45 protein-coding genes and 1 pseudogene (1 of these 46 running past the window's edge) are annotated in these 57,671 nt (G+C 75.2%); 12 read left to right on the top strand and 34 right to left on the bottom strand.

Features of this window, described 5'->3' with window-relative positions; all coding sequences use genetic code 11:
• The 10 genes from ACGFZL_RS30210 to ACGFZL_RS30165 all read right to left on the bottom strand — a co-directional run.
• Window positions 1–132 carry the start of an aromatic prenyltransferase gene (locus ACGFZL_RS30210; RefSeq protein ID WP_393696504.1) on the bottom strand. It extends 804 nt beyond the left edge of the window, so 132 of the gene's 936 nt are visible here — the first part of the coding sequence; its start codon is at window positions 130–132; the stop codon falls past the left edge of the window.
• Window positions 129–578 (bottom strand): hypothetical protein, encoded by a 450-nt coding sequence (locus ACGFZL_RS30205; RefSeq protein ID WP_393696500.1) that lies wholly within the window; start codon window positions 576–578, stop codon window positions 129–131. Before ACGFZL_RS30205 ends, ACGFZL_RS30210 begins: the two co-directional genes overlap by 4 nt.
• 8 nt (window positions 579–586) lie before the next feature.
• Window positions 587–1,501 (bottom strand): aromatic prenyltransferase, encoded by a 915-nt coding sequence (locus ACGFZL_RS30200; protein ID WP_355176234.1) that lies wholly within the window; start codon window positions 1,499–1,501, stop codon window positions 587–589.
• A gap of 25 nt (window positions 1,502–1,526) precedes the next feature.
• Window positions 1,527–2,183 (bottom strand): undecaprenyl diphosphate synthase family protein, encoded by a 657-nt coding sequence (locus ACGFZL_RS30195; RefSeq protein WP_393696498.1) that lies wholly within the window; start codon window positions 2,181–2,183, stop codon window positions 1,527–1,529.
• Between the two features lie 57 nt (window positions 2,184–2,240).
• Window positions 2,241–3,308, bottom strand: a complete 1,068-nt coding sequence (locus tag ACGFZL_RS30190; protein ID WP_355176236.1) for a methyltransferase — start codon at window positions 3,306–3,308, stop codon at window positions 2,241–2,243.
• A 43-nt stretch (window positions 3,309–3,351) separates the two neighbouring features.
• A complete protein-coding gene (locus ACGFZL_RS30185) occupies window positions 3,352–4,938 on the bottom strand; it encodes a class I adenylate-forming enzyme family protein (protein ID WP_393696496.1) in 1,587 nt (528 codons plus the stop codon).
• 20 nt (window positions 4,939–4,958) lie between these two features.
• The gene (locus ACGFZL_RS30180; RefSeq protein WP_393696494.1) at window positions 4,959–6,116 is read right to left on the bottom strand and encodes a DegT/DnrJ/EryC1/StrS family aminotransferase; all 1,158 of its coding nucleotides are present in this window, start codon (window positions 6,114–6,116) and stop codon (window positions 4,959–4,961) included.
• A gap of 5 nt (window positions 6,117–6,121) precedes the next feature.
• On the bottom strand, window positions 6,122–6,679 hold the full coding sequence (locus ACGFZL_RS30175; protein ID WP_393696492.1) for a cupin domain-containing protein: 558 nt from the start codon (window positions 6,677–6,679) through the stop codon (window positions 6,122–6,124).
• Window positions 6,680–6,720: 41 nt separating this feature from the next.
• Entirely contained in the window at window positions 6,721–7,788 is a 1,068-nt protein-coding gene (locus ACGFZL_RS30170) for a type III polyketide synthase (RefSeq protein ID WP_355176240.1), read from the bottom strand.
• 104 nt (window positions 7,789–7,892) lie between these two features.
• Entirely contained in the window at window positions 7,893–8,633 is a 741-nt protein-coding gene (locus tag ACGFZL_RS30165; protein ID WP_393696490.1) for a helix-turn-helix transcriptional regulator, read from the bottom strand.
• 361 nt (window positions 8,634–8,994) lie between these two features.
• On the opposite strand from ACGFZL_RS30165, the gene ACGFZL_RS30160 reads away from it, so the two are divergent.
• Window positions 8,995–10,299 (top strand): multidrug effflux MFS transporter, encoded by a 1,305-nt coding sequence (locus ACGFZL_RS30160; protein ID WP_393696488.1) that lies wholly within the window; start codon window positions 8,995–8,997, stop codon window positions 10,297–10,299.
• A gap of 278 nt (window positions 10,300–10,577) precedes the next feature.
• Here ACGFZL_RS30160 and ACGFZL_RS30155 read toward each other — a convergent pair.
• The 5 genes and pseudogenes from ACGFZL_RS30155 to ACGFZL_RS30135 form a co-directional block, all read right to left on the bottom strand.
• Window positions 10,578–10,805: pseudogene (locus ACGFZL_RS30155) on the bottom strand (DUF3099 domain-containing protein); the annotation flags it as partial.
• Window positions 10,806–10,941: 136 nt separating this feature from the next.
• The gene (locus ACGFZL_RS30150; RefSeq protein ID WP_393696486.1) at window positions 10,942–12,744 is read right to left on the bottom strand and encodes a cytochrome bc complex cytochrome b subunit; all 1,803 of its coding nucleotides are present in this window, start codon (window positions 12,742–12,744) and stop codon (window positions 10,942–10,944) included.
• 204 nt (window positions 12,745–12,948) lie between these two features.
• Window positions 12,949–14,418 carry an NAD(P)/FAD-dependent oxidoreductase gene (locus tag ACGFZL_RS30145; RefSeq protein ID WP_393696484.1) on the bottom strand — a complete coding sequence of 490 codons (1,470 nt, stop codon included), beginning with the start codon at window positions 14,416–14,418 and terminating at the stop codon, window positions 12,949–12,951.
• Window positions 14,419–14,756: 338 nt separating this feature from the next.
• Window positions 14,757–16,178, bottom strand: coding sequence for a 3-carboxy-cis,cis-muconate cycloisomerase (gene pcaB / locus ACGFZL_RS30140; RefSeq protein WP_393696482.1), 1,422 nt, complete (start codon window positions 16,176–16,178; stop codon window positions 14,757–14,759).
• Entirely contained in the window at window positions 16,175–18,157 is a 1,983-nt protein-coding gene (locus ACGFZL_RS30135; RefSeq protein WP_393696511.1) for an FAD/NAD(P)-binding protein, read from the bottom strand. Before ACGFZL_RS30135 ends, pcaB begins: the two co-directional genes overlap by 4 nt.
• 364 nt (window positions 18,158–18,521) lie before the next feature.
• Here ACGFZL_RS30135 and ACGFZL_RS30130 point away from each other — a divergent pair, with 364 nt between their 5' ends.
• The 9 genes from ACGFZL_RS30130 (at window position 18,522) to ACGFZL_RS30090 (ending at window position 27,287) form a co-directional block, all read left to right on the top strand.
• A complete protein-coding gene (locus tag ACGFZL_RS30130; RefSeq protein WP_355176247.1) occupies window positions 18,522–19,067 on the top strand; it encodes a hypothetical protein in 546 nt (181 codons plus the stop codon).
• Window positions 19,064–19,246, top strand: a complete 183-nt coding sequence (locus ACGFZL_RS30125) for a hypothetical protein (protein WP_355176248.1) — start codon at window positions 19,064–19,066, stop codon at window positions 19,244–19,246. The genes ACGFZL_RS30130 and ACGFZL_RS30125 overlap by 4 nt, the downstream gene beginning before the upstream one ends.
• 344 nt (window positions 19,247–19,590) lie before the next feature.
• Window positions 19,591–20,595 (top strand): mevalonate kinase, encoded by a 1,005-nt coding sequence (mvk, locus tag ACGFZL_RS30120; protein WP_393696479.1) that lies wholly within the window; start codon window positions 19,591–19,593, stop codon window positions 20,593–20,595.
• A complete protein-coding gene (mvaD, locus tag ACGFZL_RS30115) occupies window positions 20,588–21,622 on the top strand; it encodes a diphosphomevalonate decarboxylase (RefSeq protein WP_393696477.1) in 1,035 nt (344 codons plus the stop codon). The genes mvk and mvaD overlap by 8 nt, the downstream gene beginning before the upstream one ends.
• Window positions 21,619–22,821 (top strand): phosphomevalonate kinase, encoded by a 1,203-nt coding sequence (locus tag ACGFZL_RS30110; protein WP_393696475.1) that lies wholly within the window; start codon window positions 21,619–21,621, stop codon window positions 22,819–22,821. The genes mvaD and ACGFZL_RS30110 overlap by 4 nt, the downstream gene beginning before the upstream one ends.
• Window positions 22,818–23,921, top strand: a complete 1,104-nt coding sequence (gene fni, locus ACGFZL_RS30105) for a type 2 isopentenyl-diphosphate Delta-isomerase (RefSeq protein WP_393696473.1) — start codon at window positions 22,818–22,820, stop codon at window positions 23,919–23,921. Before ACGFZL_RS30110 ends, fni begins: the two co-directional genes overlap by 4 nt.
• Window positions 23,918–24,979, top strand: coding sequence for a hydroxymethylglutaryl-CoA reductase (locus ACGFZL_RS30100; protein WP_355176253.1), 1,062 nt, complete (start codon window positions 23,918–23,920; stop codon window positions 24,977–24,979). The genes fni and ACGFZL_RS30100 overlap by 4 nt, the downstream gene beginning before the upstream one ends.
• A gap of 2 nt (window positions 24,980–24,981) precedes the next feature.
• A complete protein-coding gene (locus tag ACGFZL_RS30095; protein WP_355176254.1) occupies window positions 24,982–26,151 on the top strand; it encodes a hydroxymethylglutaryl-CoA synthase in 1,170 nt (389 codons plus the stop codon).
• A gap of 122 nt (window positions 26,152–26,273) precedes the next feature.
• Window positions 26,274–27,287: a ketoacyl-ACP synthase III gene (locus tag ACGFZL_RS30090; RefSeq protein ID WP_355176255.1), complete on the top strand. Its 1,014-nt coding sequence runs from the start codon at window positions 26,274–26,276 to the stop codon at window positions 27,285–27,287.
• A gap of 66 nt (window positions 27,288–27,353) precedes the next feature.
• Here ACGFZL_RS30090 and ACGFZL_RS30085 read toward each other — a convergent pair whose 3' ends face one another.
• The 11 genes from ACGFZL_RS30085 to ACGFZL_RS30035 all read right to left on the bottom strand — a co-directional run bounded on the left by ACGFZL_RS30085 (window position 27,354) and on the right by ACGFZL_RS30035 (window position 40,803).
• Window positions 27,354–27,653 carry a DUF6059 family protein gene (locus ACGFZL_RS30085; protein ID WP_355176256.1) on the bottom strand — a complete coding sequence of 100 codons (300 nt, stop codon included), beginning with the start codon at window positions 27,651–27,653 and terminating at the stop codon, window positions 27,354–27,356.
• A 161-nt stretch (window positions 27,654–27,814) separates the two neighbouring features.
• Entirely contained in the window at window positions 27,815–29,038 is a 1,224-nt protein-coding gene (gene metK, locus ACGFZL_RS30080; RefSeq protein ID WP_393696469.1) for a methionine adenosyltransferase, read from the bottom strand.
• Between the two features lie 132 nt (window positions 29,039–29,170).
• On the bottom strand, window positions 29,171–32,521 hold the full coding sequence (locus ACGFZL_RS30075; protein WP_393696467.1) for a condensation domain-containing protein: 3,351 nt from the start codon (window positions 32,519–32,521) through the stop codon (window positions 29,171–29,173).
• Window positions 32,522–32,711: 190 nt separating this feature from the next.
• Entirely contained in the window at window positions 32,712–33,665 is a 954-nt protein-coding gene (locus ACGFZL_RS30070) for an aromatase/cyclase (protein ID WP_355176259.1), read from the bottom strand.
• A 250-nt stretch (window positions 33,666–33,915) separates the two neighbouring features.
• Window positions 33,916–34,737 carry an AfsR/SARP family transcriptional regulator gene (locus tag ACGFZL_RS30065; RefSeq protein WP_355176260.1) on the bottom strand — a complete coding sequence of 274 codons (822 nt, stop codon included), beginning with the start codon at window positions 34,735–34,737 and terminating at the stop codon, window positions 33,916–33,918.
• 242 nt (window positions 34,738–34,979) lie between these two features.
• Window positions 34,980–35,816 (bottom strand): BTAD domain-containing putative transcriptional regulator, encoded by an 837-nt coding sequence (locus ACGFZL_RS30060; RefSeq protein ID WP_393696464.1) that lies wholly within the window; start codon window positions 35,814–35,816, stop codon window positions 34,980–34,982.
• A gap of 131 nt (window positions 35,817–35,947) precedes the next feature.
• Entirely contained in the window at window positions 35,948–36,604 is a 657-nt protein-coding gene (locus tag ACGFZL_RS30055) for a ScbR family autoregulator-binding transcription factor (RefSeq protein ID WP_393696462.1), read from the bottom strand.
• A gap of 73 nt (window positions 36,605–36,677) precedes the next feature.
• On the bottom strand, window positions 36,678–38,210 hold the full coding sequence (locus ACGFZL_RS30050; protein ID WP_393696509.1) for an acyl-CoA carboxylase subunit beta: 1,533 nt from the start codon (window positions 38,208–38,210) through the stop codon (window positions 36,678–36,680).
• 206 nt (window positions 38,211–38,416) lie between these two features.
• Window positions 38,417–38,608: an acyl-CoA carboxylase epsilon subunit gene (locus ACGFZL_RS30045; RefSeq protein ID WP_355173996.1), complete on the bottom strand. Its 192-nt coding sequence runs from the start codon at window positions 38,606–38,608 to the stop codon at window positions 38,417–38,419.
• Between the two features lie 185 nt (window positions 38,609–38,793).
• A complete protein-coding gene (locus ACGFZL_RS30040; protein WP_393696460.1) occupies window positions 38,794–40,014 on the bottom strand; it encodes a cytochrome P450 in 1,221 nt (406 codons plus the stop codon).
• 99 nt (window positions 40,015–40,113) lie between these two features.
• Window positions 40,114–40,803 (bottom strand): ScbR family autoregulator-binding transcription factor, encoded by a 690-nt coding sequence (locus ACGFZL_RS30035; protein ID WP_393696458.1) that lies wholly within the window; start codon window positions 40,801–40,803, stop codon window positions 40,114–40,116.
• Between the two features lie 375 nt (window positions 40,804–41,178).
• Between ACGFZL_RS30035 and ACGFZL_RS30030 the strand changes: the two genes are divergently transcribed.
• Window positions 41,179–43,113 carry an acyl-CoA dehydrogenase gene (locus ACGFZL_RS30030; protein ID WP_393696456.1) on the top strand — a complete coding sequence of 645 codons (1,935 nt, stop codon included), beginning with the start codon at window positions 41,179–41,181 and terminating at the stop codon, window positions 43,111–43,113.
• A 339-nt stretch (window positions 43,114–43,452) separates the two neighbouring features.
• Here the strand turns inward: ACGFZL_RS30030 and ACGFZL_RS30025 are convergent, their stop codons facing one another.
• Window positions 43,453–44,547, bottom strand: a complete 1,095-nt coding sequence (locus ACGFZL_RS30025) for a polyprenyl synthetase family protein (protein ID WP_393696454.1) — start codon at window positions 44,545–44,547, stop codon at window positions 43,453–43,455.
• A gap of 293 nt (window positions 44,548–44,840) precedes the next feature.
• Between ACGFZL_RS30025 and ACGFZL_RS30020 the strand changes: the two genes are divergently transcribed.
• Window positions 44,841–45,851 (top strand): methyltransferase, encoded by a 1,011-nt coding sequence (locus ACGFZL_RS30020; RefSeq protein WP_355173987.1) that lies wholly within the window; start codon window positions 44,841–44,843, stop codon window positions 45,849–45,851.
• Between the two features lie 72 nt (window positions 45,852–45,923).
• Here the strand turns inward: ACGFZL_RS30020 and ACGFZL_RS30015 are convergent, their stop codons facing one another.
• The 7 genes from ACGFZL_RS30015 to ACGFZL_RS29985 form a co-directional block, all read right to left on the bottom strand.
• Entirely contained in the window at window positions 45,924–47,054 is a 1,131-nt protein-coding gene (locus tag ACGFZL_RS30015; RefSeq protein WP_393696452.1) for a BTAD domain-containing putative transcriptional regulator, read from the bottom strand.
• A gap of 69 nt (window positions 47,055–47,123) precedes the next feature.
• Complete coding sequence (locus ACGFZL_RS30010) at window positions 47,124–49,235, bottom strand: MMPL family transporter (protein ID WP_393696450.1); 2,112 nt, start codon at window positions 49,233–49,235, stop codon at window positions 47,124–47,126.
• Between the two features lie 111 nt (window positions 49,236–49,346).
• A complete protein-coding gene (locus ACGFZL_RS30005) occupies window positions 49,347–51,023 on the bottom strand; it encodes a prenyltransferase/squalene oxidase repeat-containing protein (protein WP_393696448.1) in 1,677 nt (558 codons plus the stop codon).
• A 140-nt stretch (window positions 51,024–51,163) separates the two neighbouring features.
• Complete coding sequence (locus tag ACGFZL_RS30000) at window positions 51,164–52,771, bottom strand: FAD-binding oxidoreductase (protein WP_393696446.1); 1,608 nt, start codon at window positions 52,769–52,771, stop codon at window positions 51,164–51,166.
• Window positions 52,772–52,871: 100 nt separating this feature from the next.
• Window positions 52,872–54,824, bottom strand: a complete 1,953-nt coding sequence (locus tag ACGFZL_RS29995) for an FAD-dependent monooxygenase (RefSeq protein WP_393696444.1) — start codon at window positions 54,822–54,824, stop codon at window positions 52,872–52,874.
• Between the two features lie 304 nt (window positions 54,825–55,128).
• Window positions 55,129–56,085 (bottom strand): aromatic prenyltransferase, encoded by a 957-nt coding sequence (locus ACGFZL_RS29990; RefSeq protein WP_393696442.1) that lies wholly within the window; start codon window positions 56,083–56,085, stop codon window positions 55,129–55,131.
• Between the two features lie 824 nt (window positions 56,086–56,909).
• On the bottom strand, window positions 56,910–57,671 hold a 762-nt coding region (locus tag ACGFZL_RS29985; protein ID WP_393696440.1), incomplete at its 5' end, for a BTAD domain-containing putative transcriptional regulator.

Genomic DNA, 57,671 nt, shown 5'->3' with positions numbered 1-57,671 from the left:
GGCGGTGACGATCGGCCGGGTGGTGGCGGGGTCGACGCGCACGTCCAGCAGGGCGGCGGTCTCCTCGATGGCCGCGTACAGCTTGTGCGCGGCGCGTTCGGGGGTGTCCGCGGCGGCGGGTGCGGCGCTCATGCGCTCTCCTTGGGGTCGAGGGGGTCGGGGGCGGCGTCGAGGTGGTGCTGGATGGCGGGGGCGAAGGTGTCGACGACGCGGTCCAGGGGCGCGGAGGCGACCGGTTCGATGGCCAGGACGTAGCGGGCCATGATCAGGCCCACGATCTGGGCGGCGGCCGCGCTCAGGTGCAGCCGGGGCGCGGGGACCAGGGTGCCCACCCGCTCCAGGTACAGGGCGGTGAAGTGGGCCCGCAGGCGGGCGGCGCCGTCCTCGGTGCCGGCGGCGCCGATCCGGGCCAGCAGTTCGGGTCGGGCGGCCGGGTTCTCCCAGGCCGTCAGCGTCATCCGCACCAGGCGTGCGGCGAGCCCGGCGGGCGGGCCCTGGGCGGCGGCGGCGAACAGGGCGTCGGCCTGGGCGGCCAGGTCGGGGCGGGCGGTGGCGGGCGGGGGTGGGGTCTGGGACACGGGGGCGCCTACCGCTCGGTGTGGGGGGCGGTGGTGAGCAGTTGCCGCTGCAGGGCGGAGAGCTGGTAGTAGGAGCACATCTCCAGGTACTCCTCGCCGGGCACCCATTTGACGGCGAACAGGTTGACCTGTTCGCCGTCGTAGCGGCGCGGGGCGCGGCGGGCGAACGCCTCCAGGTGTGCTCCGGTGCGCCCGGGCAGGGCGGCGGGGTCGAGGCCGCGCACGGGGGGCGGGGCGAAGGCGATGCGCAGGATGTCGGGGCTGTCCCAGCCCAGGGTGATGTTGCCGCGCAGCGAGGTGTGGGCGAACTGGAGGACCTCGCGGCGGGCCTCGGGCATGCCGGCCTCGCGCAGCAGGGAGCCCAGGGTGTCGGGCGTGAGCTGTCCGCCGGGGCCGAAGTGGAAGTACAGGCTCATGGTGCGGTGGCGGTAGTCGACGCCGATCATGGCGATCTGGTCCAGGCCGTGGCGGGCGAAGAGGTCGGCGTTGGCGGCGACGGCGTCGGGCACGCTGTCCAGGGCGGTGAGGTCGGAGACTTTCTGCAGGTGCTGGGGGAAGTGCGCGTACAGCTTCTTGAAGCCGCCGACGATGCCGGCGTCGACGAAGTACTCGGCCACCGGCCAGTGGTCGCGGACCTCGGCGAGCAGGGAGGCGACGGGGTGGTCGGTGGGGGCGGTCAGGTGGTGGGCGAGGGCGTGCGGGTAGGGGTCGGTGACGGTGGCGGGGACGGTGAAGCTGTAGTCGAGTTCGCCGACGTGCCCGGTGCCGGCCTGCACCCCGAACACGATCATGGCGTGGGGCAGGTCGTCGCCGAAGGCCTGAAGGACGGGCAGGACGTTAGCGCGGTCGCAGACCGTGCCGGCCAGGCGCGCCGACTCCTCGAGGGCCGCGCAGACCCGGTCTATCTCGGTGCTCTTGGACATGGGGTCCTCACGTTCGGGTGGGTCGTCAGGCCGTGGGGTAGCCGCCGAAGCGCCGCTCGCGTCCGCGCAGGTCGTCCAGGGCGGCGGTGAAGTCCTCGCGGGTGATGTCGGGGAACAGCACGGGTGAGAAGTGCAGTTCGGCGTAGGGGGAGAGCAGCGGGAAGAAGGAGGACATGCGGGTCGCGCCGCCGGTGCGGATGAGGTAGTCGACCTGGGTGGGCACGTAGGCGTGCTCGGCGAGGATCTCCTCGGTCAGGGCGGGGATCGTGCCGTTGAGGCGGTTGAAGATGCCGATCACCTCGCGGGTGAGGGACATGCCCAGGATGTAGTGGAGGGTGAATCCGGCGTCCTTGTTCGACTTGTCGCGCAGGGTCTCGAGTTCGCCGCGGTAGTGGTCGTCGACGAGGTCGAGGGAGCCGGAGAAGTCGAAGGAGAGGGTGTCGTGGACGCGGCGCACCAGGTCGGTGAAGGCTTCCAGGAAGGTGGTGACGGCCGCTTCGGGACGGCTGTGGTTGGCGGCGGAGGAGGCGGTCACGTAGAGGGTGGTGACGCCCTCCTGCTTGGCCCAGGTGAACAGGTCGATCAGTTTCTCGGCCATCGCGTCGTAGCCGTCGTCCAGGGAGACGCCGTTCTTCTTGGACCAGCGGCGCATGCCGTCGGGCAGCAGCATCAGGGTGGTCATCGTCTGCTCCTTTGCGGGTGGGGGGGTGCCGTCGCGGGCGGGGGTGTGCGGGGGGGGTCAGCCGGTCTTGGTGGCGCTGAGCAGGGCCTGGACGGGGATGACGTCGGGGGGGATGTCGGCGGGGTCGCGCACCAGGGCCTGGGTGACCTTGAATCCGGCCTGCTCCAGCAGGCTCTGGTAGACCGACAGCTTCTGGGGGCCGCCCTGGCCCATGGCGGCGCCGAGGAAGAAGGCGGGGAAGAAGTCGACGTTGTAGTTCTCGGCGTCGGCGATGTCCTCGGGGTAGACCGGTACCAGGACGTGGATCTGGCCGCCGGGCTCGAGTGCGTCGGCGACGTGGGTGAGGATCGTGAGGACCTCGTCCTTGTCGAACATGTCGAGGAAGTGCTTGACGAAGGCGACGTCGAAGCCGCCGGGCAGGGTGTCGAAGACGTTGCCGCCGACGAAGGACAGGTGGTCCTCAAGGCCGGCGGCGCGGAAGTTGGCCTCGGCCTCGGCGCGCTTGTCGGGCAGGTCGAAGGTGGTCACCGTCAGGCCGGCCGTGGGGTGGTGGCGCCAGGTGTGCAGGGCGCCCTGGCCGGTGTTGCCGGCCACGTCCAGGACCCGGGAGCCGGGAGGGATGTCGACGTGGGCGAAGAACCAGGGGTCGATGGTGGCGCTGACGGTGTTCATCGGCTCGAGCCAGGCGTCGTGCAGGTCCTGGTGGCCGGTGGCGGCGTCGTAGAGGGTGCCGTCCACGCCGTAGAGCTCCTTGAGGCCGACGACGGTGGCGGTGCGGGTGGACTCGGTGAGGTGGAAGAGCTGGCGCAGCGCGGTCACCTTGACCAGGTGCATGACGCCGCGGGCGCGGGCGAGGTCGGCGTCGGCGACGTCGCCGAGGGTGCCCAGCCGGTAGCCGCCGTCCTCGTCCTGGGTGAGGAAGCCTTCCTTGACGGGGAGGAACAGCAGCTGTTCCACGGCGTCGGGCCGGGCGCCGGTCGCCCGGGCGAGGTCGGCGGCGCCGAGCCCGGGCCGCTCGCGCAGCAGGTCGACGACGCCCAGCTCGAACACGGTCAGCAGGGTCATGAACCGGGTGGGTCCGACGATGTACTCGCGCAGGCGCCGAAGGGTGGCGTGGGACGTCATGGCGGTGATCCTTTTCGGTGGGGGCCGTTGCCGTGCGGGCCGATCACGTCCGGGGTTGGGGGGGCTGCTCGAAGCGGCGGGCCAGTGCCAGGCGCTGCACCTTCAAGGTCGCCGTCCGGGGCAGTTCGGCCTGCGGGATCTGCACGGGGTCGGCGAGCTGCGGGAACTCGGCCGCGGCCCGGCGCCAGCGCGCCGGGTCCAGCGGCTGGTCGTCGAGCGTGCAGATCACCGGGACGGCGCCGGAGTCGGGGCCCTTGACGACGACGAGTTCGCTCAGCTCGGGCAGCCGGCCCAGGACCACGTCCTCGATCTCCAGGGAGCTCTTGACGCCGGGGATCATGTCGATCTCGCGGTCGAGCAGGTGCAGGCAGCCCAGGCGGGTGCGGTAGCCGACGTCGCCGGTCCCCCACCACTGGCCGTCGCGGTTGGCGTCGTAGCGGTCCTGCTCGCCGTGGTAGGTCTTGGCGATGCCGGGCCAGGCGACCTCGATGCGGCCGGGGTTGTCCTCGCCGGGGGTGCGGCCGTCGCGGCTGACGACCCGGATGCGGGCGGCGCCGTGCGGCATGGGCCAGCCCACGCAGCGGCCGTTGGCCTTGTGCGCGCTGGAGCGGAAGTAGGCGCGGCCCACGGCGGGGCCGACCTCGCTCTGCCCGTAGATCTGGAAGAACAGCGCGCCGCGCCGGTCGGAGGCGCCCAGCAGGCGGCTCATGGTGGCGGGGTGGATGGCGTCGAAGGTGGAGCTGAAGACCTTGACGGAGGAGAACGGGCCGCGCGGGTCGTCGGCCAGGTGCTCCCATTCCATCAGGGAGTTGGGCAGCGCCTCCAGCAGGACCGGGCGGTGCTCGAGGAGCTGTTCGGCGACGGCGGCCGGGTCGCTCTCGCGCAGCAGCAGCACCGGGTACTGGCGCAGCAGGGCCAGGGACATCGCCGCGACCATCCGCGAGTGCACGAAGGGGACGTGGATGGCGACGGGTTCGCTGCCGCGCAGGGCGCGCAGCAGCCGCCACTGCGGGATCAGGCGCACGCCCTGGGTGCGGGCGGTGTGCACGACGAGTTTGGGGATGCCGGTGGTGCCGGAGGTGTGGGTGATGACGGCGGCGGCGTCCAGGTCGCGCACGACCGGCCGCACCCGCGGCGAGCCGGCCAGGCCGGCCAGGGAGATCGCTCCGGGCCGGTCGAAGGCGGAGGTGATCACCCGCCGGGTCCGGTCGGCGAGCGCGGCGGCGTCGAGGGTGTCGAGTTTGGGGCCGTCGGTGAGCAGGGTCGGCTGCTGGAGGCGTTCGAGGAGGACGGCGACGGTCTCGGCGTCCAGGGCCGGGGAGAGGTTGACGACGACGGCGCCGATGCGGGAGACCGCGGCGGCGAGCATCCAGTGGTCGGCGTTGGCCGTCTTGTAGAGGGCGACGTGCTCCTCGGGGCGTACCCCGGCCGCCCACAGGCGGGCGGCGAGGTCGTCGACGTGGTCGGCGTACTGGGCGACGGTCAGCCGGCGGCCCGCCTCGGGCAGGGCGTCCAGGTCGTGGTCGAGGGTGATGGGGGTGCGCGGGTTGACGGCGGCGGCCATCTCGGGGAGCAGGCCGATGTGCAGGCCGCGCTTTTGGATCGATCGGTAGGCGGTGGAGCCCTTCATGGGGCGCTCTCCTTGGCTGTTCAGGCCGCGCGGCCCAGCGGCCGGGCGTGGGCGGTGACGGCGGTGCGCACGGCGCGGGCGACCCGTTCGACCTGGTCCTCGCTGAGTTCGGCGTGCATGGGGATGCCGAGGTTGCGGCGGAAGAGGTCGGCGGAGACCGGGCAGACCTGCTGAGCGTCGAAGGCCGGCTGGAGGTGGCTGGCCCAGGTGCCGTGCAGGCAGCCGATGCCCTGGGCGCGCAGGTCGGTGGCGACGGCGCCGCGGTCCACGCGCGCATCCAGGGTCACCAGGTAGGACTGCCAGGCGTGGGTGCGGTCGGCGGGCACGTGCGGCACGGTGAGCAGTTCCTCGTCGGCGAAGAGCTCCGCGTAGCGGGCGGCGACCGCGTTGCGCCGCTCCATGAGTTCCTCGACCCGGGTGAGCTGCACCTGGAGGATGGCGGCGGCGATGTCGGACAGTTTGAAGTTGTAGCCGATCTCGGTGAACTCGGGGACGGGCAGGCCGATGACCTGGCCCATGTCGTAGATGGAGCCGATGCCGAAGGAGGACAGCTGGCGGGCCTTCGCGCCCAGCGCCGGGTCGGCGGTGATCAGGGCGCCGCCCTCGCCGCTGGTGGCGCCCTTGCGGCCGTGGAAGGACAGGCAGGCCACCTCGGCCAGCGAGCCGGCCTCGCGGCCCCGGTAGGTGGCGCCGACCCCGCAGGCCGCGTCCTCGACGAGGAACAGGCCGTGCCGGTCGGCGATCGCCTGCAGTTCGGCGTAGTCGGCGGGCAGTCCGAGGACGTCCACGGCGATGATGCCGACCGTGCGCTCGGTGACCAGGGCGGCCACGGCGGCGGGGTCGACGGTGCCGGTGTCGGCGCGCACGTCGGCGAAGACGGGGCGCGCGCCGACGTAGCGCACCGCGTGGGCGGGCGCGGGGAAGGTGTAGTCGGCGACGATGACCTCGTCGCCGGGCCCCACCTCGAACCCGAGCATGGCCAGGTGCAGGGCGGCGCCGCAGTTGCTGACGGCGACCGCGTCGCCGGCGCCGTAGCGCTCCTTGAGGCCGGCTTCGAGGGCCTTGCCGCGCGGGCCCTGCCCGGCCGGCCAGCCGGAGGCGAACACCTCGGCGACGGCGGCCAGTTCGCGCTCGCCCAGGCTCGCGCAGACCAGGGGGATGCTGTCGGTGGTGGTCATGTCTCTCACGCCTCGTGCTCGCGGGCCGGGCCGTCGCCGGCCGGGGTGGGTGGGTCGTAGCGCAGCGGGGTGAGCTGGCTGACGTCGTAGCGCCGGCGCATGTCCTCGACGGCCGCGTGGTCGACGGGGCCGCCGGCCGACCAGATCTTCGCGATCTCCTCGAAGTAGTGCTCGTGCACGGGTGAGGGCAGGCACTGGAAGAGCATGCGGGCCGGTCTGCGCGAGGCGTTGCGGAAGGCGTGCGGAGTGCCGGGGGGCACGAACATCGAGGCGCCCTCGGTGGCCCGCACGACCCGGTCGCCGTCCGCGGAGCGCCAGCGGTGCCAGTCGGCGGCGGTGCGCTCCTCGGGCTCGAAGGCCAGCAGTTCCAGCTCGCCGTCCAGGATGTAGAAGAACTCCTGGGCCTCGCCGTGGACATGGGCGCCGACGTCGAAGCCGGGCGGCACGACCACCTCGAAGATGGAGACGGACGAGCCGTGCGCCTCGGTGGCCTTGAAGGTGACTTCCTGCGCCTTGGTGGTGAGTTTGCGGCCCTGGCCGGGCGGCAGAATGAGGCCGGTCATGCGGATGGGTTCCCTTTTCTGACGGTGGGTGCGGCCCGTGGTCAGCCCAGCTCGCCGGTGGCGCCCTCGGACCAGCGGCCCAGGGCCATCTCGGCGGTGATGCCGGGGCCGAAGCCGGCGATGAGGCCGGTCGCGTCCGGGGCGGGGGTGTCCTCCTCGAACAGGCGGCGGGCGGCCTCCAGGACGACGGCGCTGGCGATGTTCCCGTACTCGGTGAGCGTGGCCCAGCTGTGCCGGAAGACGTCGCGGTCGACCTCCAGGAACTTGGCGAGGTCGTCGAGGATGCGCGGGCCGCCGGCGTGCACGATGTAGAAGTCGAGGCGGCCGGCGTCCCAGCTGTGGTCCTTGGCGAACTCCCGCAGCACCGGGGCGAGCGGCTCCATGGTGCCGGGCACGCGGCGGTCGAGCTGGAAGTGGAAGCCGGTGTCCTTGACCGCGTAGGAGATCCACTCCTCGGTGTCGGGGATGAGGTAGGAGGAGTTGCGCTCCAGCTCGATGCCGACGCCGCCGATGCCGCGGACCACGGCGGCGGCGACCGCGTCGCCGAACAGGCCGTCGGACAGCAGCGAGCCGATGTCGTCGGCCTCGGGCTGGTAGCACAGCGAGCACAGTTCGCAGGCGACGATCAGGACGTTGCTGCCGGGGTGGGCCACGCAGAAGTCGTGGGCGCGGTTGACGGCCGCGCCGCCGCCGGCGCAGCCCAGCTGGGCGATGGGTATCTGGCGGGTGTCGGGGCGCAGCCCCATCCGGTTGATCAGCCACGCGGTGAGCGAGGGCATCAGGAACCCGGTGCACGAGACGTAGATGATCGCGTCGATGTCGCGGGCGGCGACGTCGGCGTTGCGCAGCGCCTCCTCGATGACCGGCGGGGTGAGCCGCTTGGACTCCGCCTCGTAGATGCGGTTGCGCTCGGTGAGGCCGGGGTGCTTCAGGGTCTGCTCGACGGGCTGGACGATGTGCCGCTTCTGCACCCCGGTGTTCTTGATCAGCCGTAGCGCCAGCGGCAGTTGCGGCTTGCCGGCGTGGACGCGCGAGGCGAAGTCCAGGGTCTGGTCCAGTGTGATGACGTGTTCGGGCGCCTGCACCGCGGGCTTGCATAGCCTTGGCATGTCTGGGCTCTGCTTTCTCTCGGGTTGGCCGTCGAAATGCGGGGGAAGCTGCGCGCCGCGCGGGGTGCGCGCGGCGGGGAGGGGCGGGTGCGGGCCGGGGGGGCTCACGCGGCGAGCGGGTGCGGGCCGGGGCCCGCGAGGGCGGACAGGACCGGGGGGCGGGTCCAGTCCGGGGCGCAGAGCGTGAGGTCGACGCGGTGCGCCGCGCCGCCGCGCACCTCGAGCGGGCCGGCGGTGGCCAGCAGCGTGGCCGTGTCGCGGCCCCTGGCCCGCACGGCGGGGTGGGCCAGCGCGTGCAGGTACCAGGTGCCTTCGGGCACCCGGGGCAGGTGGAAGCGGCCCGAGCGGCCGGCGTCGGCGAGGCAGACCGGGGCGCCCTGGACGAGCGGGCCGGCGAACGCGCCCACGCACACCGGGGGGCCGGCGCCGTCGCCCGGGTGCAGCACGCCGCCGACCGCGCCGCAGCGCGCCGGGCGGGCGGCGCCGCCCGCCGGCGCGGGCACCGCGGTACGGGGGGTACGGGGGGTGCGGGACAGGGCCCGGTACCCGGTCGGTGACAGGGCGACGGCCTCGGTGAAGCGGCGGGTGAAGCTGCCGGCGCTGCTGTAGCCGACCCGCACCGCGATGTCGGCGACGGTCAGCGGCGTGGTGCGCAGCAGCCGCTTGGCCTCCTGGAGCCGTACGGCGTTCAGGAAGCGCCCCGGGGTGACGCCGGTGACCCGGGTGAACTGGCGCAGGAAGTGGTACTTGCTGACCATCGCGGTGCGCGCGAGGTCGTCCAGGCTCAGTGCCTCGCCGTAGCGTTCGTGGATCGTGGTGACGGCGTGCTGCACCAGGTGTTCCATGAGGGGGCGCTCCTGACGGCGGTCGTGGGGACCGGTGGCCGGTTCGCAACCGCCCAGCACCTGAGCGGCCATCAGAGGTGATGTGCCGTCAGAGGCTTCTGCCGGTGGGCGAGTCGGCGGTCGGTGCGGCGCGGGGCGCGCGCTCGCCGGGGGCCGTTCGCGGGCAGGGTGGGCGTGCCGAAATAGTGACACGGGCCCTGTGCGCCGCCAAGGCGCCTTCCGGGGCGCTCCAGACAGACTGCAGCGGGGCGCTAGGGGCCCGCCGGGGTGGGCCGTGCGCCACAGTCATTGTCCGCCGTTTCTCGAGCGCCCTGCTGCCAGCATCGGGCGGTAGCCATGTCACGACCGACGCGGAGGGCGCATGTCTCACCATGCCGAGGAGGCCGTCGCAGCCGACGGCGAACGGTCCCGCAGCCAGCCGGGCACGACGGCCCGGCCAGAGGGGGCGGCGCGGCGCAGGACCGGTCTGTTCGTGGCCGTGCTGCTGGGGGCGCTGGCGGCGGTGCCGCCGCTGTCGATGGACATGTACCTCCCGGCGCTGCCGCAGGTGGCCGGCGGGCTCGACGCGAACGCCACGCTCGTGCAGCTGACCTTGACGGCCTGTCTGACCGGCATGGCCCTCGGCCAGCTGGTGGTCGGCCCGATGAGCGACCGGTGGGGCCGGCGCGGGCCGCTGCTCGTGGGCCTGGCCGTGTACGTGGCCGCCTGCGTGGCCTGCGCGTTCGCGCCCGGCGCCGAGGTGCTCGTTGCCTGCCGGCTGCTGCAGGGCCTGGCCGGCTCGGCCGGTGTCGTCATCGCCCGCGCCGTCGTGCGCGACCTGTACGACGGCCTCGCGATGGCCCGGTTCTTCTCCACCCTGCTGCTGATCTCCAGCATCGCCCCGATCGTCGCGCCCGTCATCGGCGCCCAGGTGCTGCGGCTGACCACCTGGCGGGGCATCTTCCTGATCCTCGCCGCGATCGGCGCCGCGCTGGGCGTGCTGGTGTGGCGCGCGCTGCCCGAGACGCTGCCGGCCCGGCGGCGCCAGAGCGGCGGGGTGCGCCAGGCCCTGTGGATCATGCGGGGGCTCTTCGCCGACCGGGTCTTCGCCGGCTACCTGATGGTCAACGGCTTCGCCTACGGCGCGCTGTTCTCCTACATCGCCGCCTCGCCGTTCGTCGTCCAGGAGGTCTACGGGGCCTCCCCGCAGACGTTCTCGCTGCTGTTCGGCCTCAACTCCTTCGGCCTGATGCTCACCGGGCAGCTCAACGGCAAGGTCCTGGTGGGCCGGGTCGCGCTGGAGAAGGTCCTCGGCTGCGGCCTGGCGCTGCTGGCCGTGGCCGGGGCGGCGCTGCTGGCGGTGACCCTGGGCGGCGTCGGCGGCGCGGGCACGGTGCCGCTGGCGGCCGGGCTCTTTGTGATGATCTCCGCGCTCGGGCTGATCCTGCCCAACACCAGCGCGCTGGCCCTGATGCGCACCCCGCACGCCGCCGGTTCGGCGTCCGCGCTGATCGGCACGTCCTGCTTCCTGGTGGGGGCGATCGCCTCGTCGGCGGTCGCGCTGGCCGGCAAGGACACGGCGGTGCCGATGGCCCTGGTGCAGTGCGCCAGCGCGCTGGCCGCCGTCGTCGCGTTCGTGACGGTGTGCCGGCCCGGGCGGCGGGCGGCGGGCGCGCCGCGGGGGTGAGGGCGGAGGGGGGGGGGGGGGGGGGGGGGGCGGGGGGGCGGCGGGGGGGGGGGGGGGGGGGGGGGGGGGGCGGGGGGGGGGGGGCGGCGGGGCGCCCCCGCCCCCCCCCCGCCCCCCCCCCCGGCCGCGCGCGCCCCCCCCCCCCCCCCCCCCCCCCCCCGCTCCGGGGGCAGGACGGCCGTCGGTTCGAGCACGACACGCACCGCCGGCTCGGCCGCGGGCACGGGCGCGGCCGGCGCGCTGCGCGGGCCGCGCTGCTGGCGCCAGCTGGCCTGCGCCGCGACCACGGCCACGTACGGGATCACGACCCCGCCGACGAGGGCGGCGACGGCGACGGCCGGCCAGCGGTGCCAGGTCAGGGCCATCAGCACCACGCACGCGGTGCGCACCAGCATGGCCACGACGTACCGGCGCTGGCGGCCGCGCACGTCCTGGCTCAGACCGGCGCGGGCCCCGGTGATGGACACGGCGGGGCCCGCACCGCTCTGCCACGGCCTGGGGTTCATCGGACCTCCGTGACGTGGGGCGTCGTGGCGGGCGGCGCGTGCAGAGTGTCTACGGCGACGGCGACGGCGGCGGTGGCGACGGTGGTGGTGGTGGCACGGGCGGGCCGTCGCCGCCCGCCCGTGCCGTGCGCCCCGGTCAGTGCCGGTGGCCCGGCTCCCGCTCGCCGGGGCTGTCGGTGCGCTGGGAGGCGATCCGGCCACCCGCGGCGGCGTGCCCGTCGGAGCCGGCGTGCCCGTTCGATCCGGCGTGGCCGTTGGAGCCGGCGTGGCCGTTGGATCCGGCGTGGCCGCCTGTCAGGGCGTGCCCGTCCGGGGCCTCGGCGTGCTCCAGGACGTGGCGCAGTTCCTGCGCGGTCGGCTTGGCGATCTGGTTGCCGTACAGCCAGTGGCTGAGCTTGTGGCGCAGCTGCTGGGTGCGGGCGTCGGGGTTGGCCACGCCGTCGGCCTCCGGGGCGGGCGCGGGCGCCACCGCGCGGATGTCGCGGGCCAGCAGGGTGTAGCGCTGGTACTCGTCCAGCGGGGCGTGCACCTCGACGAACTCGCCGTGCGGCAGCCGCTTGATGCGTCCGGTCTCCCGGCCGTGCAGGAGCTTGTCGCGGTCGCGGCGCTGCAGGCCCAGGCAGACGCGGCGGGTGATGACGTAGGCCAGCGCCGGCACGAGGAAGATGCCGATCCGCACCGACCAGGTGATCTGGTTGAGCGAGAGGTGGAAGCGCTCGGCCAGGACGTCGTTGGCGCCGCCGAAGAACAGCACCAGGTACAGCGAGACGAAGGCGACGGCGAACGCGGTGCGGGTGGGGTGGTCGCGCGGGTGGTCCAGGAGGTGGTGCTCGTCGCGGTCGCCGGAGACCCACGCCTCCAGGAAGGGCCACAGGGCGATCACCGCCATCATCAGGGTCGGCACGATGACGGCCGGCACCAGGACGCCCATGTTGACGGTGTAGCCGCCCGGCAGGACGAACTCCCAGGCGGGCATGGCCCGCAGGGCGCCTTCGAGGAAGCCCATGTACCAGTCGGGCTGGGAGCCCTGGGAGATCTGGTCGGCGCGGTAGGGGCCGTAGGTCCACACCGGGTTGATCTGGGCGAGGCCCGCGAGCAGCGCGAGGATGCCGAAGACGAGGAAGAAGAACCCGCCGGCCTTGGCCGTGTACTGCGGCATCAGCGGCTGCCCGACGACGTTCTTCTCGGTGCGGCCCGGGCCGCGGAACTGGGTGTGCTTGTGGTAGAAGACCAGGATCAGGTGGACGGTGACCAGGGCCAGGATGATGCCGGGGAGCAGCAGGATGTGGATGCTGTAGAACCGGGGGATCACCTCGTGCCCGGGGAACTCGCCGCCGAACAGGAACATGGTCAGGTAGGTGCCGACCACCGGGACGGCCATCGTGACGCCCTCGGCGATGCGCAGGCCGGTGCCGGAGAGCAGGTCGTCGGGGAGCGAGTAGCCGACGAAGCCCTCCAGGGTGACGATGACCAGCAGGACGAAGCCGATCAGCCAGTTCACCTCGCGCGGCTTGCGGAACGAGCCGGTCAGGAAGTGCCGCAGGGTGTGCACGCACAGCGCGCCGATCATGATCAGCGCCGACCAGTGGTGCAGCTGCCGGATGAGCAGGCCGCCGCGGATGTCGAAGGAGATGTGCAGGGTGGAGGCGTACGCCTGGGACATGCGGATGCCCTGCAGCGGCGTGTGCGAGCCCTGGTAGACGGTCTCCGACATGCTCGGGTCGAAGAACATGGTGAGCCAGATGCCGGTGAGGATCAGCACGATGAAGCTGTAGAGCGCGATCTCGCCGAACATGAACGACCAGTGGTCGGGGAACACCTTCCGGATCAGGAAGCGGAAGTGGTAGATCCCCAGCCGCCCGTCCGCCCAGTCGGCGAGGCGTTCGCCCCGCGCCGGCCGGCTGCGGCTGTCGTGCGGCGCTTCCTCGGTCGTGCTCATCCCGCGCGCCCTCCCCTTCGCCGCTCGGCCGTCACAGGCACACCGTTGACGGGCCGGTGAGCGGCCGTCGGGTGGGGGGCCTGCCGCGGCGCGAAGCGGGCCGATGCCCTGATCACTTGAAGACGCTAGCCCTGCTCAGCGAAGCCGAACAACCGCACTCAAGTGAAACTCGAGTCTCTACTCCAGTGACTCTTGAGCGCGTTGTCAACTACCCCGGATGGAACGGGTGTTGGCGGCCTGCCGGGGCGTGGGCGGGCCCGGGGCGGGGGTGCGTGCCGGGGCGGCGGGGCGGGGCCGGGCGTCCCGGGCGCCGTGGGTGGCGCTCGGCGGCGCGCCCGGGCCCGCGCCGGGTGCGCCGTGCAGTGCGGCCAGCAGGGTGCGCGGGCCCAGCGCGCCGGGCGGCTCGAGGCCGTCGGCCCGGCGCAGCAGCCAGGCCGCCGCGTGCCGGTCGGTGCGGGCGGCGGCGGCGAGCCGCTGGGCGTAGCGGGCGCGCGGTCCTCGTCCGGGGGGCCGGGTGTGGGCGCGCCAGGCGGGGGCCAGTTGGTGGGCCAGGGCGCGGCGCAGGCGGTAGCCGATGCCGGTGGGCGTGCCGTGGGCGTGCAGGAGGTGTTCCAGGACGAGGGCGCTGTGCACGGCGAGCGTCATGCCGTGTCCGTGCGCGGGGTCGAGGGCGACGAAGGCGTCGCCCAGGACGAGGAACCCCTCGGGCCAGCGGCGCAGTTGCTCGTAGTGGCGCCAGCGGCTCTCGCCGTGCGCGGTGTAGAGGGGGCCGAGCGGGGTGGCGGGGGCGATGAGCCGGTGCAGCAGCGGGTCGCGCAGTGCGGCGGCGGCGGCCAGGAGTTCGCGGTGGCCGGCCGGCGGCGGCTGGCCGGCGCCGGTGGTGAGCGTCACCGCCCAGCGGCCCCCCTCGACGGGGGTGAGCAGGGCGCTGCGCCGGTCGCCGGGCGCGGGGGTGATCTGCAGGCCGGTGAAGTCGCCGACGTGGCCGAGGGGCGGCGCGTACAGCGTGCTCACCTGGCGGGTGCCGGTGCTTGCCACGCTCTGCCGGGGGGTCTGGTAGCCGAGTTCGGTGAGCCATCGGGGTGCGCGGGAGGCGCGGCCGGAGGCGTCCACGACGAACTGTGCGCTCAGCAGGCGGCGGGCGCCCGGGGCGTCGGGGGCGGCGCGTTCGCGGCGGCGCACCCATACGCCGGTGACGCTGTCGTGGGGGCCGCCGTGGAGGCCGACGGCCTCGTGGCGGGTCAGGAACGTCACGCGGGGGTCGCCGCGCAGCCGGTCGCGTATGACGGTGTCCAGCAGGTCGCGGCCGGCGCTGTAGGCCAGCAGGCCGCTGTCGTGGCGGGGCAGCCAGCCGGCCGGGCCGAGCAGCAGCATGTCCCGGGGCAGGCGCAGGCGGAGCGCTCCCGCGCGCTCCAGGTCCTCGCCGATGCCGGGGAAGAGGCGTTCCAGGCCGCGGTGGGCGTCGTCGACCAGGCGGTGGGGGTGGCGGGCCTGGGGCACGCCGGGGCGGCGGCCAGGTCCGCGGGGCAGCCAGTCGCGTTCGACGACGGTGACGTGGTCCATGAAGCCGGCCAGGGCGCGGGCCGCGGTGAGTCCGGCGAGGCTGGAGCCGATCACCACCGCGTGCCCGTGGCCGCCGGGCGCGGAGCGGGCGCCGCGTGCGTCTGGGGTCAACTTGGCCGCCCCTTACGTGTGTTGGGGTTGCATCATGCGCCGTGCGGCGGGCCGGGGGGCCGTCCTGGGTGCCGCTTCGAGCCGGACTCGAGGCCGCTTCGAGGAGGATTCGAGCCGCCCGGCCCGCCCCGGGGGGGGCTCGGGGGGCGACGAGCCGGAGGGGCGGGCCGGGCGGGTACGGGGGCCGGAAGCGCCCGGGGGCCCCGGGGGGGGTTCCGGGGGGGGCGGTTCCGGGGGGGGGCGGGTCCGGGGGGACGGGTCCGGGGGGGGCGGGTCCGGGGGGGCGGGTCCGGGGGGCGGGTCCGGGGGGCGGGGCGGGTTGTAGGAGTGGGGGCGGGTCAGGGGGGTGGGGCGGGTCGCAGGGGTGGGGGCCGGTGGCGCAGGGCGCGGTCGACGAGGGCGGCGGCGGCGCCGGTGCAGCCGGCCGGGTCGAGCAGGGCGGTGGTCTCCTCGGCGCCGAGCACGCCCTGAAGGCGCGGCTCGTCGGCGAGGACGTCGGCGAGGGGCCGGCCGGTGCGGGTGGCCGTGGCGGACGCCGCGGTGAGCAGGTCCTTGGCGGCGGCCTTGCCCAGGCGGGGGGCGAGGTGGGCGGCGAGGCGCTCGGTGGCGAGCTGCCCGCCGGTGGCGGCGAGGTTGGCGTCCATCCGGTCGGGGGCCACGGTGAGCCCCCGCGCCAGTTCGACGGCGGTGTGCGCGGCGCCGCCGGTCAGCCGCAGCGCCTCGCGCAGCGGCTGCCACTCGGCGTGCCAGCCGCCGGCGGAGCGCTCGTCCTCGGTGGGCAGGGCGGCGAGCAGGACGGCGGCGAGCGCGGGGACCTGCAGGGCGGCCGAGCGGATCAGGGTGGCGAGCACGGGGTTGCGCTTGTGCGGCATCGCCGAGGACGCGCCCCGGCCGGCCGGGGCGGGTTCGGCGACCTCGCCGATCTCGGTGCGGGCCAGGACCAGGACGTCCGCGGCGATCTTGCCGAGGGCGCCGGTGGTGTGGGCGAGGGCGGCGGCGAGGTCGGCGAGCGGGGTGCGCAGCGCGTGCCAGGGCAGGACGGGCACGGCCAGTCCCGTCTCGTCGGCGAAGGCGGCGGCCAGGTCGTCCAGGACGGCCGCGGGGTCCGCGCCGGGGCCGGCGTGGTGGAGGTAGCCGGCCAGGGTGCCGGCGGCGCCGCCCAGGGAGATGGGCAGTTCGACGCGTTCGAGGCGGGCGGCGGCGTCGAGGACGAGCAGCCGCCAGCCGGCCGCCTTGAGCCCGAACGTGGTGGGCACCGCGTGCAGGGCGAGGGTGCGGCCGGCCATCACGGTGTCGCGGTGCTCGGCGGCCAGGGCGGCCAGGGCGTCGGCGACGCGGTGGAGGTCGGCGGTGATCAGGGCGCGGGCGCGGCGGGCCACCAGCATCGCCGCGGTGTCGAGGACGTCCTGGCTGGTGGAGCCGCGGTGCACGTACTCGGCGGCCTGCGGCGCGTGTGCGGCGACCCGGGCGGTGAGCGCGGCGACCAGGGCGACGACCGGGTTCGCGGTCTCCCGGGCCGCCAGTGCCAGGTGGCGGGCGTCGAAGTGCTCGGCGCGGGCGGCGGCGGTGACGGCCGCCGCGGCGGCGGCGGGCACCGTGCCGCAGCGGGCCTGGGCGCGGGCGAGCGCCGCCTCCGCGTCGAGCATCGCCTGCAGCCAGGCGCCGTCGCCGACGGCGCGCTCCACGGCGGTGCCCGCCCGCACCGGGGAGAGCAGTCCGACGTCGTCGGGGGACGTGTCGCGGGCGTCGGGTGTGCTCATGCGCCCGCCTCGGCGCCCACGCTGCCCGCCGGATGGTGGCGGGGGGCGGTGTCCGGTGCGGGCACGGCAAGGACGGCCGCCGCGATGGCGTCGGAGTCCTCCAGGGTGAGCGAGCCGACGCCGGGGCGGATGCCGGCGGCGGTGACCCAGTGCACGGACTCGGTGGGCACCCCGTAGGCGAAGCGGCGCGGATGGGCGGTGCCCGCGGCGTCCAGCAGGCGGTAGGGCCGCCGGGTCACGGCGAGGCCGCCGGTCTCGTAGTGGGTGCCGTCCTGGCCGGGGATGCGGTGGGGGCGGCAGCCGCCGGCGGCCAGCAGGGCGCGCAGCAGCGGGTCGGCGGTGCGGCGCAGGTCGCTCTCGGGCAGCCGGGCCTCGATGAGGACGCGGGCGCGCACCGTGACGTCCGGTATCTCGCTGGACGTCGCCACGAAGCGGGCGCCGCCCGCCTCGCCGTCGTCGGGGCGGGCGGTGACGCGCATGCCGGGGCCGGTCACCTCCAGGACGCCCGCGTCGATGAGGGCGGCCATCTCCTCGATGCGGGAGGCGGGCGGGCCGATGGACAGGTAGGCGTTGAGCGGGGTGTACCAGCCGTCGAGGTGGTCGCGGTGGGAGGCGGCGCTCAGCCCGGCGTGGTCGACGGCCAGGCGCAGTTCGTTGCGCAGGTCGCGCAGGACGTCCAGGGCGGCCTTGAAGGGGCCGGAGACGTTGCCCTGGCGGGCCAGGCGCACGTCGTTGTCCAGGTGCGGGCGCAGCCAGGCGTGGAAGGCGGCCCGGCCGGTGAAGCCGCGCTCGCCGTAGGGGCGGGCGACGCGCGCCCAGTCCCAGCGCTCGCCGGCGGGGATGCCGGCCGCGTCCAGCAGGGCGCTCTCGGCGGGGCCGGGTTCGGCCGCCAGGTAGCTCTCGTGGAACTCCTCGACGGTGCGGGGCGCCTGGCCGCGGGCGGTGAGCAGGGCGGTGTAGTAGACGCCGCACACCTCCTTGGACACCAGCGGCCACAGGTCGGCCGCGAAGTCGATGCCCCCGCCGCCGGGGTGGCGCTCGCGCAGCCGCGCGATGTAGCCGGGGGTGAGCAGGCGGGGGTGGTGGCGGCCGTGGGCGCCCTTCTCGTTCTCGCCGCGCGCCTGGTAGGGCACGCCGCGCCGGGAGCCGGCGTACAGGCGCGGTTCGCGCCCGGAGGGGCGGTAGACGAGCCGGCCAGCGGTGCGGGTGAAGACGCCGCCGCGGCCGTAGGTGAACAGGGCGAGGTAGTCGAAGAAGTTGAGCCCGAGCCCGCGCAGCAGGACCGCTTCGCCGGGCCGGATGCCGGTGAGGTCCACGTCGGCGGGGTTCGCGGGGGGCAGGTAGACGAGCGCCTCGCGCGCGGCGAAGTCGGCCAGCTCGCTCTCCTGCGCGGACAGCTGGGCGGGTACGTGGCCCTGGGCGAGGACGACCGCGGCCAGGCCGGTCAGCCGGGTGCCGTCCTCCAGGACGAGGGTCTGCGCCCCGCCCGGGGCGGTGCCGTCCTGGACGGCGGCGGCCCGCAGCGGGTGGGTGCGCACCGTGAGGTGGGCGGGGGCGTGCCGCACGACCCGCCGGAAGGCCCAGGTCAGGTAGGAGCCGTACAGGGCGCGGGTGGGGTAGGTGTCGGGGCCCAGGTCGCGGGCCTCGGCGCGGACCTCGTCGCCGTAGCCCTCCTCGGGCGGGTCCTCCAGCGTGCCGGAGTCGACCGCCTTGGCCCACGCGTACAGGCTCGGTCCCTCCTCCAGCGGTCCCTCGATGCGGACACTGGCGTCGGTGTAGACCGTGACCTGCGAGGACACGGTGTTCATGAGCAGATGACGGGACTGCGTGACGCGCCAGACCCGTCCCGCGCCCGGCGGGTCGGGGTCGACGACGTGCACGGTGACGGTGTCCCAGCGCGGCGACTTCCTCTCCTGTGCGCACAGCCGTTCCAGTACCGACAGCCCGCGGGGGCCCGCTCCGACGACGGCGACCTCCAGATGGGCCGCCGCACCGCCCGGGGCGGGGGCTTTCGCGGTGAGTCGGGCGCGTCCTTGCCGTTGGCCTGCATGCCTGCCGTCCACAGCGCCTCCTTCCTCGGGACACCGTCGGGGCAGGCACTCAAGAGAATGCCGGACGGCGGTGGAAAGCGGCTCAAGGCGCCGGCCGCCGGGCGGCCCGCGGCCCGGCGCGCTCACGGCTGTATCGAGACTCAAGAAGTCGTCGTTACGTTCTCCAGCAGTCGCATCCCCGGTATTTCCCATGACAGCAGTCGCTGGAGATCCAATGAAGGTTCACGCATGTCCCAGAAATCATGCCGAGGAGATACCGACCGCCGCTGGATCCGCTCTGTGCGTGCCGTGCATGAAGCAGCTCGAACGTCATCTGTCGATGATTCCGGGACTGCACCGGGAGAGTCTGCACCATGTGGCGGCGATACCGCGCAGGAGCAACCCGACGAAGATCTCGGGCAGTCGCGGCCGGGACCCTTTGGACATCGCCGTGCTGGACGTGCGGCGCGACATCCGCCTCGTCCTTCAGTCGTGGGCCGAGCTGGTCGCGGAGAAGCGCCGCACCGCGCCGCCCGGCCGCGGCGTGGCCGAGCTGACCCGGTTCCTGACGGCGCATCTGGCGTGGCTCACCGCGCAGCCGCCGGCCGCCGACTTCGCCGACGAGGTCGCGGGCGCCGCCGCCGGACTGCACCGGGCCATCGACCACGAGAGCACCGCCGCGCCGGCGCCGGCCAGGAACTGTGTCGTGGACGGCTGTCCGGGGACGATCGCGGCGGCCGTGCCGGGCGGCGGCCCGGGCGGCGCGCTGTCCTGCTCGGCGGGGCACTCCTGGGAGGTGGGCGAGTGGCTGGCGCTGCGCCCGCTCGTGCAGCGCCGGCGGGAGAGGGCCGGCGCATGAGGCGGCCCCCGCGCCACCGGCTGGTGCCCACCAGCGTGGCCGCGCTGGCCGCGGGCGTCAGCGAGGCGACCATCCGCAAGTGGGTGAGCCGCGGGAAGATCACCCGCTACGGCAGCCCGGGCCGCTCGGAGTTCGACATCGAGGAACTCGCCGCCCTCGCTCTTCGGCGCGGGCGCTGAGACCGCCGCACGGGAAACCCCCGCACGCGCGCCGGCCCCGCACCCCCGCACGGGTGCGGGGCCGGCGCGCGTGCGTCTTTCGCCGTCTTTCGCCGAATGTTTTCCCATCACTTCCCTGAAAGGCTTGGCGCGGGGCGGCTTTTCGTGTCACTCTCTGGGTGTGCCACCCCTGCCCGAAAACCTTTGCAGGGAAGGGGGTCCGGGTTCCGCCGGGCTCCGCGGGATTTCCGCTCGAATTCTTCTCGATTCTTTCTCGACCCGCTCTCGGTCTCCGCTCGTCTCCCGTCGGAAATCGAGAAAGCGGGTCTTTCTCATCGCACACACGACAAGGGGAGCTGAGTGCGTTGACTCCACCGATCCCGGCGGCGGGAGTGTCGGCGAGCCCCTCGGTTCGTTCGGTCGGCACCGGCCGCGCCCACGCCAAGTCCATCCTGCTGGGAGAGCACGCGGTCGTCTACGGGGCGCCCGCGCTCGCCCTGCCGGTGCCGCAGCTCGCGGTCACCGCGAGCGCCGGCTGGTCGGCGCGTGCGACGGGCGAGAGCGGCGGCGTGTCCTTCACCCTGACCGGGTCCGCCGACCGGCGTCTGGCCGTGCGCGGGCCCGCGGGGCTGCGGCGGCTGGCCGCCGAGCTGCGGGCCGTGCTCGGCCTGGAGGGCGGGCCCGAGGCGGACGTCCTCATCGACGGGGCCATCCCGCCCGGCCGGGGCCTGGGCTCCAGCGCGGCCACCGCCCGGGCCGTCGTCCTCGCCCTGGCCGACCTGTTCGGCCGCCGCCTGTCCGAGGACGAGGTCTTCGCGCTGGTGCAGGCCGCCGAGGGCATCACCCACGGCCGTTCCAGCGGCGTCGACGCCCGGGCCGTCGGTGCGGGCGGGCCGCTGCTGTTCCGGGCGGGCGCCGCGCGGGAGCCGGCCGTCGGCGGCGACTTCCTGTTCGTCGTCGCCGACAGCGGGCAGACCGGCAGCACCAAGGAGGCCGTCGGCCTGCTGCGCACCGGTCTGGGGCGGCGGGCGGGAGCCGAGGACCGCTTCGTGGCGCGGGCCACCGACCTGACCGAGCAGGGCGTGCGCGCGCTGGCCGACGGCGCGCCGCACGCCCTCGGCCCCTGCCTGACGGCCTATCACCGGCTGCTCGGCGCGGCCGGGCTGAGCACCGAGCGGATCGAGGCGATGACCGGCGGCGCCCTGGACGCCGGCGCGCTGGGCGCCAAGCTCACCGGTGGCGGGCTGGGCGGCTGCGTGCTCGCGCTGACCGCGCCGCAGCGGGCCCGGGACGTCACCCGGGCCCTGCACGAGGCCGGCGCGGTGCAGACCTGGATCCTGCCGGTGCGCAGGTCGGCGCGCCATGGCTGAGCCGAGCACCGCGTCCCGGCCGGCCGCCGCGGCGGCGGCGGCGCGCGCCGGCGCCACCGCCGTCGCCCACCCGAACATCGCGCTGATCAAGTACTGGGGCAAGAGCGACGAGCGGCTGTTCCTGCCGCGCACCGACAGCCTGTCGATGACCCTGGACGTCTTTCCCACCACCACCCGGGTGACGGTGGACGCCGGCGCCGCCCAGGACACGGTCGTCTTCGACGGCCGCCTTGCCGGCGGCGAGCGGCTGCGGCGCATCACGGCCTTCCTCGACCTGGTGCGCCGGCAGGCCGGGCGCGCCGAGCGGGCGGTGGTGGTGACCCGCAACGCGGGGCCCACCGGGGCCGGGCTCGCCTCCTCCGCCAGCGGGTTCGCCGCCCTGGCGCTGGCCGCGGCCGGCGCCTACGGCCTCGCCCCGGACGCCCGGGCGCTGTCCCGGCTGGCCCGGCGCGGCTCGGGCTCGGCCTCCCGCTCCGTCTTCGGCGGCTTCGCCCTGTGGCACGCGGGCGCGGACGCCGACTCCTTCGCCGAGCCGGTCCCCGTCGCCGGCTCCCTGGAGCCGGCCCTGGTCGTCGCCGTCGTCGACGCGGGCCCCAAGGCGCTCTCCAGCCGCGAGGCCATGCGCCGCACCGTGGCCACCTCCCCGCTGTACGAGCCGTGGGCCCGCTCCAGCGGGCAGGACCTGGTGGAGATCCGGGCCGCGCTGGGCCGCGGCGACCTGGCGGCGGCCGGCGAGATCGCGGAGCGCAACGCGCTGGGCATGCACGCCACGATGCTGGCGGCGAGGCCCGCCGTGCGCTACTTCCGCCCGGCCTCGCTGACGGTCCTGGACCGGGTGGCCGCACTGCGCCAGGGCGGTGTCGGGGCGTGGGCGACGATGGACGCGGGCCCGAACGTCAAGGTGCTGTGCCACCGCGCGGACAGCGCCGTGGTCGCCGCCGCGCTGCGCGAGGCCGCCCCGGGCGCGGCGGTGCACGTCGCCGGGCCCGGCCCCGGCGCCCGCCTGCTGGACGGGGCCGGCCGATGAGCGCCACCCCCACCCCCTCCCCCGCCTGCCCCTCCCCCGCCCCCGTCCCCGCCGCCGTCCCCGCGGCCGCCGCCGTCCCCGCGGCCGGTGCCGGCGTGGCCCCGGTGGCCGGGTGCGAGGCGGTGGCGCGGGCGCCGGGCAAGCTGTTCGTCGCCGGTGAGTACGCGGTCGTCGAACCCGGCCGCCAGGCGCTCCTGGTGGCCGTCGACCGGTACGTCACCGTCCGTGTGCGCGCCGGCCGCGAGCCCGGCGTCGTGGTGCGCACCGACCTGCGCCCCGGCGCGGTGCGCCACCGCTGGCACGGTCAGCGCCTTCAGGGCGCCGGCGGCCGCATGCCGCACGTGCCGGCCGCGGTCGAGACGGTCGCCGCGCTGCTGCGCGAACACGGCCTGCCGGTGCCGGCGTTGAGCGTCTCGGTCACCAGCACGCTGCACGAGGGCGGCCGCAAGATCGGCCTGGGCTCCAGCGGGGCGGTGACCGTGGCGGTGGTCGAGGCCGTCGCCGCGCACTGCGGGCTCGCCCTGGACCGGGCGCAGCGGCTGCGGCTCGCGCTGGTCGCCGCCGCCCGGATCGACCCCGCCGGCTCCGGCGGGGACCTGGCCGCCGCCGCGTGGGGCGGCTGGATCGCCTACCGGGCGCCCGACCGCCGCCACGTGCGCGCCCTGGTGCGCCGCCACGGCGTGGGCGGGGCGCTGGCCGCGCCCTGGCCCGGCTTCTCGGTGCGGGCCGTGCCCGCGCCCGCCGGGCTGAGCCTTCAGGTCGGCTGGACCGGCAGCCCGGCCTCCACCGCCTCGCTCGTGGCCGGCCTGCACGCGAGCGGCTGGCGCGGCGGCGCCGCGCACGCGCGGTTCCTGCGCGCCAGCGACGCCTTCGTGGGGGGCGCCGTCACCGCCCTCAACGAGGGTGACGCGCCGGGCCTGCTGCACCAGGTCCGCACCGCCCGCAGCGAACTCGCCCGCCTGGACGAGGCGGTCGGCCTGGGCCTGCGCACGCCCGCCCTGGACGCCCTGTGCGAGGCCGCCGAGGCCGCCGGGGGCGCCGCCAAGCCCTCCGGGGCCGGCGGCGGGGACTGCGGGATCGCCCTGCTGGCGTCCGAGAACCCGCACGACATCGCATCCGTACACCGGCGGTGGACGGCGGCCGGGGTGCTGCCCTTGGCGCTGGCCCCGGCCCCGGCCACGGGAAGGACCGAGCAATGAGCAGCGCGCAGCGCAAGGACGACCACGTCCGGCTCGCCATGGAGCAGCAGCACGCCCGCGAGGCGGGCAGCCCGTTCGACGAGGTGGCGTTCGTCCACCACGCCCTGGCCGGCATCGACCGCGACGAGGTGTCGCTGGCCACCACGTTCGCCGGCATCACCTGGCGGGCGCCGCTCTACATCAACGCCATGACCGGCGGCAGCGCAAAGACCGGGGCGATCAACCGGGACCTGGCCACCGCCGCCCACGAGAGCGGCCTGGCCATCGCCTCGGGGTCGATGCACGCCTACTTCAAGGACCCCTCCTGCGCCGAGACCTTCCGGGTGCTGCGCACCCACAACCCGGGCGGGTTCGTGATGGCGAACGTCAACGCCACCGCGCGCGTGGACGACGTGCGCCGCGCCCTGGAACTGCTTCAGGCCGACGCGCTGCAGATCCACCTCAACACCGCGCAGGAGACGCCCATGCCGGAGGGCGACCGGTCCTTCGGCGCGTGGGCGGGGCAGATCGAGCGGATCGCCGCCGCCGTGGAGGTGCCCGTCATCGTCAAGGAGGTCGGCAACGGGCTGAGCCGGCAGACCGTCCGGGCGCTGGCCGGCCTCGGCGTGCGCGTCGCCGACGTCAGCGGCCGGGGCGGCACCGACTTCGCCCGCATCGAGAACGGCCGGCGCGCGCGCGGCGAGTACGGCTACCTGCACGGCTGGGGGCAGTCCACGCCCGCCTGCCTGCTGGACGCGCTGGACGCGCCGCTGCCCCTGCTGGCCTCCGGCGGGGTGCGCCACCCGCTCGACGTGGCCCGCGCGCTCGCGCTGGGCGCGTCGGCCGCCGGGTCCTCCGGCCACTTCCTGCGCACCCTGCTGGACGGCGGCGAGCGCGGCGTCGAGGCGCTCGTCGCGGAGCTGACCGGCTGGCTCGACCAGCTCGCCGCCCTGCAGACCATGCTCGGCGCGCGCACCCCCGCCGACCTCGCCCACTGCGACGTGCTGGTGGGCGGGTCCCTGCGCGACTTCTGCGCCGACCGCGGCATCGACACCCGCCGGCTCGCCCAGCGGGCCGGCTCCATCGACACCCTCCACGAGATGACGGGACGCACACCATGACCGAACCGCACGCGATCGCCGGCGTCCCGATGCGCTGGGTCGGCCCCCTGCGCGTCACCGGGAACGTCGCGACCACCGAGACACAGGTGCCGCTGGCCACCTACGAGTCGCCGCTGTGGCCCTCGGTGGGCCGCGGGGCGAAGGTGTCGCGGCTGGCCGAGCAGGGCATCGTCGCCACCCTGGTGGACGAGCGGATGACCCGCTCGGTGCTGGTCGAGGCGAGGGACGCGGCGACCGCGCTGGCCGCCGCGCGCAGCATCGAGGCCCGCATCGAGGAGCTGCGCGAGGTGGTGCGCGGCTGCAGCCGCTTCGCGTCGCTCCTGGGGGTGCGCCACGAGATCAACGCCAACCTGCTGTTCGTCCGCTTCGAGTTCGCCACCGGCGACGCCTCCGGGCACAACATGGCCACCCTCGCCTCCGACGCGCTCCTGGCCCACCTGCTGCGCACGATTCCCGGCATCTCCTACGGGTCGATCTCCGGCAACTACTGCACCGACAAGAAGGCCACCGCCGTCAACGGCATCCTGGGCCGGGGCAAGAACGTCGTCGCCGAACTCCTCGTCCCCCACGACGTGGTGCGCGACGTGCTGCACACCACGGCCGCCAAGGTCGCCGAGCTGAACGTGCGCAAGAACCTCCTGGGCACCCTGCTGGCCGGCGGGATCCGCTCCGCCAACGCCCACTTCGCCAACATGCTCCTCGGCTTCTACCTGGCCACCGGCCAGGACGCGGCGAACATCGTCGAGGGCTCCCAGGGAGTCGTCGTCGCCGAGGACCGCGACGGCGACCTCTACTTCGCCTGCACCCTGCCCAACCTGATCGTGGGCACCGTCGGCAACGGCAAGGGCCTCGGCTTCGTCGAGACGAACCTGAACCGGCTGGGCTGCCGGGCGGCCGGCGAGGTCGGCGCGAACGCCCGCCGGCTCGCCGTCCTGGCCGCCGCCACCGTCCTGTGCGGCGAGCTGTCGCTGCTGGCGGCCCAGACGAACCCGGGCGAACTGATGCGCGCCCACGTTGAGTTGGAACGCGACCACCACACGGCAAAGGTTGGTGCATAGCCATGTCCCCCTCCATCGGAATCCACGACCTGTCGTTCGCGACCGCCGAGTTCGCCCTCGCGCACACCGCGCTGGCCGCCCACAACGGCACCGACATCGGCAAGTACCACCGGGGCATCGGCCAGGAGTCGATGAGCGTGCCCGCGGCCGACGAGGACATCGTCACCATGGCCGCCTCGGCCGCCGCGCCCGTCATCGCCCGGCACGGCAGCGAGCGGATCCGCACCGTCGTCTTCGCCACCGAGTCCTCCGTCGACCAGGCCAAGTCGGCCGGCGTGTGGGTGCACTCGCTGCTCGGACTGCCCTCCGCGACCCGGGTCGTGGAACTCAAGCAGGCCTGCTACGGGGCGACGGCCGCCCTGCAGTTCGCCATCGGCCTGATCCGCCGCGACCCCGCCCAGCAGGTCCTCGTCATCGCCGCCGACGTCTCCAAGTACGACCTGGACAGCCCCGGCGAGGCCACCCAGGGCGCCGCCGCGGTGGCCATGCTGGTCTCCCAGGACCCGGCGCTGGTGCGCATCGAGGACCCCTCCGGCCTGTTCACCGCCGACGTCATGGACTTCTGGCGGCCCAACTACCGCGACGCGGCCCTCGTCGACGGCCAGGAGTCGATCGGCGCCTACCTCCAGGCCGTGGAGGGCACCTGGAAGGACTACACCGAGCAGGGCGGGCGCGCCCTGGAGGAGTTCGCCGCGTTCTGCTACCACCAGCCGTTCACGAAGATGGCCCACAAGGCCCACCGCCACCTGCTCGAGTACGCCGGCGCCGACGCCGGCCCCGAGCGCGTCGCCCGCGACATCGGCCACACCACCGCCTACAACACGCTCATCGGCAACAGCTACACCGCCTCCCTCTACCTGGGCCTGGCCGCCCTCCTCGAGCAGGGCGGCGACCTGGCGGGCAGGCCGGTCGGCTTCCTGAGCTACGGCTCCGGCAGCGTCGCGGAGTTCTTCGCCGGGACCGTCGTGGCCGGCTACCGCGGGCACCTGCGCACCCGCGCGCACCAGGAGGCCATCGCCCGGCGCCGGCCCCTCACCTACGCCCGCTACCGCGACCTGCACGAGCGGCGCCTGCCCGCCGACGGCGGCGAGCACGCCACCGAACGGCAGACCACCGGCCGCTTCCGGCTGGCCGGCGTCAGCGGCCACAAGCGCCTCTACCAGACCAACTGACCCCGCCCCTCGAAAGAACTGCCCCCGTCGAAAGAAGAGGGGGCCGCCGCTCCCGCGCGGGCCGGGGGCAGCCCCCGGCCCCGGCCCGCATCCACCCACCACGCGAAGGGGAGGGCAGCCGCATGGACGACGCCACGATCCACCGCCCGGGCAGCCCCATCAGGGACGTCCGGATCGTCGGCACGGGCGCCCATGTGCCCGACCGGGTCGTCTCCAACGACGAGGTCGGCCGCCCGGCCGGCGTCGACGACGCCTGGATCACCCGCAAGACCGCGATCCGCGAACGCCGCTGGGCCGCCGCCCATGAGGCGACGTCCGACCTGGCCACGGCGGCGGCACGGGCCGCGATGCGCGCGGCCGGCATCACCGCCGAGCAGCTGTCCGTGATCGCGGTCGCCACCTCCACCCCGGACCGGCCGCAGCCGCCGACGGCGGCCTACGTGCAGCAGAACCTCGGCGCCTCGGGCACGGCCGCCTTCGACGTCAACGCGGTCTGCTCCGGCACCGTGTTCGCGCTGTCCGCGGTCGGCAGCGTCATCCTGCGCCGCGGCGGCTACGCCCTGGTCATCGGCGCGGACATCTACTCGCGCATCCTCGACCCGGCCGACCGCAGGACCGTGCCGCTGTTCGGGGACGGCGCCGGCGCGCTGGTACTGGCCCCGGCCACCAGCGGGCCGGTGGTGCGCCACGTCGCGCTGCACTCCTTCGGCCGGCTGTCGGGCCTGATCCAGGTGCCCGCCGGCGGCAGCAGGCAGCCGCTGGACCAGGCCGGCCTGGACGCCGGCGCGCAGTACTTCGCGATGGAGGGGCGCGAGGTGCGCCGCTTCGTGGTCGAGCAGCTGCCGCAGCTGACCAAGGAGTTCCTGCACGAGGCCGGGGTGGAGGGCGCCGACATCAGCCACTTCGTGCCGCACCAGGCCAACGGCGTCATGCTGGACGAGGTCTTCGCCGAACTGCCGCTGCCCCGCGCCACGATGCACCGCACGGTGGACCGCCTGGGCAACACCGGGGCCGCGTCCATCCCCATCACCCTGGACGCGGCGGCCCGCGCGGGCTCCTTCACCCCCGGCGAGCTGGTCCTGCTGGCCGGGTTCGGCGGCGGCATGGCCGCCAGCTTCGCCCTCGTGCAGTGGTGAGAGGCCGCGGCGGCGCCGGGACACGGCCGGCGCCGCCGCGGTACACGGGGCGGGCCGGCCGCCCGGTCAGCTCTCGCGCCGGCGCGGGCGGGCCGGGGCCGGCCACACCTCGCCGGCCAGGGCGCGCTCCAGCTCCGACAACGGCACCTCGGCGCACAGCCGTTCGGGATGCCCGGGCGGCGGCCCGCCCACGCCCGGGCCCAGCGACGCGAGATGCGCGCGGGAGCCGGGACGGGGCGCGAACGCGGCCTCCAGCGCCTCCCCGCCGATGTACATGGCGCCGAAGGACATCAGGGACCGCCCGAAGGGCCACAGGCAGCGCTCCAGCACGAGCCACCGGGCGCCGCGCGCCAGCCGCCTCATCATCGCCCCCGCCCTCCCCGCCACACACCCCCGCCCGCGCGGTCGCGGCCGTGTTCTCGTCCCGGTGAGCGTGTCAACGGCGGCTTGGGGACCGGTGGAGAGCCGGTGGCGCCCGGCCCGGCCCCCGCGAAGGGCCGGGCGCGGGGGTCAGCGGCCCGCGGGGGTCAGTGGCCCGCGGCGCTCCGGAGCCGGTCGGCGCGGTCGGTGCGCTCCCAGGTGAAGTCGGGCAGCTCGCGGCCGAAGTGCCCGTAGGCGGCCGTCTGCGCGTAGATGGGGCGCAGCAGGTCGAGGTCGCGGACGATCGCGGCCGGGCGCAGGTCGAAGACCTCCCGGACGGCCCGGGAGATCCGCTCCTCGTCGACCGTGTTCGTGCCGAACGTCTCGACGAACAGGCCCACCGGCTCGGCCCGGCCGATCGCGTAGGCGACCTGGACCTCGCAGCGCGAGGCGAGGTGTGCGGCGACGACGTTCTTGGCGACCCAGCGCATCGCGTAGGCCGCCGAACGGTCCACCTTGGAGGGGTCCTTGCCGGAGAAGGCGCCGCCGCCGTGGCGGGCGTAGCCCCCGTAGGTGTCGATGATGATCTTGCGGCCGGTCAGGCCCGCGTCGCCCATCGGGCCGCCGATCTCGAAGCGGCCGGTGGGGTTGACCAGCAGCCGGTAGCCGTCGGTGTCCAGTTTGATGCCGTCGGCGGCGAGCCGGGCCAGCACGTGCTCGACGACGTGCTCGCGGATGTCGGGGGCCAGCAGCGTGTCCAGGTCGATGTCGCCGGCGTGCTGGGAGGAGACGACGACGGTGTCCAGGCGCACCGGGCGGTGCCCGTCGTACTCGATGGTGACCTGGGTCTTGCCGTCGGGGCGCAGGTAGGGGACGGTGCCGTCCTTGCGGACCTGGCTCAGGCGGCGGGCCAGGCGGTGCGCCAGCTCGATGGGCAGCGGCATCAGGTTCGGTGTCTGGTCGCAGGCGTAGCCGAACATCAGGCCCTGGTCGCCGGCGCCCTGCCGGTCGAGGCCGTCCCCCTCCCCCGCGTCCCCGACGGCCGGGGTGTGCCGCCCGGGGGCGGCGTCGACGCCGCGGGCGATGTCGGGCGACTGCGCGCCCAGGGAGACGGAGACGCCGCAGGACGCGCCGTCGAAGCCCTTGCGGGAGGAGTCGTAGCCGATGTCGAGGACCGCCTCGCGCACGAGCTGCGCGATCGGCGCGTAGGCGGTGGTGGTGACCTCGCCGGCGATGTGCACCTGACCGGTGGTGATCAGGGTCTCCACGGCCACCCGGGCGCCGGGGTCCTGGCGCAGCAGCGCGTCCAGGATCGTGTCGCTGATCCGGTCGGCGATCTTGTCGGGGTGTCCCTCGGTCACGGACTCCGAGGTGAACAGGCGGCGTGACATGGCACTCCAGTGGTAGCGCGGGCCCGGCACGGGCCACGAACGTGGACAGGGCCCGGTGGCCCGTGCCACGGCCACGATGCAGGCCCGCGCACGAAGACGGCTCGAACAGCGACGGACCCCCCGGGAGGGGGGTCAGGGGCGGTGCGGGGCGGGCTCGCGCAGGGCGCGGGCGAGGTCCTGGGCCCGGCGCGCGGGGTCCGCCCCGGCGGCGGCGAGCACCACCCGCGGCGGGCGGGCGGCGCCGCCGGCGGCCAGGCGCCAGGCCAGTTCGCAGGCGGCGGCGCCCGCGCCGGAGAACCCGGCCAGCAGCAGGGGGCCGCCGCCCGCCCGGGCGGCCAGGGCCGCCGCGACCGCGTCGGCGCCGGCCCCGGCGGCGGGCACGAGCAGTTCCTCGGGGCCGGTGTGGGCGCCGGCCAGCAGGTCGTAGCAGGTGTGCGGGGCGCCCGGCGGCGGCACGAGGCAGACCACGCCCGCCCCGGGCGCGCGCGCCGGGCGCAGGGGCACCAGGACCGGGTGTGCGGCGGGACGCGCCATGTAGGGCACGGCGGCGCCGTCGAGGAGGGCGAGGGCCTGGGCGACGGTCGTGGAGCGTCCCGCCCGCGCGGGCAGCCGGCGCAGCAGCAGGGCGCACTGGGCGAGGAGTTCGCCGGCCGCCCCGGCGTCGAGCAGCGCGCAGTCGTGCACCGCGGTCAGCACCAGGGCGCCCGCGTCGTCGTGGCGGGCGAGCAGTTCGAGGGGCGCCGGCGCGCGGGCGGGCACGGTGAGCGGGAAGCGGGCCGCAAGGCCCTGGGCCGCCAGGTCGGCCTCCAGGCCCCGCACCGGGTGCGGGGGGTCCTCGAAGACGACGACGGTGTCGGCGTCGGCGGTGCCGGCGGCGGCGGTGTCGGCGTCGGCGGTGTCGGGGGGCGGCGCCCAGGACCGGATCCGGGCGGCCGGCAGCCACTCGTAGGCCGCCAGGTCCAGGGACCGGTCGCGCAGGTGGCGCAGCAGGTCCACCAGGGGCCGGGCGGGGTCCACCGTCACGGACACCGGCAGCGTGTTGCGCAGGGGGCCGAGCAGCAGGAAGGCGCCCTCCAGTGCGATGCCGCGCCCGGGGACGGTCACCGCGAAGCGGACCGGGGCCGGGCCGGGCGCGCCGCGGGCGCGGTGGATCAGCAGGGCCCAGGCCGCGTGCAGGACGCTGCTCGCGGTGACGCCCCACCTCGCCGCCCAGCGTGCCAGGCGGTCGGTCTCCGCGCGGCTCAGGCGCAGCCGGACCCGGCCGGTGCCGGGCGGGCCGGGCGGGTGGCCGGCCCCGGTGTCCCGGCCGGGCCACCGGGCCGCGGCGGGCGGCGGCGCGGTGCGCGCCCACAGGGCGCGGGCGGGGGCCGGGTCCTGGGCGGCGAGCCACCGGCTGTAGTCGCCGAGGTCGGGGCGGCGTTCGCCGCCGGGCAGGGCGCCGCCGGCGAGGTAGGCGCGGTAGAACGCGCGCAGCAGCAGCGCCGCGCTCCAGTGGTCCAGCAGGGCGCGGTGGTAGGTGAGCACGATCCGGGTGGGCGGGGCGGGGCCGGCGTCCGGCGGGTCCGGTGTGGTGAGCACGGTCAGGCGCAGCGCGCCGGGGCGGCGCAGGTCGAAGCCGCGCCGGCGGTCCTGGGCGAGGAAGGTGGAGAGGCCGTCGCCGCGCCCGGTGTGCCGGTCGATGGCGGGGGCGGTCCGGTGGTGCAGGAGCAGGCGCGGGGGCGCGGTGGCGGTGAACGCCGTGCGCAGCACCGTCTCGCAGTCGTGGACCGACTGCCAGGCGGTGCGGAAGCGGGCGGGGTCGAAGGGCCCGTGCCACATCCACACGATCTGCTCGACGTGGTGGCCGCTGCCGGGCCGCGCCTGCTCGCGTGCGAGGAGGGCCGCCTGCTGGGGGGTGGCGGCCACCAGCGCCGGGGCGGGGGCGCCGGCCGCGGCGGCCAGTTCCGCCAGCACGGCGCGCAGCAGGCCGCGCAGGGCGCTCACGGTGGCCCGGGTGACGCCCCGGGCCGGGTCGGGGTGCCAGTCGAAGGCGAAGCGCAGGCGGCCGGCGGCGGGGGTGACCCGCACCCGCAGGCGGTGCGGGTGGGGGCCGTGTGCGCCGGGCACGGGGCGGGCGGCGGCGGGCATCGCGGGGGCGGGGGCGTCCAGGGCCAGGCAGACGGTGGCGGGCGGCAGGCCGCGCAGGGCGGCGCGCAGCAGCGGGTCGGGGCTCCACTCGCGGCAGGCCCCGAACCCGGCGCCGCCCGCCACGCCGCCCTCGCCGGCCGCCACCTGCCCGGCCAGGAGGGTGAGCTGGCCGTACGCGTCGGGGGCGGGGTCGAGGTGGAGGCGGACCGGGTGGACGTCGGCGAGGCGGGCCACCAGGCGGCGCAGCGCGGGGCGGTCGGCGCGGGGGTCGGCGTGGACGTCGAAGGCGGGCTCGGTGGTGTGCCGCCAGCGGGCCAGGGCCAGGGCGAACGCCCCGGTCAGCACCTGCCCGGCGGTCAGTGCCAGCCGCTCGCCCAGGGTGCGGGTGATCCGCTCGGTGTCCGCCCGGTCCAGGGTGAAGCCCGCCTGCCGGCGGCGGGCCGCAGTGGGCGGCGCCGGCGCGGTGGTGTCGGTGCCCGGTGTTCCCGGGCGGGCCAGGCGGCTCCAGTGCCGTGCCTCGGCCGGGTCCCGGGCCGCGGCGCGCAGTGCGTCGGCCCAGGCGGCCAGCCCGTCCGCCCCTTCCCGCGCTTCGGGCGCTTCGGGCGGGGGTGTGCCGTGGGAGGGGCGCGGGCGGGTGACGGGCCGGCCGGCGGCCGCTTCCAGGGCGGTGGTCAGGTCGGTGAGCAGGGTGTGCCAGGAGGCGGTGTCCACGGCCAGGCGGTGGGCGACGAGGGCGAGCCGGTCGGTACGGGTCCCGCCCCGGTGGTCGGCGGCGAGCACGGCCCGCACCTGGATCCCGGCGCCGGCGTCGAGGGTGCGGGCGGCGCGGGCGACGGCGGCGGTGAAGGCGGCCTCGTCGGTGAAGCGCGCGGTGGCCAGCACGTCGCCGTGGGCCGGGGCGGCGCCGGGTGCGCTGGCGCGGCGGGCGGCCAGGTGCCCGCCCGCCGGGTCGGGGCGGGAGGCCAGCTGGGGGTGGACGGCCAGGACGGCGCGCAGCGCCTCGCGGACGGTGGCGGTGTCCTGGGGGGCGGCGAGGTCGACGTACCACGCCTCGTGGCCGGCGCCCGCGGGGTCGTCGGCGGCGGCGAGCACCGCGCACTGGGCGGGCAGGAGCGGGCGGTCGCCGGGGCAGGCCTCGGTGAGCAGGTCGGCGAGGCGGCCCGCCACGCGGGCCGCGCCGTCCCCGTGCGCGCTGAACGCGAGCGTGTGGTGGCCGGGTGTGTGCCGCACCGGCCGGTGCCAGCGCACGGGCGGGCGGGCGGGTCCGGTGGCGAGGTGGTCGAGGACCTGGTGCAGGGCGGTGAGGTCGAGGGGTCCGCGGACCTCGATGCGGTGGGAGCCGGCGGGCGGTGGCACGGGGCCCAGGCTCACGTGCACCGTGGTGCGGGAGGCGGGCGGGCCGGGGGCAGGAGGGGTCATGGTGTGTCGGGGGCGTGCTCTTCGCTGCGAGCGGTGCGCTCCCCCGCTTCCCCCCTTTCTCCTTTCCTGGTCGGCGCTGTGCGGCGGGCGGCGGTGCGCGGGCGGGCGGTGGGCGGCGCGGTGGCCCTCACAGCATGCGCACGCCGTTCTCGGCGTGGGTCCTGGCGTGGGCGAGCAGCACCCGGGCGTTGCGGCCGATCTCCTCGCGCACGTGGCGGCGGGCGGCGGCCAGGGTGGCGTGCTCGCCCAGTTCCGCGGCGAGGTGCTCCTCGCGCAGCAGGGCGCTGTGCCGGGCGGTGACGGTGACGCCCCGTCCGTCGGGGACCACGGACCACTCGCCGACGTGCGCCGCGAGCAGTGGTGAGGGGGTGGTCTCCTTGTAGACGACGCGTTCGGCGTGCGGGAAGCAGACCCGGACCGAGGTGAGGGTGCGGGTGCCGTACTCGGTGCGGGTCTGCGTGCTCAGGTGCTGGACGCCCGGGGTGTCCTCGGTGAGGTCGACGCGGGTGATGTGCGGAACCAGTTCGGGCCAGTCGCCGGCCCGGTAGAGGAAGTCGTAGACGAGTTCGGCGGGCCCGTCGACGTGCAGCGAGTCCTCGAAGGTGAGCATGAGGTCGTCCAGGCGCGGCCAGCGTTCGGCGACGGTCTTGAGGCCGTCGAGCTGCGCGGTGGTGTTGAGGTCGACGGCGCGTTCGGCCCGCGCCCGCTGCCCGCCCGGGGGGCCCGCGGTGGTGAGGTCGTAGCCGAGCTCGATCTCGCAGGCGCCGGGGCCCCGCTCGTGGATCTGGACGAGGCCGCCCATGGAATGCAGCGGGGCGGCGGGCAGTTCCTGACGGAACTCCATGCGGTGGTGCACCGGGTCGAGGCGGCGCCACGATATCCATGAGGTGAGCCGGCCGCCCAGAAGGGACCACATCAGCATGCGCTGGCGTTCTCCCTCGGCGTCCAGAGTTTCCACGTGAACGCTCGGGGAGAAGAAGAGCGGCCAGTTCTCCGCGTCGGCGAGCAGGGCGTACACCACGCCCGCGGGTGCGGATACCCGAATTCTCTTCGTCGACCGCTTTGTGCCGTCGGCTGACATCCTCACACCTCTCCCCTGCCCGTGCCCATTCATCGTGATCATTCCAGGCAGCGGGTCGAGGAGTGCTCGTGTGCGAGCGGAGTCCCGGCTCCCGCCGCCCGCCGGCCCCCGCGCGGCGGTGGGGCGAGCATCGCCCGCCGGCCTCGCACACGGCTCGCGGGCGGGTGGAGGATCCACCCGCCCCGCGCCCGGCCCCGGCCGGGCGGCCCTGGCCGCCCCGAGTACGGCGAAGCCCCCGCTCCGGCCGGCCTCAGGCGGCGTACAGGTCGAACGTCGAGCTGCGCCGGGTGCCGGCGACGACGTCGAGCTGCGGGTCGACGGAGAGCATGGCCTGGTGCAGGCGCTGCACCTGCGGTGAGGGCTCGACGCCGAGTTCCTCGATCAGGCGGATGCGCAGCCGGCGGTAGACGGCGAGGGCGGACGCCTGGCGGCCCGAGCGGTACAGGGCGACCATGGCCTGCGAGTGCAGGCCCTCGTGCTGGGGGTGGCGGGCGGTCAGTTCGGCGAGTTCGGCGATGAGTTCGGAGTGCCGCGCGAGGCGCAGGTCGGCGTCGATGCGGCGCTCCACGGTGCCCAGTCTGCTCTCCTCCAGGCGCATGACCTCGATCTGCAGGATCGGTCCGACGCGCACGTCGACCAGGGCGGGTCCGCGCCACAGGTCCAGGGCGGTGCGGAAGCGGTCGGCCGAGGTCTGGTCGTCGCCCTCCTCGTAGGCCGCCCGGCCCTCGGTGACCAGCCGCTCGTAGGTGTGCACGTCCACGCTCTCCTGCGGTATCTGCAGGAGGTAGCCGCCGTGCCGGGTGGCGAGGACCTCCTTGGCCGCGCCGGGGGCGTCGGGTCCCATCGCCGTGCCCAGGCGTCTGCGCAGTTGCAGGACGTAGGTCTGCAAGGTGGTGAGGGCGCTCTGCGGCGGCTCCGTCCCCCAGATCTCCTCCATGAGCATGGGGACGGGTATCACCCGGCCCGGATGGAGGGCGAGCAGGGAAAGAATCTGCCGCGGTTTCCCGGCTGTCGGGACGATCGATCCTCCGTTGACCTCGGCGCTCAACGGACCCAGAACCTGTATCTTCACCGCTCTCCTCCGTACCTCGTCGAGTTCCTCTCGTGGCCAGAATTCCGTCACCGGCAGCACAGTAGCCGGATTCACGCCACGCCCTACTTCCCTCGACCAGGGCTTGAGGAGGTTTCCACCGGTCGTACGGAGCGCCATTTGATCCGTACCCGCAACGTCGTGAAATCGGCGGGAATAATCACGGCCGTATTCCGGTGACGGGTGGAAAAGCAAAAGGCCAGAAGGCCGGACGGCCGGACGGCTCAGCTGGTGGGCAGGAGCCGCTCGCGGCCCGGGCCGGGCGCGGGCGCCGCGGCGCTCTCGGGGTGGGCGGTGAGGATGAACCACTGCAGGCGCTGCAGCGCCGCCGACGGCTCCAGGCCAAGGTCCTTGACGAGCAGGGTGCGCAGGCGCTGGTAGGTCTCCAGCGCCTCGCCGCGGCGCCCCGAGCGGTACAGGGCGAGCATGAACTGGGCGTGCAGGGTCTCGTGGGTGCGGTAGCGGTTGACCAGGACGGTCAGTTCGGCCAGCAGCTCGCGGTGGCGCCCCAGCCTGAGGTCGGCCTCGATGCGCTGGTCCAGCGCGCACAGCCGGCTCTCCTCCAGGCGTTTGACCTCCATCTGGAGCTGCGGGCCGGCCTGCACGTCGGCCAGCGCGGTGCCGGTCCACAGGGCCAGCGCCTCGCGCAGCTGGCGGGCGGCGCCGGGGAAGTCGCCCGCGTCCATCGCCCGGTAGCCGGTGCCCGACAGGCGCTCGAAGGCGCGCACGTCGCTGCCGCCGCCGCCGGCGGCCAGCAGGTAGCCGCACGGCATGGTGACCAGGACGTCCTTGGCGGTGCGCGGCGCGCCGGCCGCGCCGGCGTCGCGGGCCAGCGCGGCGGCGATGAGCTCGCGCAGCTGCAGCACGTAGGTCTGCAGGGTGGTGCGGGCGCTGCGCGGCGGGGTCTGGCCCCACAGCTCGTCGGTCAGGGTGGCCACCGGCACCACGCGGTCGGCGTGCAGCGCGAGGAGCGCGAGCACCTGGCGCGGCTTGGGGGCCGTCGGCGTGATGGAGGCCCCGTTCTCCTGTACGGCCAGTGCGCCGAGTACCTCGATGTCCACGCGGTCTCCCCCAGTTCGTGCCGGATGCCGCGGCTCGGGTGGAGAGCCGCTGCGGATGCCGGTTCGGCGCCATGGGCCAGAGTAAAAACAGCACACACGGTCTGTCAATAGAAAACCGCACAACCCGTATGTTACGTGCCGGGGGTGTTCCGTTGCAGGTCAGAGGGGGTGTGCGGGCCGGATCCGGCGCTCACCAGCCGTTCCAGTTCCCGGTGGTGGGCGAGGTGCGGCAGGATCACCTCCCACATGCGGGTGACATGGTGGCGCGAGAGCCAGGTGGCGTCGTCGCCGCCGAGGACCTCCAGGCCGGCGGTGGCGGCGACGATCACCCGGGCGCCGTCGGCCCAGGAGGCCCCGCGGGCCAGCACGCCGTCGCGCTCGGCGGAGCGCAGGGTCTGCTCGACCCACTGCCGCCACTGCGCGCGCAGTGAGATCCCGTCCCGGTGGGAGCGGTCCCCGGACAGCTCGAACCCGCCGCGGACCACGACGTCGTGGGCGAGCGCGTCCATCAGCTGGTGGGTGGCGTCCACCACCGTCTGCAGCGGGCCGCGGTGCGCGGCGCGCGCGGCGTCGGTGAGCGCGCGCAGCCGCTGGGCGGCCTCGTCCTGCACCGCCGCCGCGAGCGCGCTCTTGTTCGCGAAGTGGAAGTGGAGCGCGCCGTTGCTGACGCCCGCCCGCGCGCTGATGGTGCTCAGCGACGCCGTCGCGAAGCCTTCGTCGGCGAAGACCCGGGCGGCGGCGCGGATGAGCGCGCTGCGGGTGCGGGCCGCCCGCTCCTGTTTGACCATGGGTGCTCTCCTGGGGGCCGGGCCGCAGGGGGGCCGGCGCGGGCCGGCCCCTGCGGCCCCGTCAGCGGTGGTGCTACTGGGGCGGGTTGCCGTGCTTGCGCGAGGGGAGGTCGGCGTGCTTGCTGTGCAGCATCGCCAGTGAGGCGATGAGGACGTGGCGGGTGTCGGCGGGGTCGATGACGTCGTCGACCAGGCCGCGCTCGGCGGCGTAGTAGGGGTGCATCAGCTCGGCCTTGTACTCCTTGACCATGCGGGTCCGCATGGCCTCGGGGTCGGCGGCCTCGGCGATCTGCCGGCGGAAGATGACGCCCGCCGCGCCCTCGGCGCCCATCACGGCGATCTCGTTGGTCGGCCAGGCGTAGGTGAGGTCGGCGCCGATGGACTGGGAGTCCATGACGATGTAGGCGCCGCCGTACGCCTTGCGCAGGATCAGGGAGATGCGCGGCACGGTGGCGTTGCAGTAGGCGTAGAGCAGTTTGGCGCCGTGGCGGATGATGCCGCCGTGTTCCTGGTCGACGCCGGGCAGGAAGCCGGGGACGTCCAGGAGGGTGACGATCGGGATGTTGAAGGCGTCGCACATCTGCACGAAGCGGGCGGCCTTCTCGCTGGCCTCGATGTCGAGGACGCCGGCCAGGGCCTGCGGCTGGTTGGCGATGATGCCGACGACCTGGCCGTCCAGGCGGGCCAGCGCGCAGATGATGTTGTGGGCCCAGCGCTCGTGGACCTCCAGGTACTCGCCGTGGTCGACGATCTCCTCGATGACCTTGGTCATGTCGTAGGGGCGGTTGCCGTCGGCGGGGACCAGGTCGAGGAGGGTGTCCGAGCGGCGGTCGGCGGGGTCGTCGCTCTCCTGGCGCGGGGGGTTCTCCCGGTTGTTCTGCGGGAGCAGGGAGAGGAGGTAGCGGACCTCGGCGAGGCAGGTCTCCTCGTCGTCGTAGGCGAAGTGGCAGACGCCGGAGGTCTCGGCGTGCACGTCGGCGCCGCCCAGGCCGTTCTGGGTGATCTCCTCGCCGGTGACCGCCTTGACGACGTCGGGTCCGGTGATGAACATCTGCGAGGTCTCGCGGACCATGAACACGAAGTCGGTGAGGGCGGGACTGTAGGCCGCGCCGCCCGCGCACGGGCCGAGCATCACCGAGATCTGCGGGATGACGCCGGACGCCCTGGTGTTGCGCTGGAAGATGCCGCCGTAGCCGGCCAGCGCGGAGACGCCCTCCTGGATGCGGGCGCCGGCGCCGTCGTTCAGGGAGACCAGCGGCGCACCGGCCGCGATGGCCATGTCCATGATCTTGTGGATCTTCGTGGCGTGCGCCTCGCCCAGCGCGCCGCCGAAGATGCGGAAGTCGTGGGCGTAGACGAAGACCGTGCGGCCCTCCACCGTGCCCCAGCCGGTGACCACACCGTCCGTGTACGGCTTCTTCGCCTCCAGGCCGAACCCGGTGGCCCGGTGCCGGCGCAGCTGCTCGACCTCGTGGAAGGACCCCGCGTCCAGCAGCAGCTCGATGCGCTCGCGGGCGGTCAGCTTGCCCTTGGCGTGCTGCGCCGCCGTGGCCTTCTCGCCCGGTCCGGCCAGGGCCTGCGCACGGATCCCGTGCAGTTCGGCCACCCGTCCGTGCAGGCCGGCCGGGCCCTGATCGACGGGCGCGGGAGCGGTTGTCATCGCCATGCCAGGTCCCTTCTGGGGGCGGGGCCGTCGCGGGGCTCCGCCTCAGGTCCATGCCCAGAGTAACAAACCGCGCACGCGGTTTACAGTCTGGGGGTGTGTGCGGCCGGGGTGGGTGCGGGGCTGGGGAGGGGCGGGGCCGGCCGGGGTCAGCGCCAGCTGTCGGGGGCGCGGTACTCCCGCGTCCGGCGCCATCCGCCGGGCGGGGCGGGCGGCGGGCCGTCGGGGCGGCGTGTGTTGCCGGCTGCGCGCAGCGCGAGGAGGACGGCGGTGAGCGCCGCGAGTTCGTCCGCCCGGGGCCGTCCGCGTGTCACGCGCAGCACCGGCCTGCCCTCGCCCATGGCCCCACATCCCTTCGCAGCCTGTTGGGGGATACGGTCGGCCGGGCGGCTCAAGAGACGATCTCGCGCGGCTTGACACCGGCTCGGGGGCCGGTGCGCGCGCCGGTGCGGGGGCCGGGTGCGGGCGCGGCGCGGGCCCCGGGGCCGGGCGGGCCGCGGGGTCCGTGGTGGGGGGGCGGGCGGGGTCAGTGCAGCAGGACGGGCAGTTCCCGGTAGCCGTTGATCATGATGGAGGCGAGCGGGGCGAGGCCGGCGGCCGGGGCGGCGGGCCGCAGGCGGGGGAAGCGGGCGAAGAGGGCGGGCAGGGCGACGCCGAACTCGACCGCGGCCAGCGGCGCCCCCAGGCACCGGTGGACCCCGACCCCGAAGCCGAAGCTGTCCCGGTCGGTGCGCAGCAGGTCGAACTCGTGGGCGTGCGTGCCGAAGCGGGCGGGGTCGAGGCCGGCGGCGGCGAAGGAGACGAGGATCGCGTCGCCCTTCTTGATCAGCACGCCGTCCAGGTCGATGTCCTCGACGGCGAAGCGCATGGGCGAGTAGGCGCCGGGGCTGTGGGTGCGCATCGTCTCGGCCATCACCTCGTTCCATCCCGCCCGGCCCGCGCGCACGTGGGCGAGCTGGTCGGGGTGGGCCAGCAGCGCGGCCACGGCGTTGGTGATCAGCGTGCTGGTCGTCTCCTGGCCGCCGGCTATCAGCAGGTTGAGGCTGCCGAGCAGCTCCTCCTCGCTGAGCCGGTCGCCCTCGTCGCGGGCGGCGATCAGCGCGGAGGTCAGGTCGTCGCCGGGCCGGGCGCGCTTGCGCACCACGAGGTCGGCCAGCAGCTGGAAGACCCGGGCCTGGGCCCGGGCCATCTCCGGGGCCGGCACCGAGGTGCCGAACACGGTCTCCATGGCGCCGCAGACCTCCTCGCGGTCCTCGCCGCCGATGCCGAACAGCTCGCAGATCACCCGCATCGGCAGCAGCTTGGCGAACGCCCCGCGCAGTTCGACGGTCTCGTCCGCGGGGCGGGCCGCGAGGTCGTCGAGGAGCTCGGCGGTGATCGCCGCGACGCGCGGGCGCAGCGCCTCGGAGCGGCGGGCGGTGAACGCGGCGGCCACCAGGCGTCTGAGCCGGGCGCGCCGGTCGCCGTAGGTGAAGAGCATGTTCTCGTTGGCCACCCAGGGGTAGAGCGGCCATTGCTCGGTGATGCGGCCCTCGATGAACGCGGGCCAGTGCAGCCGGGCGTCCTTGGACACCCGCGGGTCGAGCAGCAGCTTTCTGACCTGCTGCTCGCCCACCACGGCCCAGGCGGGCACGGCGCCGGGCAGTTCGACCTGCACGGCGGGGCCCCGCTCGCGCAGCATCGCGGCCTCGCCGGCGAGGTCGCGGGCGGCGACGTCCATCCGGTAGGGGCAGGAGGAAGTGGTCACGGGTGCGCTCCATCCGGTCGGTTGCCTGCTGATGCGTGCGGGGGGCGCGGGCCCCCTGCCGTCCTTGCCCGCTTGCATGAGCGCTGCGCGGCGGGTGCCTCAGACGCCCACGGCGCTCTCCTGCGCGGCGCTGCGCGCCTGCATGACCGCCGCGTACACCTGCCGGCCCCGCTCCTCGGTGAAGTCGAGCCGGACGAGGACGCCGGGCACGGTGGCGGCGCTGAGCACGTAGGTGTAGAGCTCGCAGACCCGGCGCAGCATGTCGGTGCGGCCCTCCAGGATGTTCGAGAGCATCTGGACGCCGGTGAAGGCGCCCGTGGAGAGCCGGGCGAGGGCGTCGAGGTCGACGTGCGGCAGCAGCTCGCCGGCCTCCCTGGCCTGGGCGAGCAGCGAGCGGGTGTAGTCGACCCACATCCGCATCGGGACCTTCTGGTCGAGTCCCGCCGCGCCGACGGCCGGGTCGATGGTGAGGCTCACGCTGCCGCGGATGATGGGGTCGCCCGTCTCCTTCTGCAGCAGCTGGGTCAGGAGCAGGGCCTCGTCGACCACCTGCTGCAGCTTCAGCTGCGGCACCGGCACCGGGGGCAGGGCCCGCACCTGCTCGTCGAGGACGGCCTGGGCGAGGACCTCCTTGGACGTGAAGTGGAAGTAGAGCGCACCCTTGGTCACACCGGCCTCTTTGAGGATCTCCGCGATGGTGGCCGCGTCGTAGCCGACGCTGTCGAACACCTTCGCGGCGGCGACCAGGATGGCCTGCCGCGTCCGGATGGCCCGATCCTGCCGCGCCACAACGCACCTCCACACCGTTCGGGGGACCCGCTCTTCGCCGGCCGGAAAAAAACCGACGGGTTCTGATTCTAGTGACCCCGCCGGGCCGGCCTCCTCGTCCTCCCCCGCTGCCGGGCGCTGCGACGCCCGCCACCCGGACAATAAAACCTTCTGACCGGTTTTTCAAGGGGTGCGGGCCGGCCGCCGGCCGCCCGTGCGGCGGGCGTGTGAGCGGGGGATGGGGCTGTTCTGTCCCGTCTCACGCGGAATCCGATCATCCGAAAACGGGGGGTCCGGCGTTTCGTGAAAGGCTTGAAAAAGAACCGGTGAGTTTGTATTTTTTTGGCCTGCACCCCCTCCCCCCCACATCAAAAACCCCACTTTGCGGAGAGGGCCATGACCCTGCTGACGATGCAGAGCCGGACTTCCGGGCTGGACGACGCCGTGGAAGCCGTTCCCCGCTGGAGCACCACCAGCGAACTGACGCACCAACTGTTCGACGGGCACGAACGCGGTCACCTGCACGGAACCTGGCGCGCACTCATCGGCGACGAGGTGTTCCGCTACCGTCCGGGGCTCACCTCCGACCAGCGCATCGCGGAGAGCTACGCGCGGCTGAAGCTGGTCAACGCCTGCCTGGACAGCCCGGTCTCGCTGGCCCGCGACCCGCGCATGCTGGCCAGCCTGCACGAGTGGACGGGGGTCGTGGACGGGGCGCTGGGCACGCTGGCCGGCATCCACTACAACCTCTTCCTCGGCAGCCTCCTCGACCACGACGGCGGTGAGCCGCGCGACCTGGAGGAGTTCACCTCGATGCGGCGCACGGGGACGTTCCTGTGCACCGAGATCGACCACGGCAACGACGCGGCGGCCCTGCAGACCACCTGCGAACTGGACCGCTCCACCGGCGGGTTCGTCCTGAACACGCCGACGCCCGGCGCGCAGAAGTTCATGCCGAACACCAGCCTGATCGGCGGGCCCAAGAGCGGGACGGTGGCCGCCCGGCTGCTGGTCGACGGCGTGGACCACGGCGTGTGCCTGTTCCTGGTGGCGCTGACCGACGAGGACGGCCCGCGCCCGGGGGTCTTCGTGCGCCCGCTGCCCGAGCGGGTCGGCGCCCCCGTCGACCACTGCCTGACCGCCTTCCACCAGGTGCGCCTGCCCCGCGAGGCGCTCCTGGAGGGCGAGCACGGCCGGCTCTCGGAGGCGGGGTTCACCAGCAGCGTGGGCAACCCGCGCAAGCGTTTCCTGCACGCCATCCAGCGGGTCACCTGGGGCAAGCTGTGCATGAGCGGCGCCGCGGTCGGGCTCTCCCGGGCCGCCCTGGCCATCGCCGTGCGCCGCGCCCACCTGCGCACCATCAGCGGCCCGCGGGCCGGGGTGCGGGTGCCGCTGGCCGCCCACCGCAGCCACCACGGCCGGCTGCTCAAGGGCGTCGCCGCCACCTACGCCATGACCTTCCTGCACCGGGCGGTCCTCGCGCGCAGCGTCGCGCACGCCCCCGACGAGCGCGAGGAGGTGGAGCGGCTCATCGCCATCGCCAAGGGCTGGATCACCTGGCGCAGCCGGGAGGTCACCGTCGAGTGCCGCGAGCGCTGCGGGGCGGGCGGGCTCTTCTCCCTCAACGTCCTGGCCGACCTCACCCAGAACCTGGAGGGCACCATCACCGCGGAGGGCGACAACCTCGTGGTGTGGGCCAAGGCCGCCGCGGAGATGATCTTCGGGTACCAGGCGCCGGGGGCGGCGGCCGCCGCGGGAGCCGCGGGAGCCGCGGGAGAGGGGCACCGGCCGCTGAGCGAGCTGTCCCACCTGCGCGACCTGCTCGCCGAGGTGGAGCGCCTGTGGCAGGCACGGGCCCGCACCGCGCTGCGCACCGGCCCCTCCGGCAACCCGCTGGCCCGCTGGAACGTCGCCTCCAGCGCGGGGATCGAGATGGTCCGCGCCCACGCCCGGCTCCAGGCCGCCGACGCCTTCCTCGCCGCGATCGCCGGCACGGCGTGGCCGCAGGCCCGCGCCCTGCTGGAGGACCTGTGCCGGCTGTTCCTGCTGGACGAGCTGAGCGGGCACACCGGCGACCTGCTGGCCGAGAACCGGATGACGCCCGCCCAGGTCCGCGAGCTGCCGCTCGCCGTCGACGCGCTGATGGAGCGCCTCGCACCCGAACTGGCGCTGCTGGTCGACGCGTTCGACCTGCCCGAGGCGTTCCTCGCCCGGGTCCCGCTGGCCGGCGGCGCCCCCTCGCTGATGCTCGACGAGTTCCTGGCCGCACCCGTGCGCACGCCCGCGCCGCACAGACCCGGCGTGCCCGCGCCCGGCAGACCCCAGCCCTGAGCGGCCCCGGCACGCTCAGGGCCGCCACCGCCCCACCGGTATGACGGGCGGGAGGGACCGCCGCACCGGTGGGACGGGCCCGGGGGGCGTTGCGCCGGTGGGACGGGCCCGGGGGGGCGTCCCGCTGGTGGGGCGGACCCGGGGGGGGGGACGTCGCGCTGGTGGGGCGTCGCACCGGTGAGACGGGCCCCGGGGGGGGCGTCGCGCTGATGGGGCGGACCCCCGGGGGCGTCGCGCTGATGGGGCGGACCCCCGGGGGCGTCGCGCTGGTGGGCCCCCCGGGGGTGGTGTCGCGCTGGTGGGCCCCCCGGGGGTGGTGTCGCGCTGGTGGGGTGGGTGTCAGCGGTCGCGGTAGGCGACCGAGTCGGCGAGTTCCTCCAGGCGCCGGCGCCAGGCGGCGGGCAGTGCGGAGCCGGCCAGCGCCGCGCGGGCGTCGGCGACCAGGACGTCGATGCGCTCCTCGACGTCGCGGCGCACCGAGCAGGCCAGCAGGGCCTCGCGCAGGGCGCCCTGGTCCCAGTCGGTGCCCCGGCCGTCCCGGACGATCCGCGCGACGCGCTCGTCCTTGGCCGCCGCCAGCGCGATCAGCAGGGTCATCTTGTGCGCGTCGAGGTCCAGGCCGGTCGGCTTGCCGGTCACCGCCTGGTCGCCGAACGCGTCGAGCAGGTCGTCGCGCAGCTGGAACGCCTCCCCGGCCGCGCTCCCGTACGCCGCGAAGACCGGCTCGAGGTCGGGGCGCCCGGCGATGGCCGCGCCCAGCGCGAGGGGGCGGTGGATGGTGTAGGCGCCGGACTTGCACACCGCGATCCAGCGGGCCAGGCCCGGGTCGGCCGCGGCCTCGGCGGCCAGCGCCATGTCCAGCTGCTGGCCGACGATCATCTCGGTGACCAGCTCGTGCCACATCCCGGCCGCGGGGCCGTTCAGCGTGCCCGCGAGCCGGTAGGCGTAGCTGAGTGCCAGGTCGCCGGCGAGGACGGCGACGCCCTCGCCGTAGCGGCGCGACTCCCCCGCCCAGCCGTTGCGGCCGTGCAGGTGCGCGAACGCGGCGTGCACGGTGGGCGTGCCGCGCCGGGTGGCGGAGTCGTCCATGATGTCGTCGTGGATCAGCGCGAAGGCGTGCAGCAGCTCCAGCGCCGCCGCCGCGTCCACGACCGTGTCCTCGGCCGTGCCGCCCGCCGCCGCGCCGCCGGCCGCCAGGTAGCCGGTGACGCAGAACAGCGGGCGCAGCCGCTTGCCGCCGGCCGCGACCAGCTCCGTGACGGCCGCGACCGGGACCGCCGCCCGGGCGTCCACCGCGCCCCAGCGCGCCGCCTCGGCGCTGAGCAGCTCCTCCATCCGCCGGTCGACGCGCTCCATGAGCTTGTCGCAGGTCTCCTGGTCCACGCCGTGCTCCGCCACCGTCCGCGACGGTGACCGCTCCAGCTGCTCGTGCACGTTCCCTCCCCTTGTGTTCTTTCCGCCGTGTTTCTTTCGCCGTGTTTCTTTTCGCCGTCCCCGCCCGTGGGGGCCGGGACGGCTCCTGGGAGCTGTGTGTTTCTCGGTGACAGGCAGGCATTCTCGGCCACCCTCCTTGCCCGCGCGTACGCGCCGGCTTGGCGCCCGCTTGGCGCCGGGGCGGGGCAAGCCGGCGCCAAGGGGCGGGCAAGCCGGGCGTAGGACCATGCGGCAGGCGACACACCGCGCCCGGCCCGCCCCGGGGCGCACCGCACCTTCGGCAGGGAGAATCGATGAGCAGCAGCGGCACGCAGACCGGGCCCACCTCCGACCGGATCATGCGGATGATCAACGGCTACTGGGCCACCGGGGTGCTGGGCACGGCGGCCTCCTACGACCTGTTCACGCATCTGGAGGACGGCGCCGGCACCGCGGGCGAGCTGGCCCGGCGGGCCGGAATCGCGGTGCGCGGCGCGCAGGCGCTGCTGGACGGCCTGGTCGCCCTGGAACTCATCGAGCTGTCGGGCGGCCGCTACCGCAACACCCCCGAGGCGTCCGCGTTCCTGGTGGCCGGCCGGCCCATGTCCCTGGCCGCCTTCGCGCAGGTCAAGATGGGCCACCTCGGCTCGCTCGCGGCCCTGCCCGACGTCGTGCGCACCGGCGGGCCGGTCACCGACGCCGAGGTGGAGGTCGCCGACAACCCGCACTGGGAGAACCTCGTCCAGGCGATCGCCGCGCAGGCCGTGCCGGTGGCGCACACCGTCGCCGACGCCCTGCGTCTCGCCGACGCCGGGAAGGTGTCGATCCTCGACATCGGCGGCGGCTCGGGCATCTGCTCGGCCCTGTGGCTCGCCCTCAACCCCGACGCGCACGCCACCCAGGTCGACTGGGCGCCGGTCAACCAGATCGCCCGGCGGCTGCTGGCCGACCAGGGCGTGGGGAGCCGGGTCGAGCACGTGGACGGCGACTTCCACACCGCCGACTTCGGAAACGGCGAGCACGACATCGTCATGTACTCCAACATCGCCCACCAGGAGGCCCCCGAGGACAACCAGGCGGTGTTCACCCGCATCCGCCGCGCGCTGCGCCCCGGCGGCACCCTCGTCGTCTCCGACTACATCACCGACGACGACCGCAGCGGCCCGCCGTTCGCGCTCACCTTCTCCTCGGAGATGCTCCTCAAGAGCCGGCACGGCGCCTCCTGGCGGCGCGGCGACTACGAGGCGTGGCTGACCGCCGCCGGGTTCACCGACATCCGCTACCTGGACACCCCCTCCCCCACCACCGTCGTCCTCGCCCGCTGACCCCGCCCCCCGCTTCTTCCTTGTCTTCTTTCCGCGGTGGTCTTCGTTTCCGCGCAAAGCCGGGTGTTCTTTTCAGCGGCGGTCCAGCGCGGGCACCTGGCGCAGGATCTCCAGCTCCAGGTGCTGCAGCGCGCGGCTGGGCGAGATGCCCAGCTCCCGCGCCAGGGTGTGCTGGTGGGCGCGCAGCACCGCCAGCGCGTCGGCCTGCCGGCCCGCCCGGTACAGTGCGCGGCCCAGCAGTTCGCAGCCGTACTCGCGCAGCGGGTGGGCCCGGGTGAAGGCCAGCAGTTCCGGCACGGCCCGCTCGTGGCGGCCCAGCGCGATCAGCGCGGCGCCGCGGCCCTCGGCCACCGACAGGCGCAGCTCCTGCAGGCGGATCACCTCGGGTGCGGCGCAGGCGGCCGCCGCGGCCTCCGCGTAGGCCGGGCCGCGCCAGGCGGCCAGCGCGGCCTCGAACGCGGCCAGCGCGCGCCGGGGCTCGCCGTGCTCCAGCGCCTGCCAGCCGGCCGTCGCGTCCCGGCCGAAGCGGTGCGCGTCCACCTCGACCGCCCGCTCGTCCAGGAGGTAGCTGCGCCCGCGGGTGCGCAGCACCGACGGCGCGGTGCGCGGCGCCCGCTGCGGTTCCAGGGCGCGGCGCAGGTTGGCGATGTAGGCGTGCAGCGAGGTGAGCGCGCGCCGCGGCGGCCTCCCGCCCCACACCGCCTCCACCAGGGCGTCGACCGGGACGGGCTGGCCGGCCTGGCTGGCCAGCACCACCAGGGCGGTGCGCTGCTTGGGCGCGCCGAGGTCCGCCCGCCGCCCGTCCACCAAAGCTTCCACCGGGCCCAGGACCCGCAACTGCACCCCGGGCCCGGGACCCGGGCCGGGGCTGGGGCCGGGGCTGGGGCCGGGGCCGGGGCCGGGGCTGGGGCCGGGGCCGGGGCCGGGGCTGGGGCTGGGGCTGGGGCTGGGGCCGGGGCTGGGCGCGGCGCGTACCGCGCCGGCCCCCGGCCCGCCCGACCCGCCCGGCATGCCGGGGGCGGCCGGGCCGGTGCCCGGGCGGTGTTCGCGGCGGCCCGGGCCCGGGGCCGGGGTGGTGGCGTGCTGTCTGAGGTGTTCGTTGAGGCGTTTGAGTTCGCGTATCTCACGTTCCAGTTCGGCGATGCGCTGTTTTTGGGTGCCCTCCGCCGGGCGGCGGGCTGTGTCCAGTGTCCTGGCGCTCATGGGGCCTGCCCTGAAGAAAGGTGATGGGGTCCGGTTCATCCCGGGATCCGGCCGGTGGCCGGGGCGGTTTCACCGGCCGCTGTAGGCGGGCAGCCGGCCGGCCTCGCCGTCGGGCTCGGTGCCCTCGTCGCGGCGGTGGAAGAGGGCGCTGGGCCACCACATCCAGCGGCCCGCGTCCAGGGTGAGCGCGGTGACCAGCACCGAGCGCACCACGAGGGTGTCCAGGAGCACGCCGAAGGCGACGGCGAAGCCCAGCTGGAGGGCGAAGACCAGCGGCAGCGAGGCCATCGCCGCGAACGTGCCGGCCAGCACCACCCCCGCCGAGGTGATCACCCCGCCGGTGGAGGACAGGGCGCTCAGCGCGGCCCGGCGGGTGCCGTGCACGGCGGTGTCCTCGCGGATGCGGGTGACGAGGAAGATGTTGTAGTCGATGCCGAGCGCGACCAGGAACACGAACGCCAGCAGCGGGAAGGAGGCGTCCGCGCCGGCCAGGTGCAGGACGTGCTCGAAGACCAGGGCGCTGACCCCGAGCGCCGCGCCGAAGGACAGCAGCACCGTCGCCATCAGCAGCAGCGGCGCCACGACCGCGCGCAGCAGCAGCGCCAGGACGAGCAGCACCGCGGCCAGCACGATCGGGATGATCACCGCGGAGTCGCGGGCCGCCGCGTCCTCGGTGTCCACCATGACCGCGGTGCTGCCGCCGACCTGGGCGCCGGCCCCCTCGATGCGGTGGACGGCCGCGCGGGTGCGGACCACCGTCTCGCGCGCCGCCCGGCTGCTGGGCTCGGCCGTCAGCTGGGCGAGCAGCACCGCCTGGCCGTCCTTGGCCACCGGGTCGCCCACGCCCGCGATGCCCGCCACCCCTGCCACCGCCCGGCCGACCCGGGCGGCGGCGCCGGCGTCGGTGACGATGTAGAGGGGGTCGCCGGTGCCGCGGGGGAAGTGGGCGGCGTGGATCTCCTCGCCGACGGCCATCTGCGGCCTGCCGGTGAACTGGTCCTTGTTGGACAGGCCCGAGGCGTTAAGGCCCAGGGTGCCCAGCGCCATCGCGGCGAGCACCAGGGCGGTGCCCGCCCACACCGCGCGGGGGCGGGCGGCGACGGCCCGGCCCACCCGGTCCCAGCCGGTGGTACGGGACGGGGCCGGGGCGCCGGCGACGGGCTTGCCCGGCCAGAAGATCCACCGTCCGCAGCAGACCAGCAGCGCGGGCATCAGCGTCACCATGGCCGCCAGGGCCACCACGACACCGACGGCGCAGGCCGGTCCCATGCCCCGGGTGGAGGTCAGGTCGGCGAGCATCAGCAGCAGCAGGCTGACCGCGACGGTCGCCGCGCTGGCCACGAGCGCCGGGCCCGAGCGGTGCAGGGCCCGGGCCATCGCGGTGTGCCGGTCCTCGTGGCGCAGCAGTTCCTCGCGGTAGCGGGAGATCAGCAGCAGCGCGTAGTCGGTGGCGGCGCCGAAGACGAGGACGACGAGGATGAAGCTGGTCTGCTTGTTGACGACGAGTCCGGCGTGCTCGGCCAGCAGGTAGATCAGCGCCTCGGCGGCCGTCAGGGCGGCGCCGACGGTGACCAGGGTGAGCAGCGGCAGCAGCGGGCTGCGGTAGGTGAGCAGCAGGATCACGACCACGACCAGCGCCGTGATCGTGGTCAGCGCGCCGCCGCCGCCGAACGCCTTGATCGAGTCGGCGCCGTAGCCGGCCGGCCCGGCGACGTGGAAGCCCAGGCCGCCGGCGTCGCGGGTGCCGACCTCGCGCATCGCGTCGACGACCCGGCCCAGCCCCTCCCAGCCGGAGGCGTCCTTGCGGACCTGGACGATCGTCTCCAGCGCCTCGCCGTCCGCGGAGCGCACCGGCCCCCGCCCGGTGCCCACGACGTTGTCGATGCCGCGGAACGCGGCGGCGTCCGCGCGGGCCTTGGCGAGGTCGGCGCCGGTGATCCCGCCCGCCCGGTCGTAGACCACGACGGCGGGCACCGTGTCGGCGGGCATCAGTTTCTGGGCGCGTTCGACGACGGCGGTGGACTCCGCGCCGGCCGGCAGCCAGGCCGCGTTGTCGTTCTCTTCCGCGCCGGTGAGCCTGCCGGCCAGCATCAGCGCCGGCACCAGCACGAGGGCCCACAGCGCGATGACGACCCACTTGCCCCTCCTTCCGCCGGGCAGGGCAGCCAGTTTTCGCAGCATGTGTCGTCTCTTTCGTCCGTCGTGGCCGTCCCGGCACAGGGCGGGCGCGGGCCGGGGGGTGGTCTTCATTCAGCGGGCGCAGGCGCGGGCGGGGGCGGGGGTGGTCTTCTTTCAGCGGGCGGAGGTCACCGCGCGGTGCCGCGGCACGGCCCCGGCCCCGGCGGGGGCGGGGGTTTCGGGCAGGCGGGCCCGGGCGTGTCCCAGGGCCAGCAGCACGGGGATGTCGGTGAGCACGGGGAAGCGGAAGTTGAAGGGGCGCGGGCCGACCATGTCGGGCGGGCCGCCGTAGCTGCCGTCGGCCTTCTGCTGCTCCAGCAGCCAGGCCAGCGCGGCGCCGACGGGGCGCGGGTCGTCGGCGTGGCACAGGGTGATCAGGCCGTAGGCGGTGCTGATGTCGTCGCTCGGCTCGCCGGGCTGCATGCCCCAGCCGCCGTCGGTGTTCTGCGTCTGGCGGACCGTGGCGTCGATGCGCGCCGCCATGGCGGCGGTGCGCGCGTCGTCGGGGCCGGCCGTCATGGCCGCCAGGCGCACCCGGAACAGGGAGTGCAGGCGGCTGCTGCTCCAGCCCGGCGGGAAGCCGCCGTCGGTGTCCTGGCTGTCGGCGAGGAAGGCCAGCGCCCGCGCGCGCGGGCCGGCCAGTTCGGGGCGGGCGGCGAACGCGCACACCGCCGCGGCCGTCATGCACGCCTCGGAGGAGGCGCCCGCCACATAGGTGGGAAAGCCGCCGTCGGCGCCCTGGACGGCCAGCAGGGCGGCCGTGCCGGCGTCGGCGGCGGCGCGGTGGCGGGCCGGGTCGACGGCCTGGAGGTACTCCAGGGTGATGGCCGTGTCGTCGGTGTCGTTCTGCGCGACACCGGGCGACATGGACCAGCCGCCGCGCAGCGCCGCCCCGCGCGAGAGCGGGCGCGAGCGCAGGGCGGCGCCGCCGCGCTCGGCGGCCAGCGCGGCACCGATGCGGGACAGCAAGGCCGGGTCGGCGCCCGCCGCGTGCAGGGCGAGACCGGCGGTGGCCGTGCACCAGATGTCCAGCTCCAGGATGAACGGGAAACCGCCGTCGCCGCGCTGATGGCGCACCAGCTCGGCCAGGCCCTGGCGCACCGTCTCCTCGTGGCCGCCCGCCGACGCCAGCGCGTGCAGGGTCAGGGCGTGCATCAGCGCGTAGCCCTCCCACACGCCGGCGGCCGGGCCGGTGGCCAGCAGCGTCTTTAGAGCGGCGTCGGTGACGTGGTTGCGCACGTCGAGGGCGCCGGCCAGGATCAGCGTGATCGACGCCTGCTGCACGGCCGCCCAGGAGTGCAGCGGATCGGTGGGCACCCCTCCCCCGCCGGGCAGTTCGGCGTCCGCGGGCAGCGGGCAGCCCAGCACCGACAGCACCGCGTACACCATGAGCCGGCGGCGGGCGGAGAGGAAGGCGGGGGCCGCGCCCAGCAGTTCGCCGGCCAGCGAGCCGGCCAGGGTGCTGTCGGCGCCGGCCGGCTGCCCGGCCGCGCCGCGCAGCGCGAGCGAGGCGAGGTGGCCATCCAGCGCCTCGGGGGACTCCTGGTGGCCGCGCAGGTAGGAGACGAGGCGGGCTCTGGCCGCCCCGCCGGCACCGGTGCGGGTCATCAGGGCCAGCACCAGCGCGGACTCCAGCACTCTGCTGTCGCAGGGCTCCCGGATCAGCCCGGCGTCATCGACCCGGGCGCCCAGGTGCGCGACGAGCCGGCCGGTGGCCCGGCGCACCTCCTCGGGGCGCACCCCGGCGGCCGGCGCGAGCGCGGCCAGGCGTGTGCGGTCCACGATCTTCATGAAAGGCTCTCCTGCTCTGGCCGCCCCGCACCCGGCAGAGGAAAAAGGGGGCGGCCCTGGTAGGGATGCGCGAGCGGGCCGCCCCCCGCCGGGCCGGGAAGGCACCCCGGCCGGGGCGGCGGCCGGCCCGCTCGGCAAGGTCAGCGGACGCCCTGCTCGAAGCGGAAGAAGCGGTAGGGGTCGTAGGCGGCCTTGACGCGCGCCAGGCGCGGATAGTTCTCGGCGTAGTAGGAGCGGCGCCAGTCCGGCAGCCGCGGGTCGATGAAGTTCTGGTAGGTCTCGCCGCACGAGTACGGGTCGATCGCCGCGAACCCGGAATCGACGTAGTCGAAAGCGGCCGCCTTCGTCTCGGCCGGCACCGAGGCGCCGGCGTTCGCCGTCAGGTAGCTCACCGAGAACAGCGCGTCGCGGTGGACATAGGCGGTGGCGTCACGGGCCAGAGTGTTGGCCCGCCCGCCCAGCGCCGAGATCTGCAGGCCGCGGGTCTGGCCCGCCCACCGGGTGGCGTCGAACGCCTCGAGCGCCCTCGCCCAGCCCTCGCGCGGCATCGCCGTCTCGAAGAGCCGGCCGCGCCAGGCACCGAACGCCGGACGCTGGATGGTGCCGGAGCCGCCCGCGTCCGCGCGGTGGCACTCCTGCACCGACAGGCCCGTGCACGCATACAGCTGCATCAGCACCGACTGGTAGGGCGCGGTGAACTTCTGCTGGAACAGCGGCGGGCGGCCCACCAGCGACGTCAGCCGCGCGATCTCCGCATCGAAGGCGGCACCGGGCTCGGTGGAGGCGAGGAAGACCGCGGCGGTGGGCACACTGCCCGGAGCGGCGTCGGCGAGCGTGACGTTGACACCGCTGCCCACCGTCCAGGGGGCATCGGCCAGCCAGCGGCCCCAGCCGTCCACCATGTCCAGCGCCGACTCGAAACCCCACACCAGGTTCACGGCGCCGACCTCGCCCAGCGGCGAGGGGGCGACGTCATAGGAGGTGACGATGCCGAAATTGCCGCCGCCACCGCCGCGCAGCGCCCAGAACAGGTCGCGGTGACGGTGCGGGGAGGCGGTGACGATGCGCCCGTCGGCCAGGACGACCTGCGCGGCACTCACCTTGTCACTGGCGATGCCGATACTGCGGGTGAACAGGCCCATGCCGCCGCCCTGGAAGAACCCGCCGGCCGCGACCGTGGGGCAGTAGCCGCCGGAGATGCCCAGACCCAGCGGGGCGAGCGCGGCAGTGATGTCCACGAGCTGCGCGCCGGGCCCGATACGCACCGTGCCCTGGCCCGGCGTCACCTGGTTGAGCCGGGAGACATCGATGACCAGACCCGGGCTGGTGGAGTAGCCGCCGGCGCTGTGCCCGCCGCTGCGCGCGGCGACGGGCAGGCCGTGCGCGGCGGCGAAACGCACACAGGTGGCCACATCGGCCGCCGACGCGCAGTAGGCGACCGCCCGCGGACCGGTCGCGTCGAAAACGGCCTGGTAGAGCTGTCTGGCCCGCTGGTAGTCACTGTCCCCGGGCAGCACCAGACGGCCCGCCAGACGCTCCGCGAGGCGCCCCCACTGCCGGTCGACGTCACGTCTCCCGGCCCGCGCGGCGCCCCCCGCCACGGTCGTGGCCAGCGCGGCGCCCCCCGCCACGGTCGTGGCCCGCGCGGCGCCCCCCGCCACGGTCGTGGCCAGCGCGGTGCCGCCCGCCACGGTCGTGGCCAGCGCGGTGCCGCCGGCGGCGGCGAGGAAAGACCTTCTGCTGATCATGATGCTTCTTCCGTGGTCGTCAGGACGTGCAGGACGTAGGCGTGCAGGGCGTGGGCGTGCGGGGCGTGGGCGTGCGGGGCGTCGGGTGCGGGGCCGCCTGTCACGGGGCCCGCTGGCCCAGGACGAGAGCGAGGGCCTCGGTCAGCGCACCGGCCGGGTCGGCCTCCTCGCCATCGCAGCGCCAGGCCACGTGCTGGTCGGGACGCACCAGCACGGCACCGCCGGAAGCCGTCCCGCGCAGCCGCTGCCACACCCCGTCGATGTCGCAGTACGCACCCGCCCCGGCCCCGGCAGCCCCGGCGGCGGCCCCGGCGGGGGCTTCGGCCCCGGCGGGGGCTTCGGTGGCGGGGGCTTCGGTGGTGGGGGCTTCGGTGGTGGGGGCTTCGGTGGGGGGGGCTTCGGTGGGGGGGGCTTCGGTGGTGGGGGCTTCGGTGGTGGGGGCTTCGGTGGGGGTGGCCGTGTCGGTGATGGTGACAACGCTGAGCGGCACGGAGAGCTTGTGCGCGGCCGCTTCGGCGGCCGCCGTCCACGCCTGGCCGCCCGTGCCGGTGATCAGGACGAAGCCCCTGTCGTGGCCGACGAGGTCGTGGGTGGAGACCCGGCGGCCGTCCCGCTCGATCCAGGCGTGCGGCAGCAGGTGCCCGGGGCGGCTGGTGGGCCGGTGGACGTCGCCCAGCGGCGCGCGCGGCACGGGCGGGGTGCCGTCGGGGACGAGGGCGCCGCGCTCGTAGGCGTAGCCCGTCTCCACGTCCAGCGCCTGGCACTCGCCGCGGTGGGTGGCGAAGATCTCCGCGGCGCGGGCGCGCTGCGCGGCGCCGACGGGGGTGGGCGAGAAGTACGACAAGAACGCCGGGGTGCGGCGCTCGGGCGGCAGGTGCGCGCCCAGGCCCACCGCCGCGTCGACGACGACCTGGTGATGGGAGGCGGCCGACATCGCCCAGCCCAGGTTGAACTGGCCCACCGGCCGGCGCTCCGACTCGTAGCTGTCCAGCAGGGCGTCACCGGCCTGCCCCGACAGCACCGCGGCCAGCTTCCAGGCGAGGTTGTGCGCGTCCTGGACGGCACTGTTCAGGCCCAGGCCCACCGCCGGCGGCTGGCGGTGGGCGGCGTCGCCGACCAGGAACGTCCGCCCGTAGCGGTAGTGCTCGGCCAGCACCGCCTCCACACTCCAGCTGGTCACCTCGTGCAGGACCAGCTCCAGAGCGGGCAGGCCCAACACCTCACGGACACGGGCGGCGACGGCCGCCTCGTCGCCGCGGTCGATACCGTGCAGCGGCAGGTGCAGGCCCCACTCCTCGCAGTTCTCGCCCCAGGTCGGACCCATCTCGATCAGCGCACTGGACAGGTCCTGGCGGTAGGGGTTGAGGAACCAGGTGATGACCGAGCCCCCCCTCCACCACGGCGACAGGTCGGCGGAGAAATACACCGTCGTCGCGTCGAACAGAGCCGGCAGACCCTCCATCCGCACGCCGATCGCGGGGCCCACGGTGCGCCCGGCGTCCGCCGCGATCACGTACCGGGCGGTGACGGCCGTGATCTCACCGCTGTCCACGTCACGGACCTCCGCGGTGACGGGCCCGCCGCCCGCGTCCTCGGTGAGCGAGAGCAGCTCGGTGGCGAAACGCACCCGCCCGGGATTGCGTTCCTCGGCATGCCGGCGCAGCACCGGCTCCAGACGCAGCTGGGGCAGCTTCGCCGGCAGCACCGGCCCGGCCGCCTCGTACGCCCCGCGCAGCGCCCCGCCGCCGAACCCGTCCATCTCATGGATGACCCGCCCGTCCAGCGGGCCCTGCCCGGTGAGCGTGGTCTGCCAGCGCACCGTGCCGAACTGCTCCGGACAGGCAGCCAGTTCCGCCACGTCACCGGCCAGGCCGTGCTGGCGGAAGATACCCATGGTGCGCTGGTTGATGTAGTGCGCCTTGGGCAGGCGCGAGGTGTCCGCACGGCGTTCCACCAGCAGGTGCTCGACACCGTGACCGGACAGGAAGACGGAGGCGGCCAGGCCGGACCCGCCACCGCCCACGATCAGGACCGGGACTTCAAGGGTGCTCAAGAGTCGTCCTTCCGATAAGACGCGGAACATGGGACACAGAACACGGAACACGGAACGCGAAACGCGGAACGCGGAACGCGAAACGTGGGGGCTGGACAGGCACACGGGGGGCGGAGAGGGGGCCGGAGGGGGCGCCGCAGGAGGGGGAGGCGGGAGGGGCCCGGACGGGAGTGCGGGCAGCCGCGGAAAGGACCGGGGACCCGGCCGGGGGGCGGGCGGGGGGCGGAGGCGGGTGGAGGCGCCCGGGGTGCCGGGGGCCGGGAGGGGACGCCGGGGGGGGGACGCCGGGGGGGGCGGGCCGGGGTTACACCGGGTCGGCGAGGCTTCCCTCGGGCAGCTGCATGATCTCCGGGACGGCCGCGCCCCACCGGTAGTAGGACTGGAGCTTGTAGTACTCGCCGTCGGGCTGGGAGGCGACGGCATACACGAAGCGGGTGCTCGGGTCGCCCGCGCGCACGTGGGCGACGAACCGGCCGATGCGCTCATCGAGCCGGACCGGCAGCGAGGCGGGATCGGTGCTCGCCACCGCCAGGCAGACCCGCTCGATGGCCGGCGAGTCCCAGCCGAGGGTCACATACACGCCGAAGGCCAGCCGGCCCAGGCGCAGCATCTGCTCGCTGGGCTCGGCCTGACCCGTCTCGCGGAGCATGGCCCGCACCGCGGCAGGGTCGATACCGCCCTCCGGCGGCTCACCGAAATAGATGTTGACGGTGCGGTGACGGTAGTCGATGCCCAGCAGGCCCACACTCTCGCCCAGACGGTGGCGGGCGATGAAATCCAGGCTGCGGCCCAGCGCGGGCGGCATCGAAGGCAGGCCGGCCAGGGTGCGCACATCCTGCAGAGCGGTACGCGCCAGCACCACCCAGATCTTCTTGAACCCGCCGACCACACCGAAATCGATGCCGTAGCTGTCGACCTGACAGCTCTCACGCACCTCCGCCAGAAGCCGGCCCGCCGGATGCCCGCTCTCCTCGACCAGACCGCCCGCGACGGCGAGCCGGTACGGCTCGATCTGCCGGGGCAGCGAGAACCGGCAGTCCAGCTCCCCGGCCCGCCCCGCCCCCGTCGCCACCCGGAAAGCGACCGTCGCCCCCGGCAGACCCTCGCCGTACAGATCCAGCACACGCAGCACACGGCCACGGTCGTACTCCACCTCCAGCAGACCGGCCGCCTCCTCGATCACCGCGTGCAGAGCATGCACAGCATCCCCACGCACAGTCGGCGCCACCTGACTCATGGCAGTCACATCCTTCAATGTCATGGCGGCCAGACTCGGCCGTCCCTCTTGAGCAGGAGTGGAGCCCCACTCGCCGTCAACTCGGGCAACACGCACCAGCACAACTCCCAGCGAGCAGCGGGCAGCGGGCAGCGGCACGGGCAGGAAAAACAGGACCAGCGGACAGAAACACCAACCCACCCACCCACCCACCAGGCCAGGCCAGGCCAGGCCAGACCCGACCAGACCACGCCGGACCGGACCAGGCCGGACCGGACCAGGCCGGACCGGGGCCGGGGCCGGACCGAGGCCGGACCGGACCGGGGCAGGCAGGGCGGCAGGGCGGGTAGCAGGGTGCAGCAGACCGGCAGGGCGGGTAGCGGGACGCAGCAGGCCGGCAGGGCGGGTAACGGGACGCAGCAGGCCGGCAGGGCGGGTAGCGGGACGCAGCAGGCCGGATAGCGGGGTGCGACAGGGCGTGTGGACGGGTAGCGGCAGGCCGGATAGCGGGGTGCAGCAGGGCGAAGGCCGGATGGCGGGGTGCGACAGGGCGTGTGGGCGTGTGGGCGGGTGGCGGGACGCAGCAGGCCGGCGAGGCGGGTAGCGGGGTGCGGCAGGCCGGGTGGGCGAGTGGCGGGGTGCTGCCGGGCGAGTGGCGGGGTGCGGCAGGCCGGGTGGGCGGGTAGCGGGGTGCTGCCGGCCGGGTGGCAGGGTGCAGCCGGCCGAAGGCCGGGTGGCGGGGTGCGACAGGGCGTGTGGGCGGGTGGCAGGGTGCGGCAGGGCGAAGGCCGGGGGGTGCAGCAGGCCGGGTGGCGGGGTGCGGCCGGCCGGCTCCGCCAGGGCCGGGGCCGCGCCGCCGGCACCGCTCACTAGGGCGGCGAGGCGGGCGGTGAAGGGGCCGGGGGCCCGCCGGACGGCCGCCGGGGGGCGCGCCGCCCGCCGCCGGTGTCCGGCCCGCCCTCACCACGCAGCATCCGCAGATAGGCGCCACACAGCCGGCGGCCCGGCACCACACCGAGCTGCTCGTCCAGGATCCGGCGGCCCTCACCGTAGACCCGGACGGCCTCGGCCTGCCGGTCACAGCGGTGCAGAGCGGTGACCAGATGGGCACGCAGGTTCTCGTCGACCGGGAACCGGGCCACCAGCGACAACAGCTCAGGCACCAGCAGACGATGACGGCCGAGCGCGAGATCAGCCTCGATACGGTGCTCCAGAGCCTGGGCACGCAAAAACTCCAGACGAGGCCGCTCGAACTGCTGGAGGTGTTCACTCACATTCTGCAGAGCAGGCCCCGCCCAGCAGGCCAGCGCACGGCCCAAAAGACGACCCGCCTCCTCACGCCGCCCCTCCTCCAACGCCCTGCGCCCCAGCCGCTCAAGCCGCTCGAACACGAACAGATCAACACCGGCACCCTCGGCACACAGAACATAACCCGACGCCTTCCGCACGATACCGACACCCGGACCAAGGACCTTCCGCAACCGGGAAACATACGTGTGCAACTGCGCATTCGCCGTAGGCGGCGGCACCTCCCCCCACAAAGCAGCACTCAGCCGGCCATCCCCCACCAGCCCACCACGCGCAAGCAACAACACCGCAAGCACCGTATGGATCTTCACCCCCGACAACGG

The organism is Streptomyces sp. NPDC048182 (assembly GCF_043202555.1).
Lineage (GTDB): Bacteria > Actinomycetota > Actinomycetes > Streptomycetales > Streptomycetaceae > Streptomyces.
Note: the sequence above shows the minus strand (reverse complement) of the source record. Positions and strands in the feature narration are given on the sequence as shown.

Coding starts and splice junctions, on each gene's coding strand:
- mvaD (WP_393696477.1), top strand. CDS start 20,588: ATGGCTGAGCCGAGCACCGCGTCCCGGCCGGCCGCCGCGGCGGCGGCG.
- ACGFZL_RS30055 (WP_393696462.1), bottom strand. CDS start 36,604: ATGGTCAAACAGGAGCGGGCGGCCCGCACCCGCAGCGCGCTCATCCGC.
- metK (WP_393696469.1), bottom strand. CDS start 29,038: ATGTCACGCCGCCTGTTCACCTCGGAGTCCGTGACCGAGGGACACCCC.
- ACGFZL_RS30000 (WP_393696446.1), bottom strand. CDS start 52,771: ATGATCAGCAGAAGGTCTTTCCTCGCCGCCGCCGGCGGCACCGCGCTG.
- ACGFZL_RS30095 (WP_355176254.1), top strand. CDS start 24,982: ATGTCCCCCTCCATCGGAATCCACGACCTGTCGTTCGCGACCGCCGAG.
- ACGFZL_RS30005 (WP_393696448.1), bottom strand. CDS start 51,023: ATGAAGATCGTGGACCGCACACGCCTGGCCGCGCTCGCGCCGGCCGCC.
- ACGFZL_RS30200 (WP_355176234.1), bottom strand. CDS start 1,501: ATGTCCAAGAGCACCGAGATAGACCGGGTCTGCGCGGCCCTCGAGGAG.
- ACGFZL_RS30185 (WP_393696496.1), bottom strand. CDS start 4,938: ATGAAGGGCTCCACCGCCTACCGATCGATCCAAAAGCGCGGCCTGCAC.
- ACGFZL_RS30130 (WP_355176247.1), top strand. CDS start 18,522: ATGAAGCAGCTCGAACGTCATCTGTCGATGATTCCGGGACTGCACCGG.
- ACGFZL_RS30070 (WP_355176259.1), bottom strand. CDS start 33,665: ATGTCAGCCGACGGCACAAAGCGGTCGACGAAGAGAATTCGGGTATCC.
- ACGFZL_RS30030 (WP_393696456.1), top strand. CDS start 41,179: ATGACCCTGCTGACGATGCAGAGCCGGACTTCCGGGCTGGACGACGCC.
- ACGFZL_RS29990 (WP_393696442.1), bottom strand. CDS start 56,085: ATGACATTGAAGGATGTGACTGCCATGAGTCAGGTGGCGCCGACTGTG.
- ACGFZL_RS30085 (WP_355176256.1), bottom strand. CDS start 27,653: ATGATGAGGCGGCTGGCGCGCGGCGCCCGGTGGCTCGTGCTGGAGCGC.
- ACGFZL_RS30125 (WP_355176248.1), top strand. CDS start 19,064: ATGAGGCGGCCCCCGCGCCACCGGCTGGTGCCCACCAGCGTGGCCGCG.
- fni (WP_393696473.1), top strand. CDS start 22,818: ATGAGCAGCGCGCAGCGCAAGGACGACCACGTCCGGCTCGCCATGGAG.
- ACGFZL_RS30045 (WP_355173996.1), bottom strand. CDS start 38,608: ATGGGCGAGGGCAGGCCGGTGCTGCGCGTGACACGCGGACGGCCCCGG.
- ACGFZL_RS30190 (WP_355176236.1), bottom strand. CDS start 3,308: ATGACGTCCCACGCCACCCTTCGGCGCCTGCGCGAGTACATCGTCGGA.
- ACGFZL_RS30150 (WP_393696486.1), bottom strand. CDS start 12,744: ATGAGCACGACCGAGGAAGCGCCGCACGACAGCCGCAGCCGGCCGGCG.
- ACGFZL_RS30165 (WP_393696490.1), bottom strand. CDS start 8,633: ATGGAACACCTGGTGCAGCACGCCGTCACCACGATCCACGAACGCTAC.
- ACGFZL_RS30180 (WP_393696494.1), bottom strand. CDS start 6,116: ATGACCACCACCGACAGCATCCCCCTGGTCTGCGCGAGCCTGGGCGAG.
- pcaB (WP_393696482.1), bottom strand. CDS start 16,178: ATGAGCACACCCGACGCCCGCGACACGTCCCCCGACGACGTCGGACTG.
- ACGFZL_RS30090 (WP_355176255.1), top strand. CDS start 26,274: ATGGACGACGCCACGATCCACCGCCCGGGCAGCCCCATCAGGGACGTC.
- ACGFZL_RS30015 (WP_393696452.1), bottom strand. CDS start 47,054: ATGAGCGCCAGGACACTGGACACAGCCCGCCGCCCGGCGGAGGGCACC.
- ACGFZL_RS30170 (WP_355176240.1), bottom strand. CDS start 7,788: ATGCCAAGGCTATGCAAGCCCGCGGTGCAGGCGCCCGAACACGTCATC.
- ACGFZL_RS30175 (WP_393696492.1), bottom strand. CDS start 6,679: ATGACCGGCCTCATTCTGCCGCCCGGCCAGGGCCGCAAACTCACCACC.
- ACGFZL_RS30020 (WP_355173987.1), top strand. CDS start 44,841: ATGAGCAGCAGCGGCACGCAGACCGGGCCCACCTCCGACCGGATCATG.
- ACGFZL_RS30010 (WP_393696450.1), bottom strand. CDS start 49,235: ATGCTGCGAAAACTGGCTGCCCTGCCCGGCGGAAGGAGGGGCAAGTGG.
- ACGFZL_RS30160 (WP_393696488.1), top strand. CDS start 8,995: ATGTCTCACCATGCCGAGGAGGCCGTCGCAGCCGACGGCGAACGGTCC.
- ACGFZL_RS30110 (WP_393696475.1), top strand. CDS start 21,619: ATGAGCGCCACCCCCACCCCCTCCCCCGCCTGCCCCTCCCCCGCCCCC.
- ACGFZL_RS30195 (WP_393696498.1), bottom strand. CDS start 2,183: ATGACCACCCTGATGCTGCTGCCCGACGGCATGCGCCGCTGGTCCAAG.
- ACGFZL_RS30100 (WP_355176253.1), top strand. CDS start 23,918: ATGACCGAACCGCACGCGATCGCCGGCGTCCCGATGCGCTGGGTCGGC.